The organism is uncultured Oscillibacter sp., from assembly GCF_950073225.1.
Lineage (GTDB): Bacteria > Bacillota > Clostridia > Oscillospirales > Oscillospiraceae > Oscillibacter.
Map to the genome: position 1 here is coordinate 1 of NZ_CATMPS010000018.1, position 54,312 is coordinate 54,312.

Sequence of the window (54,312 nt, forward strand, 5' to 3'; positions counted from 1 at the left end):
TAGCTGTACAATCTTCTCGGACATAGTTTGCAGTCTCCTTTCAGAATGGTGTGTCGCAACTTCATTCTACCAGAGCTCTGCAAACTATGTCTCTTTTTCTTTTTGCGAAACTTATTCTACCTTATCTTCCACCTTTCAAATAAATGTAATTTTATTTGAGAGATGTGCTCTATAAACAGATTTGCAAAAATGTATAAAATAACAGGGTGCCCCAGTTTGGAACACCCTGTTATTATCAACGGAGCAATAGCCTCCTATGTTAATTAAATGTGTTAGTCGCCATTTAATTCTCCAACTAAACCATGCACCCACTTTATTCAAGTTTGTTAGCCGCCTTCTATTTGAACAGCCTTTATTAGTGCCTCTTTTTCCTCTTGTGTCCATTCGTGATCACATCCGTCTGCATTGTAACCATGCTCTGTAAACATTTGCTCCATACCATTTATGAAGGCTTCCTTCCTAGCTGCTAGCTCAGTGTCACTGTCTCCACCACCACTACTAGGCTGGGGTGTTTGCTGTTGGGTTTGTTGCTGTTGGGTTTGCTGTTGTTGCTGTTGGCCTCCGCTGGGCTTGCTTGTTGGTTGCTGTGCCACTGGCTTCGTTGTGGATAAATATTTATTGCTTATATATGCCGTGGTTCCATCACTTAGTTCTACCCGGCTCCAACCTTCCGCTTCGGTGCCTGCTATGCTAGTACCTGTGCGTGTTACCGACTGACCTACCGATAAACTTCCCAGCTTGTCACTGTCTGCCGCATAACTCGCCCTGATATTAACAGTGCCTGTTGCATAGACTGTCTCGTTGACCTCGGTAAATAGCTCAACTTCGACACTCCCAGAGCCTTCAAATATACCAGCCCCGTCCGCTTCTTCTGGCTCTATGTCCTCCAAGTCCGCTAAAGGCATGGCAGTGTCGTTTTCATTTTTTACCTCCATGGATTCAAATTGAGGTGTAGTACTAGCAGGTTCGCTCTGTTGAACTTTCCCCTGGTCCGGCTCCTGTAGCTCCTGTTGGGCCTGCTGTCCCCCGCAACCCGCCATCCCTAGCATAAGCGCAAGGGAAAGAGCAACTGCTAAAGATCTTGTTTTCATGTTCCTTTCCTCCAAACTGTATTCTTAACAGGTTCTGCATAAACCGCCCGGACTGGCAGTCAGGGACAGTCTATGCTTTCCCTGCCAAGAACAACAAAAGCAGTGCAACGGATTTGTGTAAACCCATCACACTGCCTGATTTTTCATCAAAGCAAACACAGCTATTTTGCCTGCCCTATTGCTAAATCTGTTTCAGACAGGTATAATGAAGCTGGTGCAGATGTAAGTCTGCTGTGCTGGGTAGCGTAGATACCCGTACAGCCTGGGGGAGGGGGCCTATTCCCTCCCCCAGGTGCCTGCAATCGTTATTCTTGTATTTTTTATTCTACCGCAGGGCCTACTTTTCGTCAAGCCCTCTATTCCAATTAAAGTTCCCTGGGAGTTAAAATATCCATAGCTAAGTTTCCATATATCTTTCCTAAACGGTGGCCTACTGTTGCCCCCACTCATATCATAAGACCACTTGTTAGCAATTTATTATACGTTTTACGTCGAATTGCAGGCTTTCGCTTACCTTTGCCATTTGGGGACACAGGTCATTCCAGTATCTAAAGATATTTTTTTAACCTCTATGTTACCTTTGCTTATCCACGCACCAGCAACCTACAAAATTTTTCACTTTTAGAAAACCATGTCGTTTTGACCCCAATGCTTCCCTAAAAATTTCACCGTGTATACCATCAAAAAAGCCCCATGTATCTGACATTTTTTTGATTGTCGAGAGCAAATCTGCCTTCCTTACTTTTTCATCACAAAGGATCCAGAAAGGAAAAAAAGCTGGTAGCTGTACTGCTACCAGCTTTTTTTCCATTATGTTTCCTTACAAATCAACAAACGGGTCATCCTCATATTCACGCACTTTTCGATACCATGTCGAGCGTGAAATTCCCAACTGTTTCGCTCCTGCGCTGGCTGACAGCCTCCCCTCCTTCACGTTGAGATAAACACCCTCGAAAGTATCAACCGCTTTCTTGGGTCTGCCAGTCATGCGGCCCTCTGCCTTGGCTATGGCGATTCCCTCGGCTTGACGTTCCAATATGTTATCCCGTTCGAGTTCAGCCAAAGCGCCAAAGACCGCCAGCATGAATTTTCCGGCCGCTGTGCTGGTATCAATGTTTTCTTTCCTGCTTATGAACTGCACACCTTTTGCGTCCAGTGTTGCGGTTAGGTCAAGCAAGTCACGGGTGTTTCTCGCAAAGCGTGAAATACTCTCTACGGTCAGACTGTCACCCTCCCGCACAAAATCCATCATCTTGCGCAGTTCTGGCCTTTCCTGATTCTTTCCGCTGACCTTATCCGTGAATACCCGTTCAACCCCTAATTCCTGCATGAGCAAATCCTGTCTTGCCGTGTTCTGCTCCTTGGTCGATATCCTCACATATCCGACTTTCATTGTACTTGCTCCTCTCAACTAGATTTTCAAATGAAACCAAACACCGAAACTGTCCCGAAAGTGGTGCGCCCGGAAAGCTATACCTTTCAGAGCGTCCCAAACCCTCTCCCTTCTCTCACTCTGGAAGTGTCTCGAAAGCTCCGTTTCTGTTTTCGGCGCAATCTTTCGGTACGTCTCATTTTTATAAAAATCTTCATTTCAGAGCAACAAAATACGTCCCAATAAAAGTTAAAACACCTGAAACAGGCATAAAACGGAGATGCTGCCCGGAATTTCTCCCAAGTGCAGTACTATTAAAATTATTATAGACATTGAGTATAGAAAGTATTATAATGTCAGAAAAGGAGGTTTTAGCATGGGTAAAATTGCTATTTTCATTGATGGCGCATATCTTTCAAAAGTATTAAAAGAAAGCTTTGCATCTCCACAAATTGACTTTTCCAAACTCAGTTCTCACCTTGCGAATGGAGACCCGCTTTTAAGAACATATTATTATAATTGTATGCCGTATAAAAGTGCCACACCTACAAGCGGTGAAAACAACAGATATAATAATATGCAAAGATTTATTAACTCTTTAGAGCGTCTTGATCGTTATGAGGTTAAATTGGGAAAATTAGAATACCGAGGACGAAAGGTGGACGGTTCTCCAATTTTTCAGCAAAAACGAGTAGACATTTTGCTTGGTTGCGATTTGGTTTTGTTGTCTGCAAAGCAACGTATTGAGAAAGCTATACTTATTACTGGTGATAGCGACTTTATTCCTGCAATACAGGTAGCAAAAAACGAGGGCGTAGAAATTGAGTTAATATATGATACAAGTCATATGCCACATAGTAGTTTAACCCAAATCGCAGATATAAGAAAAGCTCTTTCTCAAGCTGACATAGATGCTATAAAAAAATGAAGAAAAAAGTTTTTTATTTCTTGTTGACTTTTTCTTCATTTTGCGTATAATGATATATATAAATAGTTGCTACATTCATATTGAATGATAGCGTAAATGAAGGCGGCACCCTCTTTGAGGGTGCCCTTTTGCTATGTGCATATATATGATAAAAGATGGTACTGCCCGGGATTCCTCCCAAGCAGTACCATCTTTCACTTTTTAGGCCCATCCTAGAAGCGGTAAATAAGCGGTACAGCTACCCCTTAAACCTCTGACGGTGCCTCACTCGAATCCCCGAAAGTCCTTATGGCTCTAGCGGTTTCCGCCCGCTTCTCTTCCAGGGATTCCTTCAAAATCATGTCCTTCACCTTCATAAGCCGGATGGTGGTCGCGCGGTCGTTTTCATCCAGCTTCATGTTGATATACCGGATCGCCTCCTGGGTATTGGGAATCATCACATACTCCAGTGCGTTGACCCGCCGCCGGGTCTTTTCGATTTCCTCCGCCATCAGCTGGGCGGACTTCTCAATCTCCGCCAGCTTCAAGAGCTTGCGGAACACCTTCCCCAGCGCATCCACCGCCGTGTCCAGCTCGCCGGACGTGGCCGCGAAGCCGTAGGGATAGATGTCGGAGTCCGACCGGGTCTGGGTCTGGAAGTCGTACACCGGCACGTTGACGGACATGATATTCTGGGTGGTCTGGGTCAGGACCACGCTCTGCTTCGGGTACAGCAGGGCCTGCTCCATAGCCTCGGAGCTCATCAGGGCGGAGGCCACCGTGAAGGCCCCGTGGACCCTCATCAGCTCCTCCTCCACCTCGGCCCGGAGGGCCCGGACCTCCCGGACCGTCTCCAGGAACTGCTTCATCAGCTCATCCCGCTTGTCTTTCAGCAGCTTGTGGCCCCGCTGGGCGGTGCGCAGCTTGCCCTTCAGGCGGGTGAGCTCCATCCGGGTGGGGCTTACCGTGATATTCGCCATGGCTCACCCCTCCTTACTGCTCGTCTTTTTTCGGCCAGTACCTCTCGATCAGCTCCGGCTTGATGCGCTTCAGCTCCGCCTTGGGCAGGATGCTGAGGAGCTCCCAGCCCAGGTTTAGCGTCTCCTCAATGGACCGGTTCTCCTCATAGCCCTGGTTCACGTAGCGCCGCTCGAACTCGTCGGCGAACTTGGCGTACAGCAGGTCCGTGGGAGTCAGGGCCGCCTCGCCCAGGATGGACATCAATTCCTTGTTGTCCTTGCCGGTGGAGTAGGCCGCGAAGAGCTGGTTCATGGTGTCGGCATGGTCCTCCCGGGTCTTGCCCTTGCCCACGCCCTTGTCCTTCAGACGGGACAGGCTGGGCAGCACGTCCACGGGGGGATGGATGCCCTGGCGGTACAGGGACCGGGCGAGGATGATCTGGCCCTCGGTGATATAGCCCGTCAGGTCGGGGATGGGGTGGGTCTTGTCGTCCTCGGGCATGGTCAGAATGGGAATCAGGGTAATGGAGCCCTTCTTGCCCAGCTGGCGGCCGGCCCGCTCGTACAGCGTCGCCAGGTTCGTATAGAGGTAGCCGGGGAAGCCGCGGCGGCCCGGGACCTCCTTCTTGGCGGCGGAGACCTCGCGGAGGGCCTCGGCGTAGTTGGTGATGTCGGTCATGATGACCAGGACGTGCATGTCTTTCTCAAAGGCCAGGTACTCCGCGGCGGTCAGCGCCATACGGGGCGTGGCGATACGCTCGACCGCCGGGTCGTTGGCCAGGTTGGAGAACAGCACGGTACGGTCAATGGCGCCGGTGCGCTTGAACTCGTTGACGAAGAACTCCGACTCCTCGAAGGTGATGCCGATGGCGGCAAAGACCACGGCGAAGTTGGCGCTCTCGTCTCCCAGCACCTTGGCCTGCCGGGCGATCTGCGCCGCCAGGTTGGCGTGGGGCAGGCCGGAGCCGGAGAAGATGGGCAGCTTCTGCCCGCGGACCAGGGTATTCAGGCCGTCGATGGTAGACACGCCGGTCTGGATGAACTCGTTGGGGTAGTCCCGGGCGGCGGGGTTCATGGGCAGGCCGTCGATGTCCCGGTACTCCTCCGGCAGGATGTCGGGTCCGCCGTCAATGGGGCGGCCCATGCCGTTGAAGACCCGGCCCAGCATGTCGCCGGACACGCCCAGCTGGAGGGGATGGCCCAGGAAGCGGACCTTGGCGTCGGCCATGTTGATGCCGGCGGCGGACTCGAAGAGCTGGACCACGGCGGTGTCGCCGTTGACCTCCAGCACCTGGCCCCGGCGGGTGGTGCCGTCGTGGAGCTCCACCTCCACCAGCTCGTTGTAGGTGACGTTCTCCACCATGCGGACCATCATCAGCGGGCTGACGATTTCCTCTACGGTTTTGTATTCACGAATCATTACTGGTCACCTCCCTGGGCGGCGATCTCGGCGATCTGCGCCTCCATCTCGGTCCCGATTTCCTCATAGACCTTGACATACTCGCCGGCGGGGACGCTCTTGGCCCGGCCGATCTTCTCCCGGACGGGAATGTCAAAGAGCTTCATCACGTCCGCCCCCTTGGCGATGGCGTCCCGGCACAGAGCCTCATAGCGGAGGATCAGCGCCAGGAGCTTGCCCTGGCGGTCATAGCTGGAATAGCCGTCGATGTCGGTGAAGGCGTTTTGCTGGAGGAAGTCCTCCCGGACCATCCGGGCCACCTCCAGGGTCAGCTGGTCGGCGGGGGACAGGGCGTCCTTACCGACGAGCTGGACGATTTCGTTCAGGCTGGCCTCCTGCTGGAGGATGCTCATGGCCTTGCTCCGGTCCTTCATGAAGTCCTCGCCGAAGTTCTCGTCGAACCAGGGCTTGAGGGTGTCCAGATACAGGGAATAGGAGTTCAGCCAGTTGATGGCGGGGAAGTGGCGCTTATAGGCCAGGGACGCGTCCAGGGCCCAGAAGACCTTGACAATGCGCATGGTGGCCTGGGACACGGGCTCGGAGAGGTCGCCGCCCGGAGGCGACACGGCGCCCACGGCGGTCAGGCTGCCCCGGCGCTCGTCGGAGCCGATGCACTCCACGCTGCCCGCCCGCTCGTAGAACTGGGCCAGGCGGGAGGAGAGGTAGGCGGGGTAGCCCTCTTCGCCGGGCATCTCCTCCAGGCGGCCGGACATCTCGCGGAGGGCCTCGGCCCAGCGGGAGGTGGAGTCGGCGATGACGGCCACGTCATAGCCCATGTCCCGGAAGTACTCCGCGATGGTGATGCCGGTGTAGACGGAAGCCTCACGGGCCGCCACGGGCATATCGGAGGTGTTGGCAATCAGCACCGTCCGCTTCATCAGGGACTCGCCGGTGCGGGGGTCCTTCAGCTCGGGGAACTCCCGCAGAACGTCGGTCATCTCGTTGCCCCGCTCGCCGCAGCCGATGTAGACCACGATGTCCACGTCGGACCACTTGGCCAGCTGGTGCTGGACCACGGTCTTGCCGGAGCCGAAGGGGCCGGGAACGGCGGCGGTGCCGCCCTTGGCGATGGGGAACATGGTGTCGATGATCCGCTGGCCGGAGCACAGGGGACGCTCGGGGGAGTATTTCTTCTCATAGGGACGGCCCACACGCACGGGCCACTTCTGGACCATGGTCAAGGGCACGTCTTTGCCGTCCTCGGTGGTGAGGGTGGCCACGGTGTCCGTGACCTTGTAGCTGCCGCTCTGGACGGACTTGATGGTGCCTTTCAGGTTGGGGGGCACCATGATTTTGTGGAGCACCACGGCCGTCTCGGGGACGGTGCCGATGACGTCGCCGCCAATCACCTTGTCCCCGGCTTTCACCGTGGCGGTGAAGTCCCACTTTTTTTCGTGGTCCAGGGGGGAGACCTCCACGCCGCGGGTGATATTGTTGCCGTGGACCTTCTCCATGATTTTCTCCAGCGGGCGCTGGATGCCGTCATAGATGCCCTCGATCATGCCGGGGCCCAGCTCCACGCTCATGGGCGCGCCGGTGGTTTCGACGACGGCGCCGGGGCCCAGGCCGGAGGTTTCCTCATAGACCTGGATGGAGGCGGCGTCGCCCTTCATGGTCAGGATCTCGCCGATCAGGCGCTGGGGGCCGACGCGGACCACGTCGCTCATGTTGGCGTTGGACAGGCCCGTGGCGACCACCAGCGGCCCGGAAACTTTAACAACTTTGCCGCTCAAACTCTAAAACCTTCTTTCAGGATAGATTTGCGGGAAATTGAATCATTTTTGCGACGACATGCGCGTCACAAAAATTCCTCGACTCGCGCGCCTTGGGCGCGCTCACCAGTCCGCAGACTGGTGGGGGGAATTTAAAGGGGGGACGAAGTCCCCTCTTTAAGAGGCTACAGGATGTCCGCGCCGACCGCGCGCTCAATCGCTCTTTGAATGTTATTCTTGCCGATGCCCAGGGACCCCTGGCGGCCGGGGATGAGGATGATGGCCGGGCGGATTTCGTCCTTGTAGCGGGAAATCACGTCCTCCATATCCTTCGCCAGCTGCTCCGTGAGGTAAATCACGGCGCAGTTCCCCTTGGCCAGCTCCTTGATTTTCTCCCTGGCCTGCGCCGCGTCCGCGACGGGGTAGGTGTCCAGCCCCAGGGCCCGGAAGCCCATAACGGACTCCCAATCGCCTACGGCGGCAATCTGATAGGTCATAGCCATATTGTCACCTCACCGCCTTACACATACCCGTTCCGCAGCCGGGAACGGATGACCTCGGCGGGCAGGCCCGCCCCGCGGCCCATCAGCAGGATGCGGATGTTGGTATACTCCGTCTCCCGGGCCGCCAGATACCCCAGCAGCGGGGCCTCGCCGAAGGGCACGAACTGCGCCCCGGCCAGGTACTCCCCCACCGCGTCGTCACAGAGCTTTTCGAAGGCCGTCAGCGGCCCGCCCCGAAGGGCCTCCGCTCCCGCCTCCGCCGCCGCCTGGAGGGGCGTGGGGCCGTAGAGCTCCTGGAGGGAACCGGAGTTCCCCGCGGCGGCCACGGCGTCCGCGCCGACGCCGCCGCCCTCCAAAAGCACGGTTTTCAGGAAATCCCCGCTCTTGCCCATCCGCAAGGTGCGGACCAGGCTCCGCAGGTTCGCCGCGTCGATCTGGATCTTCACGTAGCCCGCCAAAAAGGCGCTGCCCGTCTCCTCCGCCACCCGCGCCATCTCCTGGTAGCACCAGCGGTCCAGCACGATGTCGGAAAGCTGGGGGTCCCGGGTGGAATCCAGCACGTCCTTGGCCTCCGCCGCTGCGGCGGCCAGGCCCTCCGGCAGTTCGTCCAGCCGTCCGGCCTGGACGGCCTCCTTCAGCTCCGCCGCGCCGACGCGGCCCATATCCATCAGCATGGAGTCGGGGCTTACGTTCATCGCCGCGGCTTTCAGCACGGCCTTGATGTTGTGATAGTCGTATTTCAGCTTGAAAATGTCGATATACCTGGGGTCCGGCGCGCCGTCCAGCACGTCGGAGAGGGTGGCCTCCCGTGCCGCCGAGAGGGCGGCGTCCATGGCCTCGGGGTTACGTGCGTCCAGTTCAGGATATCCGCACTCCTGGAGGAGCTTGACGGCTTCCTCGTCCGTGCGGGCGTCCAGGACCTGTTCCATCCGTTCCCGTGTCAGGAGCCCGGTCTCCATGGCCTTGATGCGGGCCGAGATCGCCAGGTAATCGGTGTCTTTGATTTTTTTCGCCAAGACACTTCCTCCTTCATTATGAGAACAGCTTCTTCACCACTTCTCCCGCGGTCTCCGCCTTCTGCAGGCGCACCAGGGTGTCGAACGCGCAGTTGACCTCCACGTTCTCGGAGCGGAGGATGAAGCCGCCCTGAATGGAACGGGTCTCCCCGGAGAGGGTCAGCTTTTTGCCCCCGTCCTTGTTGGCCTTTTCCACGGCGGCCTTGCCCACCTTGCGGCGGTCCTTGTCGGAGAAGATGACCTCCTCCTTGCCGGTGGAGGACGCCTGAACCAGCAGCTCCGCCAGCACGGCGGTATACTTCTCCTCGGGCAGGGAGCAGAGCTTTTGGAGGGCCAGGCCATAGGCCTTTTCCACCATCTCCTGCTTGGCGGCCAGGGCGGCCTTTCGGGCCTCCATCTGGGCGGTGCCGGCCAGGCGCTCTTCCCGCTCCGCGGCGGCCTTTTTGTTCTTGGCGTCCAGGTCCGCCGCCTCGGCGTCCGCCTGGGCCTTGTACCTGGCGGCGATCTTCTCCGCCTCGGCCCGGGCCTCGCCCAGAACGCGGTCGATCTCCGCCTGGGCCTCGGCGCCGATGCGCTGGGTGATTCTTTCAATTCCGTTCATGGTTCAATCCCCTTTCCGCGGGGCGATCAAGAAATGTTGATGATCATCAGCATGGAAGCCAGCAGAGACAAGATGGCGTAGAACTCCACGGTGATGCAGAGCACCATGCCCTTGGACCAGTCGTCGGGCTTCTTGGCCAGGATGTTGATGGAGCCGGCGGCCACGCGGCCCTGGGCGATGGCGGAGAACAGGCCGCCGAGAGCCATGGGAAGGCACGCGCAGAAGTACTGGAGGCCCTGAGCCACCGTCATGCCGCTGGCGTCGCCGCCAAGCAGGCCCATGGAGAAGATGGCGAAGAACCAAACCACCAGGCCGTACAGGCCCTGGGTGCCGGGGATAACCTGAAGAATCATGACCTTACCGAACTTGCTGGGGTCCTGGCAGAGGAGGCCGGTGCCCGCCTCGCCGGCGATGCCGGTGCCCTTGGCGGAGCCGATGCCGGGGAGAACCGCCGCCAGGCCCGCGCCCAGAAGAGCCAGGGCCAGGCCGCCGAAAGCGCCCAGGAAGGATTGTGCCGCCGCGTTCTGCTCGATCGCCTGAATGAGTTCCATATCCACCATAATGTTGTTCCTCCTAAAATAAATTTACTTTGTAATGTCCACGTATTTGGTCTCCATGGCCAGGGGCCGGAAGGGCTTGCCGCCGTCCTCATAGAACTTCCCGAAGTACTCCAGGCACTGGAGACGCAGGTCGTGGACGTAGCAGCCCAGCAGGTTCAGCGCAAAGTTCAGCGCGTTGCCCGCCAGGGAGATCACAAGGAAAATGACGATGTTGCCGGGAATCGCCCCCAGGGTGTTGAACACCTGGGCAATGACGCTGCCCGCCAGCATCAGGGCCATGAGACGGGCGTAAGAGAGGATGTCGCCGAAGTAGCCCGTCACATGGTTGTAGAGGGAGCCGAAGATGCCCATGATCTTGCCGAAGCCCTGGCCGGTGACCAGGGGCCCGATGACGATCAGGGCCAGGCCCGCGTAGAGCACCAGGTTCGTCACCCCCGCCGCCATCAGTCCGATGCCGATGAAGACGATCCACCATGTGACCTCCTCGAAAACGGCGTCCAGCACCTGCCCGGCTTTCAGCTTGCGGATGAAGCTGACCGCCATGCCGGTGACGATCTGGACCATTCCCAGGGCCATGGCGCCCACAAGAATCATCAGCGTGTCGTTCAGCGGCGTGAACAGGGCCGGGAGGGCGAAGTCCCCTCCGGTGGTGAGCTTCACCACCTGGGTGAGGAAGTCTCCGAAGAAGCCGCCGGTCAGCGCGCCCCAGAAGAAGGTAGAGACGCCGCACAGCTGCAAAAGGCCCATCATATGGCCCATGGTGCCCTTAGGCCGGTACTTCTTCGAAACGATCGTACCCGCCAGGAACATCAAAATGCCGTAGCCCATGTCCGCCATCATGATGCCGTAGAACAAAATGAAGAACGGCGCCATGAGGGGGTTGGGGTCCACGTTGTTGTACGCGGGGAGGGAGTACATCTCCGTCACCATGTTCAGGGGCTTTGTGAACCAGTTGTTCTTCAGCCGCACCGGCACGTCGGGGATGTCCTCTTCCGCGGGGTCCTCCGCCTCCCAGGCGCAGCCCTTGGCATCCAGAAGGGCCTGGACCTCCGCCAGGTTCTCCGCCGGGGCCCAGCCCTCAAAGAAGACGATGGTCCCGTCGGTAAGGAGGCGCTCGGTGTTCAAATCCTCCGCCGCCTCGGCGCTGAGCCGATCGGCGTAGAGCCGGAGCCGGTCCCGCTCCGGCGCCAGGGCGGCGATGGCGGCCTCGGCCTCCTGCCGCTGCTTCCGGTTCTCCGCCAAAGCCCCGTCCAGGGCCTGGACGTTCTGGGCCGCCGTGCCCGTCACGCCCTGAAAGACCGTGACGCTGAACCCGTGGGGCCGGAGGATCTCCAGGGCCTTCTCCTCCTCCGCCCGGTGGGCGGCGAGGAGGCAGCAGCGCTGCTGCTTGTCGGCGCTGATCTCATAGAGCTCCGCCGCCGCGTCCGCCAGTTCCGCGCGGATGGCGGCGGTGTCCGCCGCGCCGGGGAAGACGCCCAGGCGGAATACCGCGTGCTCCGTGCCCCCCAGCTCCAGGGGCATGTCCAGGGGGACCCAGGGCTCCAGCCCGGCCTTCCGGCTCAGGAGGCGGTTTTCCTCCCCCTGCAGGCGGGAGATCTCTTGCAGGTACCCGTTGATCTTCCCGCTGACGGCCCGGGAGCTTTCCAGGGTCTCGTCGCTGAGGAACTCCGTCTCGCTCACCGCCCGGCGCTGGATGAAGAGGCCGTCCTTGGTCCCTCCGTAGCGCTTTAAGGCGGCCAGGGCGGCCCCGGCCTCACCCTGCTCGTTCTTGGTCTGCGCCAGCTGGGAGGCGTCCCGCCGCAGCAGCGCCGCCCAGGCGGGGTCCGAGAGCTTCCCGGCGGGCTCGCTGATCTCCACACAGCCCAGGCGCAGAAGCTCCCGCAGGAGGGCGTCCCGCTGGGCGGCCATGGCCATGACGCGGAGCTTTTTCATTTTTACAATGGCCATCTCAGTTGCTCACAACCCTTCCGACAATAAACTCCGCCGCAGCCTCCAGGCGCTTTTCGGCGGCCTGGCGCAGCTTGGCGGCGTCCGCCTCCGCGGCCCGGGCGGTCTTTTCCGCCGCGGCAGCGGCCCGCTCCTCCGCCTGGCGCAGAAGCTCCCGGCCGGCCTCCGCCCCGGCGGCGCGGGTCCTTTGCAAGAGCGCCTGACCTTCCTTTTCCGCGTCGGCGACAAGCTGCTTCGCCTCCGCCTCGGCGGCGGCGCGGCGCTCCCGGACCTCGTTTTCCACCTGCGTTACCTTTTCGATCGCTTCCAGGGACATTCGTTCTCACCTTCTCTCCATGTGCCATTGCCCCCGGCCTTCGTCCCGCCAGGCGCATGGTCATTCTGATTATACAGTATAGGCGAAGTCTTCCGGTTTTGCAAGGGAATTTTTGCCGGATCGGCGAAAAGGGCGTCAAAGAAAGAGCGGCCAATCCCAGCCCTTTTCTTTTTCCCCAAATTGTGGTATACTGCTTTTAAATTGGAACGTTACGGACAAGGAGGGACCGCTATGCGGGCCGGGGAACGGCGTCAGGCCATTTTAGATTACTTGCGGCACTCCAGCCGCCCCGTCAGCGCGGGGTTCCTGGCGGAGCGCTTTTCCGTCAGCCGCCAGGCGGTGGTGGGGGACGTGGCCCTGCTCCGGGCCTCCGGGGCGGACATCTCCGCCACCCCCAGGGGCTATGTCATTCTAAAGCCCAGCCAGGACCTGATCCGCCGGGTGGCCTGCCGCCACGACGCCGCGGGGATGGAGGCGGAGCTCTGCGCCGTGGTGGACCAGGGCTGCTCCGTGCTGGACGTGATTGTGGAGCATCCCGTCTACGGCCAGCTCACCGGCCCCCTCCAGCTCGCCAGCCGGTACGACGTGGGCCAGTTCCTCTCCCGCTGCGCCGGGGCCCGGCCCCTGTCGGACCTCACCGGCGGCATCCACCTCCACACCCTCTCCTGCCCGGACGAGGACGCCTTTTGCCGGGTGCGGGAAACCCTGGGAGCGATGGGAATTTTATGGGAGGGCGAAGAATGAAACAGCATAACGGCCTCCGGGACATGACCGTGGGCAGCCCCGCCGGGCATATCCTCTATTTCGCCCTGCCCCTTTTGGCGGGGAGCCTCCTCCAGCAGCTCTACAACATGGTGGACAGCTGGGTGGTGGGGCGCTATGTGGGGGACGGGGCCCTGGCCGCCGTGGGGGTGGGCTTCCCGGTTTTGACCATGTTCTCCTCCCTGTTCATCGGCCTTTCCAGCGGCGGCACGGTGGTCATCGCCCAGTTCTTCGGCGCGGGGAAAATGGACCGGGTCCGGGACGCGGTGGACACCATCTACGCCGCCTTCCTCACCTCCATCGTCCCCCTGACGGCCCTGGCCCTGCTGGCGGTGGGGCCCATCCTCCGCCTGCTCCAGGTGGAGGATACCGCCTATGGCGAGGCGTACCTCTATTTAATGGTGGTCTGCGCCGGGCTCGCCGGCAGCATCGGCTACAACCTCAACGCCGGGATTTTGGGGGGCCTGGGGAACAGCCGGAGCACCCTTTTGTTCCTGGCGGTGGCCTCGGTGATGAACATCCTCCTGGACCTGGCGCTGGTGCTGGCCTTCGGCCTGGGGGTTTTCGGCGTGGCCCTGGGCACGATCCTCGCCCAGGCCTTCTCCTGGCTTTTCGGCGTGTTCTATATCAGCCGCCGCTACCCGGAGATCTCCCTCCGCCTCCTGCCCCGGCGGTTCGACCGGGCCCTCTTCCGGCAGATCATGGGCATCGGCCTTCCGGCGGGAATCCAGATGTCCCTGGTCGCCCTGGGGGCCATGGTGGTGATGGGGAAGATCAACTCCTACGGCAAGGAGTTCACCGCCGGGTACAACGTGGGCTTCCGGCTGGACCAGCTGGCCTTCCTGCCCATTCAGAGCCTGTCCAGCGCCGTCATCTCCTTCGTGGGCCAGAACACCGGCGCCAGGAAGCCGGACCGGGCCCGGCGGGGCATCCGGGTCGCCGTTGCCCTCTCCGCCGCCTGGGCCCTTTTGATGACGGCGGTTCTCCTGCCCCTCAGGGAGCCCTTGGTGGCCTTCTTCTCCCCCACGCCGGCGGTGATTCACGCCGGGGCCGTGTACCTCCAGTGCATCATGCCCTTCTACTTTATGTTCGCCGTCATGTTCTGCCTGAACAACGCCATGCGGGGCGCGGGGGACAGCGTGTTTCCCATGGTGGACGTAATTTTGTCATTGATTCTGGTGCGGGTTCCGGCGGTGTACTATCTGGCGGAGCGCTATGGGCCGGACTATATGTATTACGGCTGCGCCGTGGGCTGGGCCGTGGGTCTGGCCCTGTCCCTGGTCTGGTACTTCTCCGGCCGGTGGAAGCGCCGCGGAAGCCTGGCGGACCGGGAGGGGCCCGAAATTTCCGGCCCGGAACGGTGAATGCCGCTTGTAATTTTCCGGAAAAGTCAGTATAATAGACCAATTGAGCCCGTCACTACCGGCGTCCCTTCCATTCGGGGCCGCCGCTTTAAAGGAGAAAGAGCATGGAAAAGAAAAAATTCTATATCACCACGCCCATTTACTACCCCTCGGACAAGCTTCACATCGGCCACACCTACTGCACCGTGGCCACGGACACCCTGGCCCGCTACCACCGCCTGCTTGGCGAGGACGTCATGTTCCTCACCGGCACCGACGAGCACGGACAGAAAATCGAGGAAAAGGCCAAGGAGGCCGGCATCACCCCCCAGGAATTTGTGGACCGCATTGTGGACGGTCCCCGGGGCGTGCGGGATCTGTGGAAGCTGATGAACATCTCCAACGACCGCTTCATCCGCACCACGGACGATTACCATGTGAAATCCATTCAATATATCTTCCGCAAAATACACGACAACGGCGACATCTACAAGGGGACCTACAAGGGCAAATACTGCACCCCCTGCGAGGCCTTCTGGACGGAGAGCCAGCTTAAGGACGGCTGCTGCCCCGACTGCGGCCGCCCCGTCAAGGACGCGGAGGAGGAGGCCTATTTCTTCCGCCTGAGCAAGTACGCGGACAAAATCCGGGACCTGCTGGAAAACACGGACTTCCTGGAGCCCCCCTCCCGGGTCCACGAAATGGTGCGCAACTTCATTGACCCGGGTCTTGAGGACCTGTGCGTCTCCCGGACCAGCTTCAGCTGGGGCGTGCCCGTGGACTTCGACCCCGGCCATGTGGTCTATGTCTGGATCGACGCCCTCTCCAACTATATCACCGCCCTGGGCTACGGCAACGACCGCTACAGCGATTACGAAAAGGGCTGGTGGCCCGGCGTGAACATCGTGGGCAAGGAGATCGTCCGCTTCCACTCCATCATCTGGCCCGCCATGCTCATGAGCCTGGGCGAGCCGGTGCCTAAGAAATGCTTCGGCCACGGCTGGCTCCTTCTGGACGGCGGCAAAATGTCCAAGTCCAAGGGCAACGTGGTGGACCCCTATATCCTGGCGGAGCAGTTCGGCGTGGACGCCCTGCGCTTCTTCCTGATGCGCACCTTCCCCTTCGGCTCCGACGGCAACTTCTCCAACGAGCTTTTGATCCAGACCATCAACACGGACCTTGCCAACGACCTGGGCAACCTGGTCAGCCGCACCACCGCCATGGTGGGCAAATACTTCGGCGGGACCCTGCCCGCGCTCTGCGGGACCTGGGCGGAAGCGGTCTCCTTTGACACGGAGCTGAAGGACCTGGCCGGGGGCCTGCGGGAGCGCTACGCCGCCGAGATGGACCGCTTCGCCCCCCACAAGGCCCTGGAGGAAATCTTCAAGGTCATCCAGCGGGCAAACAAATATATTGACGAGAACACCCCCTGGACCCTGGCGAAGGACATGGAGGCCAACGGCCCCCGGCTGGCCCATGTGCTGTATAATCTGCTGGAGGCGGCCCGCATCTGCGGCATTTTGCTGACTCCCTTCATGCCGGAGAGCATGGACAGGCTCTTCGCCCAGATTGGCGCGGACGCTTCCGCCCGGACCTGGGACTCCGCCGCCAAATGGGGCGGATTGCCGGAGACCGCCGCGGTCTCCAAGGGGGAGAACCTCTTCCCCCGGGTGGACATGGACAAGGCGCTCCAGGAGCTGGAGGCCGCCGTGGAGGCGGCGAAACAGGCGGAGTCCGGCGTGGAGCTGGAGCCCCAGCTGGCGGAGAAGGTGGACTTCGACACCTTCTGCAAGTCGGACTTCCGGGCAGTGAAGGTAAAGGCCTGCGAGGCGGTGAAAAAGAGCGAGAAGCTCTTGAAGTTCACCCTGGACGACGGCACCGGCGTGGACCGGCAGATTCTCTCCGGGATTCACAAGTGGTATGAGCCGGAGGAGCTGGTGGGCAAGACCCTGGTGGCGATTGTGAACCTGCCTCCCCGGAAGATGATGGGCCAGGAGAGCAGCGGGATGCTCATCTCCGCCGTCCACAAGGAAAAGGGGGAGGAGGTGCTCCACCTCCTCATGGTGGACGACGCCATCCCCGCCGGGGCGAAGCTCTGTTAAGCGTATAATCCCCTGAATATGGGAAATACTGCCTCCATACTTTAAAAGTAGGGAGGCAGTATTTTCATGTCCAAAAACTTAAAAGAGAGCGAGACGCTCAAAAACCTCATGCGCGCCTTTGCCGGGGAGAGCCAGGCCCGGAACCGCTATACCTTTGCCGCGGGCCTGTGCAAACAGCAGCAGCTCCACGTCCTGGAGGCCATTTTCACCTTCACCGCCAACCAGGAGAAGGAGCACGCCGAAATCTTCTACAACCACATGAAGGAGGTGGCCGGGGAGACCGTCCATATCGACGGCGGCTACCCCGTGGACCTGACCAACGACGTGGCCCAGCTCCTCCGCATGGCCCAGCACAACGAGTTCGAGGAGTTCGACCCCGTCTACCCCAGCTTCGCCCAGACCGCCCGGCAGGAGGGCTTCCCCCAGGTGGCCTCCTCCTTCGAGCAGATTTCCAAAATCGAGAAGGCCCACGGCAACCGCTTCGCCCACTTCGCGGAGCTTATGGAATCCGGCAAGCTCTTCGTCTCCGACGCCAAGTGCGGCTGGCTCTGCCTGAACTGCGGCCACATTCAGGAGGGCCTCCAGGCCCCCAAGTCCTGCCCCGTCTGCTCCCATGACCAGGGCTTCTTCATCCGCCTGGAGATGGCCCCCTACGGCGGGGAGATCCTAAAGGCGTGACCCGTCTCCGACGGGTGTTTTCCGGGGGGCTTCCCGCCTGCGGGGGCCCCTCCCGTCTTCCGGCGGGCAAACTCGGCGAAAAACCGCCCAATTTTTGTAGACAATCCGCTCAACCTTTGGTATAGTATTAGCAACAGCACCGGCGGGCGGCGTCTCCATTCTACCGCGTCCCCGCCCGGCGCACAGGGGCGGCGGCCCATTCCCGATACGGCGGCCCCCGGGTCTGCCGGGACAGCCCCGTCATGCGCTTCGACCAGGAGGCCGCCGCTTTGACGAGGGCCTGCCCCCCATGGAAAAGCGCGTCCTCCCCTGTCAGGAGGAATTTTATATCCTCAGCAATTCCGTTTTGCGCTGACCCCCGCTTCACCAAATCACGACAAAGGAGAATCACCATGGAAGAATCCGGCATTGTTTCCATCTGGCTTGGCAGCTTTGAGAGCAGGGAAGCCCTGGCGGCCTACGCCGAGAACCGTTTCATGCAGAACGAGAACGGCGAGAAGGTCCCCTCCTTCACCCAGGACTTTTTCAACGGCGACCTCTGGCCCTTTGAGCCGGACGTATTCGATTACGAATTTAACGGCGCCCCCTCCCAGGACCCGGCCGTGGTGGCGGCGCCCCTGGGCGAGGAGCTGTGCGCCGCCCTGACGGAGGTTTACTCCAAGGGCTTCGACCAGCCCTATAACGCCGTGATTGCCGTCTACGACTATCAGTTTGAGGGCAGCCGCTACGTCCCCGGCGCGCCGGCGCGGTTCGTGGGGTCCTTTTCCTACATAGAGCGTTGAGCCATTTCGAAAGCCGCCCCGTTTGGGGCGGCTTTTTTTCAAGAGCGCAAGCCGGGCCGGCGCATTGGTTCCCTGGCAAACGCAGCGATACGAGACGACAAAAAATTTTTCCCAGGACTGAAAGTTTCCGCCCCGCTAAATCGTATCCATAACGAGAGCGCTCCAAAGGAGTTGATACCATGAACATAAACCACCAGGCGGAGCGGCTGGCAAACGCCTACGCCGACGCGATTCTCCGCCTCAGCTACACTTATTTAAAAAACACCTACGACGCACAGGACGTCTGCCAGACGGTTTTCGTCAAGCTCCTGACGGAGCCCCGGGAATTCGACAGCGCCGAGCATGAGCGGGCCTATGTCCTGCGCATGGCGGCCAACGCCTGCAAGGACCTTTTGAAAAGCCCCTGGCGGAAGCGGACCTGCGGCCTGGAAACCGTGCTGGAGGTCCCCGCCCCGGAGGCGGGGGACGGCTCCGTGCTGGCGGCGGTGAACGAGCTGCCCGCCCACTACCGCACGGCAATCTACCTCTTTTACTACGAAGGCTACCAGGCGGCGGAGATCGGGAAAATTCTCGGCGTGCCCACCGCCACGGTTCACACCCGCCTGGCCCGGGGCCGGGCAAGGCTCAAGGATATCTTAGGAGGTATGGACTATGAGCGATCTGTTTGATTACAAAAAGGAGATGAGCGAATTGCGCTTTACGGAGATTCAGAAGAAAGCCCTGGCGGAGGCCGCCGCCTCCGCCGCCCGGACCCCGGCAAAACGCCGCCGCCCCGTGTTCCGCACGGCCCTGATTGCCGCCGCCATGGCCGCCGTGCTGGTGGTGGGGTCCAGCGCGGCGGGGATTCTGCCCAACCCCACGGAGGTCTTCGCCCCCCTCTTCGGCGGGGCCGTGGCCCAGACGGAGGTCATTGACAAAATTGGACGCCCCATCGGGGCCAGCGACACGGACAATGGCATCACCATCACGGCGGAAGCCATCATGGGCGACCAATACAACGCCGTCATTGTCTACACCCTCACCCGGGACGACGGGGAGCGGTTTTTGCCGGAGGGCAAGGGCCTGGACGAGACCTATCTGATGATGGGCGGTTACGGCGGGGCCAGCTGGGTCAAGGGCGGTGCCCACGGCGGGTCCTGGTTTGTGGACGAGGACCCGGAGGACAACCAAATCCAGCTGGTGGAGACTGCCAGCTCCAACGTGGCCATGACCAAAGGAACCGCCAACGCGAGTTTTGAGGACCTGCAATACTGGAACGCGGAGACGGAACAGGCCGAGCTCCTCTATCCCGGCAAGTGGAAGCTCCGCTTTGAGGTGGACTACGAGGACTGCTCCGTCCGCCTGGGCGGCGGGGAAACCTTCTCCCAGGACGGATTGAACTTCACCATCGACGAGATCACCCTCTCCCCCATCGCCGTGCGGGTAGTCTACACGGCGGACAGCGCGGTCGTTTGGAGCGACGCGCCCAGCGGACGGGAGGCCCCAGAGAACGCCCCCCGGCGCCAGCGGTATCTGGAGAACATCGAAATCCTCCTGACCAAAACCGACGGCACGGTCATCGACCTCGGCGGTTCCGGCGGCAGAGTCAGCCCGGACTATAAGGCGGATGTCTCCCACTGCACCAAGGGCCAGGTCTTTGACGAGATTATCCCCCTGGAGGAGATGGAAAGCATTCGCGTCGGCGGCGTGACCTACGAGATTCCCCACAACTGAACCCGCATAAGAAGGCCGGGACGCAAGTCCCGGCCTCTCGTTTTATTCGATCTCAATATGTACCGACTCGTGGAACACCGGCTCCACCAGCCCGGGAATCCCCACCGCGTCGGTGAAATGGAGCTCCTCCGCGTACTCCTTCAAGAGGGACACAATGTAGGGATGGGGCCGCTCGTCGGGCCGCCCCGCCGCCACGCTGACCACCATGGTCTTGGGGGCCAGGCGGCTGATGGCCTTGCGGTTGCAGGAGGACAGCGACGCGTGGTGGGGCACCTTCAAAATGTCGCAGGGGGTCAGGGTGTCGTTGTCCCAGACGGCGCAGTACATGTCGCCCCCCAGGACGATCTCCCTGCCGTGGTAGTACAGCCGCTGGCGGAGGCTGGAGATGTTCATGGCCTTGGTCCAGCGCATGAGGTCATAGCGGTTCCGCTCCCCCCGGAAGGCCGCGTCGTACACCGCCTTCTGCCGGGGGTACAGGGAGGGCTCGCCGGGGAGGATCTCCATGGTCAGGTTCTCCGTCAGGGGAAGCGTCTCCACCTTGTCCCCGGGGATCTCCATAAACTCCCCCACCCGCCCCGGGTGGTCCCGGAGGGCCGAGGCGTAAATATCCAGGCACCGGAGGAGGTTCCTCGCCGCGCCGGGCAGGCCGTTGTCCCCGTCGGGGTCCAGGGGGCCGTGCCCCTCCGGCGGGACATAGGCGGAAATGAACCGGTCCACCGCCGCCGCCTCCAGCACCCGGCCAAGGCCCCCGATGTGGTCCCGGTGGAAGTGGGTGGCCAGGAGGACGTCCAGGCGGCCGATGCCCTGCTTTTTCAGAAAATCCCCGGCGTAAATCCGCCGGGACCGGGGGTCCAGCTCCCCAGGGTGGTCGTCACGGACCAGATTGTCGTGGCCGCAGTCCACCAGCATGGCAAAGCGCCGCGCGCCTCCTTCCAGCTCCTGCACCAGAATGGAATCCCCATTGCCGACGTTGATGAAATCCAAAACCAGCATCAGCCATTCCCCCTCACTTTTTTATTTAAGATAGGATACCATAGCCCCGGGGGGCTTGCAAGAAAAAGCCTTCCTCCGCCCCCTCCAAAATTTCAGCCCTATTTTTGACATCCTGCTAAAACCCGGCTCCGGCCTTTTTTCCAGGCGGCGAAGCCCTCTTTTTCCCCTTATCTTCTGGACAGGCGGGGAATAGGGTGTTATAATAAACTTGTTAGGGTATCGCTTATAAATGGGAGGAAGCAATCGGTTTTATGGATAGTATGACAATGGGTTTATGGACCACGCTGCTGGTCACCGCCGCCGCCGGCATCGGCGGCACCGGGCTGGGAGGCACGCTGGCCACACTGTTCCGCCGGGACTCCGGCCGGGAGGCCAGCCTGCTTTTGAGCTTCGCAGCCGGGGTGATGGTGTCGGTGTCCTGCTTCGGCCTTTTGACGGAGGCCGCCGCCCCGGGCGCCATGGAGCTGGTGGCCCTGGGGGTTTTCCTGGGCTGCGCCGTCACCGCGGGGCTGAACGCCCTGCTGGACCGGGGCCAGCCCACCGGCGGGCTGGTGCTGGCGGGGCTGGTGATGGCCGCCGCCATCGCTTTGCACAACGTGCCCGAGGGCATGGTCATCGGCGCGTCCTTCATCGGCGGCACCATGCGCCAGGGCTGGACCATGGCGGCGGTCATCGGGCTGCACAACATTCCGGAGGGCATGGCCATCTCCGCCCCCATGGTGGCGGGAGGCGAGCGCCGCTGGCGGGCGGCGGGCCTGGCGGCCCTCTCCGGGGCCCCCACGGTGCTGGGGGCGGCCCTGGGCTACTGCCTGGGCACCCTGGGCCCCACGGCCCTGACCCTGACCCTGAGCTTTGCCGCCGGGGCCATGCTGTACGTAGTCTTCGGCGAGCTTTTGCCCGAGGCCGCCAGCCTTTGGAAGAGCAAGCTCCCCGCCCTGGCGGCGGTGCTGGGCATCCTGGTGGGGATGCTCATTGACGGGTGATTTCGTTTCCTCAAAGTGCGCACGCCAAGGACCGCTCCGCCCCAGGCGGTCCGCTGCCCCGCCGGGCCGGAGCGGCGGCGGAGCCCTTGCTTTTTAAAAATTTTTCCTCCGGTTGTCCTCCCCCGTGCAACGCCGCCCTTATGGGGGCCGTTGTTGACGGCGTTAACACGCGCAAATCGACGGCGAGGAGGAACTTTTCATGAATGGAACGACACAAAAAAAGCGCCCGGTGCGGAATCAGGACGTCCGGGCGGCTATCGAGGGAGCGGGCCTGCGGTACTGGTGGGTGGCCGAGGAGCTGGGCATGGCCTGCGGCACCCTCTCCAACCACCTGCGCAAAGAACTTCCCCCGGAGGAGCGGGAGGCGGTCCTGACCGCCGTCCGGCGGCTGGCGGAGCGGCAGGGGAATCCCGCCCCGGAGTCCCCCAGTCCCGGCTTGACCCTGGAGGCCCGGGCCTCCTTCCCCGGCAGGGGCTGGTGACAAAGAGAAGACGGCGCGGCTCGCAGGCCGCGCCGTCTTTTTATGCCTGTTCGCAGAGCGGGAGGTAATAGACCACCAGCAAATCCACCACCATCCCGTAGGACTGGATGCCCCGCTCATCGCCGTAGCTTTTCAGCAGCCCGTCGTAAACCTTGTTGCTGGCCTTCTGAACCGGCGTATCCTGAAACTGGGCCCAGTAGGCGTTGTTATAGGCCAGGTCCAGCCGGACCTCCTCCGGCAGGGCCTCCCGGATGGACCAATAGCCCTCCGGATCCTGGGAGTACAGGGCGTTTCCCAGATAGACATACCCAATGAGCCAGCCGGAATAGATATACGCCGGGTCGGAGCAGGTGGTGGAGGCCAGCACCGCCAGGAAGTTGCACTCCTGCTCCGAGGCGAAGCCCCGCTGGTGGGCCAGCTCGTGGGCGATGGTGGAGGGCAGCATGCAGGCGGGGCTGTCCACGTTGACGTTGGACTCCCCGGTGAAGGAGCTGTAGAACCCGGTGAAATCCATGGCGCTCATGAGACGGGAGAAGGCCATGGGCTTCACGCCGGGGTCGTCGAAGGCCAGGAAGGGAAAGTCCTCCGTCAGGCCGTCATAGGCGTGGACGCTGTTTTCCAGAATCTCCTCCCGGGGGACGGCGAAAAGGCCGTGTTCATCCCGCTTTACGTCCCCCGCCGTCTCGGACGTCCGGTCCGCGAAGTACTTTGTCACCGCCCGCAAATCCTCCAGGGCCACGGGCTGGGCGTAAATCCCGGACCGGTCCTGAAAGCCGTCGGTCCAGTAGTTGACCCCCCATAAGAGGCAGAATCCGGCCCACACGGACAAAACGGCGCAGAGGGCCCCCAGCCCCAGGCCATAGGCCCGCTCCCGCCGCCGCCCCCCGGCCCTGGCCACGGCAATCACGCTCCAGACGGTATATCCGATTCCAAGGAGCACCGCCAGGGCTTCCACCACCTCCATGACGGAGAAGGGGACCAAATAGCAAAGCCGCCCCAGCCCCCGCCGGAGGGGAGTGGTGAAGCGCTCCGCCACGGCGTTCATCAGCCATCTCTGCCCCCGGAGGGAGAAGAAGGCCAGCAGCAACACGCAGTCCGCCAGCAGCCAAATATGCAGGTTTCGGTATTTGTGGAAATATGCTTTCATCGTCACTCCGCGGCAGCCAGAAGCTGCTTGGTATAGTCTTCCTTGGGATGGTCAAAAATCTCGTCCACGGTCCCCTGCTCCACGATGCGGCCGCTCTTCATCACCAGCACCCGGTCGCAGAGCTGGTAGACCACGTTCAAATCGTGGGAGATAAACAGGTAGCTCAAATCCAGCTCCCGCCGGAGGGAGCGGAGCAAATCCAGAATCTGGGCCTGGATGGTCACGTCCAGGGCGGACACCGGCTCGTCGGCAATCAGGAATTTGGGCCGCCGGATCAGCGCCGCGGCGATGCTGACCCGCTGGCGCTGGCCCCCGGAGAGCTCCGAGGGCTTCGCCCCCAGACATTCCGGCCGCAGCTCCACCCGTTCCAGCATCTCCCGGACCCGGAGCTTCCGCTCCGCTTTATTGTACTTCCCGTAGACCCGCAGGGGCTCTTCCAGGGTCCACTCCACGCTGTAAAAGGGGTTGAGGGAGCTGTAGGGGTCCTGGAAAATCATCTGGGGCCGCTTCGTGTAGTGGGTCACGGTCCCCCGGTCAGGCTTCACCATCCCCAGGATGGTTTTCGCCAGGGTGGACTTTCCCGTCCCCGACTCGCCCACCAGGCCCAGAATCTCCCCGTGGCGCACGTCGAAGGTCACGTCGTGGAGGACCTCCTGGCGCGTCCGCCTGCCGAAGGGGCCGGCGCCGTCGCTGTAGCCGCTGTATACATGGTCCAGGGATAACACCAGCTCGTTCATGCCCCGCCCTCCTTCCGCTTTCTCGTGGGGATGGCGGCGATGAGCCGCCGGGTATAGGGGTGATGGGGGTGATGAAAGACCTCCTGGGCCTCCCCCTCCTCCACCAGCAGCCCCCGCTGCATCACCGCCACCCGGCCGCAGAGCTTCCGCACCACGTTCAAGTCGTGGGAGATGAAGAGCATGGACACGCCGGACTCCCGGTTCAGCCTCTTTAAAAGCTCCAGAATCTGTGCCTGGATGGTCACATCCAGGGCCGTCGTCGGCTCGTCCAGCAGCAAAAGCTTGGGTTTTGCGATGACCGCCGCCGCGATCATGGCCCGCTGAAGCATACCCCCGGAGAGCTGGTGGGGGTACTTTTCATACACCGCCTCCGCCTCCGGCAGCTCCACCGCCGCCATGGCCTCCACCGCCTGGCGGCGGCACTCCTCCCGGCCCAGTTTGGTGTGGACCCGGAGGACCTCCTCCACCTGGGGGCCGATTTTCATCAGGGGGTCCAGGGCGCTCTGGGGCTCCTGGAACACCACGCCGATCTCCCGGCCCTGGATGTTCCGCAGCTCCGCCCGGTCCGCGTGGAGCAGCTCCTTCCCGTCCAGGAGAATCTCCCCGGAATAATCACACTGCTTCCGGGGCAGCAGGCCCGCCACGCTCATGGCGGTAACGGTCTTCCCGGACCCGGACTCCCCCACCAGGCCCAGGATTTCCCCCGCCCGGATGGAGAGGGACACCCCGGCCACGGCCTCCCGGTCCCGGCCCGGGAACTTCACATGAAGGTCCCGTATCTCCAGCATCACAGCACCCCCTTGTCCTGCCGCCGCAGGCCCTCGCCCAGCAGGCCCACGCTGAACACCATCAGCACAATCACAAGGCCCGTCCCGGCGGCGTACCAGGGGGCGGCGAAGAGCATCCCCTGGGCCTCGGAGAGCATATAGCCAAGAGACGCGTCCGGCGGCGTCACGCCGATGCCAAGAAAGCTCATGGACGCCTCCGCCAGGACCGCGTTATTAAAGCCGATCGTCAGGGCGGGCAGCAGCACCGGCGCCGTGTTCGGCAGCATGTGGATTGCCAGAATCCGGGGATTCGACGCTCCCATCAGCCGGGCGCTTTTGATATAGTTCACGTCCCGGAGGGAGGCGAAGGCCGTCCGGGTCACCCGGGCAAAGCTGGGGATGAACACCAGCCCCAGGGCGAGAATGACGTTGATCTTCTTCCCCGGCTCCAGCAAGGAGATCACCACCAGGGCCAGGAGGATGTTGGGAAAGGCCGTCAGCGCGTCGTTGAGACGCATCAAAAGCTCGTCCACCGGCCCGCCGAAGCAGCCCGTCAGAGCCCCCGCCAGGCACCCGCAGACCGCCCCGATGGCCAGCGTCGCCAGGGCGATGGAGGCCGTGGCCCCGGCGCCCTTGAGGACCCGGCTGAAAATGTCCCGGCCGAAGTTGTCCGTGCCCATCCAGTGGGCCGGGGAGGGCCCGCCGAACTTGGGCCCCGCCGCCATGGCGTTGGGGTCGTAGGGCGTCCAGAAAAAGCCCAGGAGGATCAGCGCCGCCAGGGCGCAGGTCAGGACCAGCCCGGCGGTTAAAAAGCCGTTTCGCCGTTTCATGCCGCACCTCCTATCCGGAGCCGGGGATCGATGCGCTGATTGATTAGATCCGCCGCCGTCCCCGCCAGCACCACCCAGAAGGCCAGGATCACCACAATGGCCTGGACCACCGGGTAGTCCCGGCCCGCGATAGAGGTCACCAGCATCCGCCCCAGGCCGGGGATCACAAAGACCTGCTCCACCACAATGCTCCCCGCCACAATCTCCGCCATGGTCTGGGCCAGGAAGGTGACCACCGGGGGCAGGGCGTTTTTCAGCACATGCCGCCGCAGGACCTGGCCCCGGTCGTTTCCCCGGGAAATGGCGGTGCGCACATAGTCCTTCCCCAATTCCTCCTGCACCGTGCTGCGGAGCATCCGCACCGTCATGGCGATGCGGGGAATGGAGAGGGCCACGGCGGCAAAGAACAGATACACCGCCGCCCCGGCGAAGTCCTCCTTCCCGTCGGGAAACTGCCCCGGCATGAACCACTTCAGCCCCACGCCGAAGACCCAGGACAGCAGAATCCCCGTGAAGAAGGACGGCACCGCCATGCCCAGCTGGTTCAGGGCCGTCCGGGCCCCCTCGAACCGCCTCCGCCCGGCGGACCAGAGCCCCAGGGGGATGGACACCGACGTAATCAGGACAAAGCTCAGCAGGCTCAGGCACAGGGTCAGGCGAAACTTCGCCCCCAGGATCTCCCACACCGGCTGCTTATAGCTGGTGGAAACCCCCAGGTTCCCGGTGAAAAAGCCCAGCAGCCACTCGCCGTACCGGACCAGCAGGGGCCGGTCCAGCCCCAGCTCTGCCCGGAGGGCCGCCAGGCGCTCCGGCGTGGCCGAGGTGCCCAGCATGGCGGTGGCGGTGTCGCCGGAGATGAGAGAGAAGGCCGCAAAGGTCAGGAAGGAGACGATCAAGATGGTCGCCAGCCCCGCCGCGGCCCGTTTCAACGCGTATTTCATCAGCAAGTACCCCTCTGAAAGGCGCGGAGAGCAGAGCGTGAAGATTTCGCTCTTCACACTCTGCTCTCTCGTTTTTGAAATTAGTCCGTATACCGGATGCCGCTGAGATCCAGCACGTAGATGGGATAGAACCGCACGCCCGTGAGGCCCTTGCGGATCGCCACCAGATCGGCCAGATCCTGGATGTACACGTTGGCGGCGTTCTCCGTCAAATTGGCCTCCGCCTGTTTGTAGGCCGCCGTCTGGGCGGCGTCGTCCGCCGCGGCAATGGCCGCCTGGAAGATGGCGTCATACTCCGCGTTGTTATAATTGATAAAGTTATTACCCGCCGTAGAGGTAAACCGCTCCAGCAGGGCCCGGGCCGTCATGGTGGAGGCGTCCACGCCCACCACGGTGGCCTGGAACTGCCGGCCCATGTAGGTGTCGTTGAGCCAGCTCTCCCAGGTGACGGGGAGAATTTCGGCGGTGATGCCCACCTGCTTCAGCTGCTCCACGATAACCTGGGCGGTGTCCAGGTGGGGCTGGTAGTTGGAGGGCACGGTGATGGTCATGGCAAAGCCGTCGGGATAGCCCGCGTCGGCCAGGAGGGCCTTGGCCTTCTCCACGTCGTAGGTATAGTAATTGGTCAGGGAGTCGTCGAAGTACTTCCCGAAGGCGGGGTACATGCTGGAGCCGATGAGGCTTCCGTAGCCGTCAAAGGCCAGGTCCAGAATCTGCTGGCGGTCGATGGCGTAGCACAGGGCCTGGCGGACCCGCACGTCGTCGAAGGGGGCCACGGCGTTGTTCAGATACATGGCCTGAACCAGATTCATAGTGCCCTCTTCGATGTTGAACTCGTCCCCCAGCTGGGCCACCTGGGTGCTGGTCAGGTGGGCGAACAGGTCCACCGCCCCGCTCTGGAGGCTCATGAGGATGCTGTCCGCGTTTTCGATGATCTTATAGGTGACTTTATCCAGATACGCTTTCTCGCCCCAGTAATCGTCAAAGCGCTCCAGGACGATGTTATCTTGAGCGGCCCGGGAGACGAATTTGAAGGGCCCGGTGCCCACGGGGGCGGTATCCTGCCCGTCATAGCCCGCGGGGAGAACCGCCGTGGTCAGATAGGACAAAAACTCGCTGTCGGGCTCTCCCAGGGTGATGGAGATGCTCCGGCTGTCCGCCGTCTCCATGTGTTGAATATTGGAAAACGCCTCCACCTCAAAAATGCCGTCGCCGCCATTTTTGCAGCGGGCCAGGGACTCGCCCACGTCCTCCGCCGTCACGGGGTCGCCGTTGTGGAACTTGATCCCGTCCCGGATGGTAAAGGTATAGGTCAATTGGTCGTCGGAAATTTCATACTTTTCCGCCACGGCGGGGATCAAATCCCCCTCCGGGGTGGGCTTCATCAGGCCCTCGAATACGTTGAACATGACCTCCTTGGTCCCTGCCGCCACCGCTTTGTGGGGGTCAAGGCTCTCGTCCAGGTCCTGGGCGATGCCGACGGTGATCTCGTTGGGATGATCCGCCGCGGGCTGCGCCGCCGGTTCGTTGGAGCCGCTTTCGTCCTCCGGCGTCTGGGCCGCGCTGCCGTCTTTGCATCCGCAGAGTACGGCGCACAAAAGCCCCAGCAGGAGGAGAATCTCCAAAAGTTTCCGCTTCATGTCTGTTTCCTTTCGTCGCTGCCCGTCCCCGGGTCAGCGCTGGACGGGGAATGTCCCGCCCGGACAAAATAATTCGGCTCTATTCACTTTTGCGGGCTCTTCATGAATAAAGCCCCGGGACCCTCCGGTCTCCCGGAGGCCCCAAGGCCGTATTGTACACGACGGGAAAAACGATTGCAATAGTTTTCACAAACTTTTCCCTAATTTTTTTACCCCCGCCCCCAGGGGCGGAAAATCCGCAGGGCCGCGCCCGCCCCCTTGAAGCGCGGCCGGAAGAACCGGAGCGGAAGGGGCCGGCGCTTATTCCGGCCGGGGCCCATAGGCCCCTCCGGCGGCATACTCCCCGGAGTCCGGGGAGAGGCCCTTTTTCCGCAGCCGGGCGTCCACGAAGAAGTTGATGAGGCTGTTGAGGCAGGCGCACACCGGCACGCCGAAGAACATGCCCGCCACGCCGAAGAAGCCGCCCCCCACCAAAATGGCGATGATGACCCACAAGCTGGAAAGGCCGGTGGTGTTTCCCAGAATCTTGGGGCCGATGACGTTGCCGTCCAGCTGCTGGAGAGCCAGGACGAATATCACGAAATACAGCGCCTGGCGGGGGGAGACCAGCAGAATCAGGAAGGTGCTGGGGATGGCCCCCAGGAAGGGGCCGAAGAAGGGGATCACGTTGGTCACGCCCACGAAGACGGACACCAAGGGCGTGTAAGGGAACTTTAAGATGGAGCAGCAGACAAAGCACAAAATGCCGATGATGATGGAGTCCAGCAGCTTCCCCCGGACGAAGCCGGAGAAAATGGTATCCGCCCGCTTGGTCCCCCGGAGCACCAGGCCCACCTGCTCCTGGGGGAAGAGGCTGTAAACCAGCTTCCGGCCATAGGCGGCGCAGCGCTCCTTGGTGGCCAGCAGATAGACGGAGGCGATGATTCCCACCAGCAGGTCCATCACAAAGTTCACCGCGCTCCACACGCCGCCGGACACGGTGGTCATCACCGTCTGAAGCTGGGGCAGCAAACCCGACAGCCACTTGCCGAAGTCCTGGAAATAGTCCCCCAGCTTCTCCACAATCTGCTGAGCCAGGTCAGGGTTGGTCTCCAGGAGATGATTGGACAGGCTGGTCACCCAGCCGCTGATGGTCTGATAGTACTTATCCACGTTGGCGATGAGCTGAAGGACGCTCTTATACAGCTCCGGCAGCAGCACGGAGGCCAGCAGGTAGAAGAAGAACCACACCACCAGCCAGGCAAGCAGAATGCCCACGGTGCGAATCAGCATGGCCTGGGAGCGCTTCCGCTCCCGCTCCGGATGGGGCGGGAAGAGGTGGCGCTCGAAGAAATTCACCATAGGGGCCAGCAGATAGGCGATGAAGGCCCCGTAGAGGATAGGCCGCACGGTCTCCAGCAGGGCCAGCACGGCCTTGCCGCCGAAGAGGGTGTCGTAAAACAGCAAAACGGCGGCGGCGGTCACAAACGCCGACACCCCCATGCTGATGTAATGGTTTTTCCGTTCCATGGCCCGCGCCTCCTTTTTTCTCTCCTCCCATTCTACACGGGGCCCGGGGGAATTGCAATCCTCTTTTTCCCGCCCCATGGGAAACCCCGCCAATTTTAACAGTAATTTCACAAGCGCTGTGCTATACTGTACGGTAATCAAAACTCTCTCTGGAGGTGGGCCCCATGAAACCCCGCAAGCTCCTGATGATCGTCAACCCCCGGGCCGGGAAAAGCAAGTCCCACGGTCCCCTGTTCGACGCCGCCGCCGCCCTCTCCCTGGCGGGATATCTCCTCTCCATCCATGTGACCTCCGCCCCCGGCGACGCCGCCGAAACCGCCAGGCGGGAGGGCGGGCGCTACGATCTGGTGGTGGCCGTGGGGGGCGACGGGACGCTGAACGAGGTGGTCTCCGGCCTGGTCCAGCTCCGCCGCCCTCCGCTGCTGGGCTATCTGCCCCAGGGCAGCACCAACGACTTCGCCGCCAGCCTCCGCATCTCCGGCGACCCGGCGGAGGCCGCCGCCGCCATCGCCCGGAACGTTCCCCGGCTTTTGGACGTGGGCTTCTGGAACGGGCGGAGCTTTCTCTATGTGGCCTCCTTCGGGGCCTTCACCCGGTCCAGCTACGCCGCCCCCCAAAACGCCAAAAACGCCCTGGGCCACTTCGCCTATATCCTGGAGGGCATGAAGGACCTGAGCACCCTCCGGCCCTACCACGTCCGCCTCACCGCCGGCGGGGAGGTGCTGGACGGGGAATACCTCTTCGGCGCGGTGTGCAACTCCACCTCCATCGGGGGGCTGATGAAGCTGAACCCGGAGCGGGTGGTGCTGGACGACGGCCTGTTTGAAATGCTGCTCATTCCCAGCCCCAAGACGGCGGCGGACCTCCAAAGCCTGGTCCACGCCCTTTTGAACCAGCAGTACGACAGCCAGGGCCTGGTTTTCCGCCACGTCTCCTCCATTCACTTTGAAACGGAGGAGGAGCTTCCCTGGTCCCTGGACGGGGAGTACGCCCCCAGCGCCCCGGCGGTGGACATTGAAAACCGCCGCCAGGCGCTGACCATGCTGCTGTGACGGGGGAGCTGGAGCGGCTGGCCCGCCGCTTTCAGGGCCATGAGCCGGGCCTCCTGGGGGCCTCCCGGAGCTATGCCGTCCTCTGCCCCCTCGTCGAAGGGGAGGGCGGCCTCCGCCTCCTCTTCGAGGTCCGGTCCTCCCAAGTCTCCCAAGGGGGGGAGGTCTGCTTCCCCGGCGGGCGGATGGAGCCTGGGGAGACGCCCCAGGACTGCGCCCTGCGGGAGACGGAGGAGGAGCTGTCCATCCCCCGGGAGGCGGTCACCCTCCTGGGCACGCCGGATTTTATCTGTAACCAGCGGGGCTTCCTCCTCCGGCCGGTGCTGGGACTGGTGTCCCAGGCGGGCCTTCAGTCCCTGCGCCCCTCCCCGGCGGAGGTGGCGGAGGCCTTCACCGTCCCCTTGGCCTTCTTCCGGGAGGCGCCGCCGGACCTCCGGCGTTACGAGCTGGTCCCCCAGGTGCCGGAGGACTTCCCCTACGGCCCCGTGGGCATCCCCCGGGACTACCCCTGGAGCCGCGGGCAGGTGGAGATTCCCATCTGGCGCTATCAGGGCCGCGCCATCTGGGGAATGACGGCAAGGCTGGTGCGGGAAATCATCCGGTAACGCGGCGGGAGACGGGTCTTCCCCGTCTCCCTGTTTTTCATCCGGCGGACTCCTCCGCGCCCTCCAGCCGGACGGCAATATAGCCCTCCACATGGTCATAGGGAATCTCCAGCGCCGTGGCCAGCTCCCCGTAAAGCAGGCGCTCCGCCTGCTTCATATACCGCTCGTCCACCAGTCCCAGGCGGCGGTTTTTGGACTCCGCCATCCCCCGCTTGTGCCGGATGGCCTTCATCATCTCAATCAGGGCCTGGTGCCCCCCGTCCCGGACGGCGGACTGGTACTGCTGGGCCAGGGCCTGGGGCGTGCCGCCCCGGCAGGCCGCCGCCGGAATGGCCGGCATCCGGTCAATAAGGGCCTCCGCCTCCTCCCGGCTGATCACCGGGCGCATGGGCACCTTTTCGCTGTCCACCGGGGCGTAAATCACCCCGTCCTGCCACAGGGGCTTGAGGACATAGTACCGCTTGCCCCGGTCTCCGCCGGGCTGGTCCATCCTGGAGACTCCCTCCACCCGGCACACGCCGGTGGAGCCGTATACCACCAGCTCTCCGACTTGAAACATCGCTCCTCCCTTCCGCCGGGTTCCGGCCCGGCAATTTTGATTTTCTTTTCCTTTAGTTTACCACATTTTAGGGGAAACATGTAATAGAAATTTTCAAATTTTTGCATTTTCTCCGTTTTCACCCAAAAAGGATTGACAAATATCCCCAATTTTTTTATGATAAACTTGCCGCCGGGCCCTCCCGGCGCAGCGCACATGAAAAGGAGCGTACCTATGAGCATCGACGTGAAAGCCACTATTGAGGAGCTGGTCTCCAAGCTCCAGAAGGACCCGGCCCTCCTCCAAAGCTTTCAGAAGGACCCTGTGAAGGCGCTGGAGCAGCTCACCGGCATGAATCTGCCCGACGAGCAGCTCCAGCCCCTGGTGACGGGAATCAAGGCCAAGCTGGCCGCCTCCGGCCTGGGGGACAAGCTGGACGGGCTGAAAAAGCTCTTCTGAGCCGCAGGCAGAAAAAACGCTCCGGGAAATTCCCGGGGCGTTTTTCCGCTCTTCTCATTGGGCGACGGCCTCATACAATATCCGGCTGATTTCTCCGCAGACGGCGTAGATGCCGTATTCGTCCCTTCCCCCGTCTGCCCCGGTGGTCAGCACCACCACTCCGTCCCCGGCGTCCGGGTCATAGCTGAGGAGGTTGTATACGCCGTAGGCGCTGCCGGTGTGGTAATAAAGCCGTTCCCGGCCGTAGAGGCCGGACCCCAGCCGCATGGGCAGGGCCTGATACGTCCCGCCGGAGATCGCCCGGTCCTCACAGCTCTCCATCAGCTCCACAGAGGACTCTTCCATAAGCCGCACGCCCTCGAAACAGCCGTCCCCCGCCAGCAGGGCCGCCAGCTTCCCGCAGTCGTAAGCGCTGGCGGTAAAACCCCCGGCAAACTGCCGTCCCGTGGCCCCCGGCGCGCTCCACCGGCGGCCCCCCAGCTGGCTCCCCACGGAGCGGCCCAGGGCGCTTCCCCGGTACAGCTGGGTCACCAGCTCCGGCTCCCTCAGCTCTCCGGCGGCGAAAGAGCCGTCCGCTCCCATGGGGCCCAGAAGCCGCTCCTCCAGCACGTCGTCTAAGTACCGTCCCGCCGCCAGCTCCAGGGTCTGGCCCAGGACGCCGAAGGCGTGGTTGTTATAGCTCCAATACCGCAGATCCCCCGGCGCGCCCCCGCCGTAGCCGGAGGGGCCCTTCAGCTGGGCCTTCACGCCCGCGTAGTCCCAGGCGATGCTCTCGCTGTTCAGCAGGGTGGAGGTGTGGCTCAGCATGGAGCGGATGGTGACGGGCTTCCACGTCTCCACGCCCCAGTACACGCCGATGTCCGCGTCGTAATCCACGGCCCCCTCCTCCCACAGCAGCGCGGCGGCGAGGCCCACCGCCACCTTGGAGAGGGAGGCGGTGCGCAGCTTGTGGCCGTCCGTCATGGGGACGCTCCCCCGCACCGCCCAGCCGTAGTGATACACGTCGGTGACGGCCCCGTTTTCAATGACCGCCGCCTGGACTCCCACCGCCCCGTGGCGGCGGGCCGCGCCGGCAATGGCCTGGTCCAGTTCCTCGTGCTTCAGCCTGGAAAGGCTCACGGTTCCGCCCTCAGGAAGAGACAATTCCCCCGCCAGCGAGTCCCGGTCCTTTTGGAGCCTCGCCAAAATACAAGCCAATTGCAGCCGGGACACCGGAAGATCCGGGTAGAGCCCGCGGTCCGTCATGCCCTCATAGAGGCCCCGTTCCAAAACCCAGTTCACCGCCTCCTCCGCGTAAGGCGGGACCTGTCCCCCCTCCCAGGAGACGGCCAGGCGGCACTCCATATCCTCCCCGCGCCAGGCGGCGAAGCGGTGGAGCATCACCGCCAGCTGGCTCCGGGTCACCGGAGAAGCGGGAGCGAAAAGACCCTCCGACACGCCGCCGCTGACCCCCACGCTGTCCGCCCAGGCCACGGCGTCCTGATATTCCTCCGGCACGTCGGCGTACGGGCACTCGTCCACCCGCACCAAAATGCCGCTGAGACGGTATAGGGCCTGGACCGCCCCGGCCCGGCTCACCGGCTCTTCGCCGTCAAAGCGCCCCTTCTCCCCCGGGGGCAGCAGCTCCCGGTAAAGGGCCCACCGGGCGGCGTCCCGTCCCTCTTCCGAAACGCCCGCCGCCTCCACGGCCCGCAAATCTTCCAGGACGGCGGCGGGCTCTTCGATCGCCATTACCTCCAGGCCCTCCCCGGCCGTTTCCTCTTCCGGTTTTTCTTCCAGAGCTTCTCTCCCCGCCGATCGCTCCTGAGCCCACGCCGGGGGCGAGGCCAGGACCGCCCACAAAAGCGCCAGCGCCAAAAGCGCACCCGCCGCCCAACGTTTTCCCATGGTTTCCCGGCCTCCCGCCTCCGGGCCAAGGCGCCCGGGGATTTTTTCTTCTGATTCGACATTATACCGGGAGTTTCGACGGCTGTCAATCTTCCCCAGGGGCAAAAGGGCCCTTGAAAAGATTTCCATTTTATGCTTTCTCTCAGGGAGCTGCCGGTGGGCCGCCCGCCCTACGCCGTGTACTTCCCAGGGGGGCTCACCTGGCAGCACGCGAAGCTTGGCGTCCTGATGAGCCTTCAGAAGCTGGCGGACGCGGGACTGGCGAAGCTGGCGGAGTGAGCGCCGCCGGTGCGCCTCCCGTAAAAAAGCGCCCGCGAGCCCAGCCGCGTGATTCTCAGGTGAACGCGAAGAAATTCCCCGCCCGGCGGAGCTTCCCGCCGGACGGGGTTTTGCCTGTGTCCGAACTGTTTTTATTATTTCAGAGCTTAAAGCTCGGAAATAATACATTTGATTCAAGCCGTTTTGCTCGCTGCTGTAAACAGCAGCAACCGCAAAACATGGCACATATTACTTCCGGCCTTTCAGTTCGGAGGTAATATAATAGGCGAAGGTCCGGGCTGTGACCCAAGCGGCAGAGGAGGCGCCTCCCGCCAGGAAAAAGGCCACCTCAGGCACTTTGACCCGCTTTTGGACGGTATCTCCTTGGGCATCCTCCAACTCGGGGTATACACAGACGGCAATTTGGGCCTCCATCAGACGTCCGTTCAGCTTATCGTAAAAAATCGAGAATATCCGCACAAACTCCCAGATTTGCTCTTTCGCCGGAAGAATCAGCGCAAAGAAACATGGCCGCTTTTTCAGCTCCTCCACCCCCCAGCCGGTAATAAACAGGAACAGCATCTTTGCCAGCAGCTCGATCTGGGAGTAATGCCGCGCCTCTGCCAAATCCAGCAGACAAAACGTTCCGTCGTCTGCCCTGCCCAATCCCTTCATCAGGGAGCCATAGAGAAGGCGGATCATCTCCATTTCATTTTTCGGGTCGATCCACCGGGTCGGGAACCCAGAAGATGCCGCCATATCGGGACTCTGGAGGCAGTCCGCCTCCAAGAACTCCATCTCCGGCTCCTCTCCCTCCTTTTCCCAAATATGAAGCCGCAGAATCCTTTGGTGGTAATCTCGCGTCAACCCCGCAGGGGCGAAGATCTCACCACGGTCCAAGGTTCGTTTTATGCTCTGCCAAGACACTATGAACCAGCAGCGGCTGATCCGGTTTATGGAGCGCCTGATTCGTGTTTCAAAAGGAAGGTGTTCCTGATCCTGGACAATCTGAAAGTCCATCACGGCAAGCTTGCTGCGTCCTGGCTGGAACACCACAAGGACAAAATTGAGGTGTTCTTCCTGCCGCCCTATGCTCCGGAATACAATCCGGATGAATACTTGAGGAAGCACTGATGAAAGCAGGTAAAAGCCAGGCAAACAGACGAAGGTAAAGGAAACGTCCAATAAAGAACCATATTGGGGGAAGAATTCCTCGCTTTTCCAGTCACAGCCCGAATGTTCTTCACAATCCTGTAGGGATGCTCCACCTTGCAGCGTACGGCAGATTTTCGGTTTTCAATATACCGCTCCCAGTCAATGGCATTGTCTGAAACCCTGGGGAACCGGCCTGCGGTTGATGCGGTATTCAATGGCAGAAAGCTGCGGATTGCTTCTGATTTCTTCCTGTTTCTCTGTCCCAAGGCAGGCACTGTCCCCGCAGACCGCCTTATCATCTTCCCGCAGAAGCCTTGCCGCTGCAGTGACGCCGCGGACATTGGCGGCGGTGGCCTCCACTGTGTGGACAAAGCCGTTCCCGGCATCCGCGCCGGTGCGGCACTTCATACCAAAATGCCACTGGTTTCCCCTCTTCACCGAGTGCATCTCCGGATCCCGTTTTTTCTCCGCGTTTTTTGCAGAGCTGGGTGCGCTGATCAGCGTGGCGTCTACGATGCTGCCGCCCCGCATCATCCGTCCAGCCCGTTCCAGGCAGCGGTTGACTGCGTCAAAAAACAGCTTGCCGATGCCCTTCTCCTCCAACAGATGCCGAAAGTGCAGCAGGGTCGTGGTGTCCGGGACATCGTTGGATAGAGGGGGACGACCAGCGATACCCATTCTTCCCATTCGGGGGATTAAATCAGCGCTTCCTTAAATCATCCAAAAAAGTACAGAAAGCAAGAACAAAGCCACGGAAATTCAATGAATTTCCGTGGCTTTGGTACGCCCTGAGGGATTCGCTCCCCCCGGTCTTCTGGTCCGCAGCTTGTCTGAGGGGCCACAACAAACGCTTTCCGCTTCATTTGATGCTGTTTGTCCAGAATATAAATGGCCTTTCATGCTGCCCATTTCACTGATGCCACAGAGAAATTTCCCGTTCTGGGTCAGTTCCTGGGTCAATGCCGCAAACCGGCCGCATCACCCCTCAAGCCACAATCCGTCCGTCCTCAATCCGCACAATGCGGTCTGCCATCTGCGCAATTTCCGGATTGTGAGTGATCATCACAATGGTCTGATGAAATTCCCGGCTGCTCATCTGCAGCAGTCCCATTACATCATCGCTGGTCCTGGAATCCAGATTCCCCGTGGGCTCATCCGCCAGAATGATGGCGGGCTTGGATGCCAGCGCCCGGGCGATCGCCACCCGCTGCTGCTGGCCGCCGGAGAGATGCCCCGGCAGGCTGTCCAGCTTTTCCTCCAGCCCCAGCAGCTCCGCCACTTTCATGATAAAGGGCCGGTCCGGTTTCTGCCCGTCCAGGGAGAGGGGGAATACGATGTTCTCCCACACTGTCAGCACCGGGATTAAATTATAGTTTTGAAAGACAAAGCCGATCTGCTTGCGGCGGAAGATGGTGGCCTGTTCCCGGTCCAGCCGCGCCAGCTCCGTGCCGCCGATTTGGACGCTTCCCTCCGTGGGGGTGTCCAGCCCGCCCAACATATTCAGCAAAGTGGATTTTCCGCTGCCGGAGGTGCCGATGATGGCGGTGAACTTCCCCCGTTCGATCTCCAGATCCACGCCGTCCAGGGCGCGGACCTGGGTGTCGCCGGAGCCGTAGTACTTTTTAAGGCCAACGGCCTTTAAGATGCTCTCCATAACCTGTCTCCTTTCATGTCATCATGTCACTCCGCGGCGCGGAGCTGTTCCACAATGCTGCCCTTGTGGAAATAACGCAGGGCCAGCACCGGGACAGCGGCGGACACCGCCAGCAGCACGCCGCAGGCCGCCAGGGCGGGGGCCAGGGTGAAGCGGAAGGTAAACTGCCACATGGAGTCCACCATGCTTTTTACCAGCGTCAGATCCAGCGCCGCCGCCAGAACCAGCCCCAGCAGGCAGGCCCCCGCCGCGTAATAAACGCCCTCCCACACCATCATGCCCGTCAGCTGACGCCGGGTCATACCCACACTCTCCATGGCGGCAAACTCGCGGCGGCGGGTGAGAACCGTGGTGATGAGTGTATTCGTCAGGTTCAGGATTCCGGCGAGGCCGAAGATCAGCCCCACGAATCCGCCCACAAGGCGGATCATCCGCTGGGTTGCCTCAGAACTCTCCCGGGCGGCCTGGGCGGAGAGGTAGCTCATGCCGGGATCGGCCGTCTCCATGTAGTCCTCCAAAAACGCCGTCATCTCCGCCTCGTATCCGTCCTCCACATTAAAGGAGTATTTGTAGACCGCCGGGGCGTCGTACAGCGCCTTGTAAACGCCGGCAGGGAGGTATAGGGTCAGGCCGTCTCCGCCGATGGCATAGGGACCGCCGTCTGTATACCCAATCCCCACATCGTCTGTGGTGAGGGCTGCCTTTGCCAGCACGGGCAGCTCCATTGCCGCCGCGCCGTTTTTATAGACGGTGATGCGCTGGCCGACATCCGCCAGATCCAGCTCCGGCACCAGGGACATGTCCCCGCGGTTCACATGCACGCCAACCAGGACGCCCTCGCCGGCCGACATTTTTTGAAAGAGGGCATGGGCGTCGGTCTCTCCCTCCCGCAGATCCATCCGGGCCAGAGCGGTTTCCTCCATCCCATAGACATTGCAGAGCATGCGCCCGTCGTCTCCCAAGCCAAAGCTCCTGTACTGGTCGATCCCGAAGGTGAGGCCGCTGTGTGGATTCTCAAAAGTCTCTCCCGTCATGGGATGGCCGAAATCATAGGTGACGTTGGTGTCCTCCGCCGTGTTTTTATAGATCGCCGAGCCGCCGGTGACGCCGGGGCGGGCGGCAATGTCCGCGATGGTCTCCGCCCGCAGCGCGTCGGAGCGCCGCATAAACCCTTTGGTGTTGCTGGCGCTGACCACATTCACCACGGCGAAATCCGTCCGGATCATGAAGGCGGTCTCCTTTTCCACGTCCATGCTGTCTGCCGCCGTGCCCGCGCAGTTCAAAAGCACCACGCACAGCATCAGGGACAGCACGATGAACCCGGTTCTGCGCCGGTTCCGCCCCAGATTGGACCAGGCCAGCCGGGGGATGCCGGCCCCCGGGGCGCTCCGGCGGGAGGCCCGCCGCCCGCCGCCGCTCTCCACATAGCGGAAGGCCTCGATGGGCGGGGTGCTGGCGGCAATCCGGATGGGCTTGCGGGTGCTGCAAAAGACCGTCAGCGCCGTCAGGGCCGCTGCTGTCAGAAAGATCGCCGGAGAGGGGGAGACGCCGGCGGATAGGTACTTGTACTCGGTGGCAACCGTGTTCATAATCAGGGGCAGGGCTGCCTTTCCAATGAAAAAACCGCCCAGCATCCCCAGGGGGATTCCGATGCCGCTGAGCCAGAGGGCCTGCCGGTTCATCAGCGTGCGCACCTGCCTGCGGCTCATGCCGATGGTCCGGTAGAGGCCGAAGCGGCGGATGTCCTGCATGACGGCGAGGTCAAACACGTTGTAGATCAGCAGGTAGCCGCAGACCATGAACAACACGGCAAAGGCCGCCACCGCGGCAATCTGGAAGGGGCTGGGCCGGACGTTGGTGGCCCGGTTTACGGTGGCCGGGGTATAGTTGGGGGCCGTCTGATCGTCGGGCTCGCCGCCCAGGTCACAGACCAGGTCCCGGAGCTTCTTCTCCAGGCCCAGGGTGCTGCGGGCGGTAAAATCGGAGAAATAGGTCCCGGCCATATCGCCGTCCTCGTGGTAGGTATACCGGAAGATCTCCGGGTGGGCATCCCGGAAGGCGGTTCCGGCCCACATAACGCTCAGCTGACTGCCCAGGGCCTCATACCAGCCGGAGACCACCATGGGAAGCGCGTATTCCTGTCCGTGAGCGGTGAACGCAATGGTGATTTCTGCCCCCGTTTCCGGTTCCACGCCCAGGTCCCGCAGGGCCAGATCGGAGGCGACCACCTCGTTGGGCGCGGCGGGCGGCCTGCCGTGGGTGGGCGTGCAGAAGGTCAGCTCCGCCTGGGTTTCGTCCTCGACGTTGAACTCAATGTTGTGGCGGACGGCGCTGCTGAGGTAGGCCACCGGCATCCGCAGTCCCGCCGTCTCGATGAAGTCCGCCTGCCCCAGGGCCTGGAACTGCTCCGCCGTCATGTAGCGGACCTCGCCGTCGGACCGGCTCATTTTCTGCATCTGGAGGGTCAGCGTAAAGGATTCCGCCGTGCCGAGGGCGATGGTGGTGATGGCGGTGAAGAGCACCGCCGTCAGGGCGATGGCCAGCACCGCGACGCAGTTCCGTACCCGGCTGGCGGCAAAGCTCCGCCGGGTCAGGGTTTTCAGCATGTCTTCCATGGGAAGTTCCTCCTGAATCTCTTGCTGGCCACAGCATACCAGCCCAATGTCACAATTGCGGTACAGCAGTGTTACAGTTTTGTGCCTTTTCCGCGGACAATAAAACCAGCGCCCCGGTAAAATGCGGGACGCCGGCGGATGATGGGATTATTGTACAATGCGCCCATCCTGGAGGCGCACTACACGGTCGGCCAGCTGGGCAAGCTCCAGATTGTGGGTGATCATCACCAATGTCTGGTGAAAGACATCCACGGTCATCTTCAAAAGTCCCGCCACATTCTGGCTGGTCTTGACGTCAAAGCTCCCCGTAGGTTCGTCGGCCAGAATGATGGAGGGCCGGGTGATCAGCGCCCGGGCAATGGCGGCGCACTGCTGGCCGCCGCCGGAGAGCATATAGGGGAGGCAGTCCAGCTTCTCCCCAAGTCCCAGCAATCCGGCAAGTTCCGTGAAAAAGGCCCTGTCCGGCCTGGAGCCGTCCAGCGCCAGGGGGAGCAGGATATTTTCCCGGACGGTCAGCTCCGGCACCAGGCTGCAGTCCTGAAAGACAAAGCCCACCCTCCGGCGGCGAAAGACCGTCAGCTCCTCCTCCCGCAGCGTCCCCAGGTCCACGCCGTCCACGGTGACGGTTCCCTCTGTAGGTTGGTACAATCCGCCGATCAGATTCAAAAGCGTGGTCTTTCCGCTGCCGGAGGCCCCGATGACGGCGGTGAGCTTTCCTTTTTCGATGGAGAGGTCAATCCCGTCCACGGCCTTTACCTGCAGGGGACCCGTGCCAAAGTATTTTTTTAGATTTTGAACGGTGACAATGTCCATAAAGCGCCTCGTTTATCGCAGTAAAAACACGGAAAAGGCGGAACCCTTTCCCACCTCGGATTTCAGGGTCATATAGCCCCGCTGGCGGGTGATGATCCCCCGGGCCAGATACAGTCCCAGCCCCACGCCCTCTGCGGCGGCAGAGGACTGCGCCCGGTAAAAGCGCTTGAATACGTCGTTGTAGTGCTGGGAGGGAATCCCGATCCCGGTGTCCGTGATATCGATCCGGGTGTAGAACTGCCAGGGGCGGACGCTGACATGGACGCATCCCCCCTCCGGTGTGTATTTGACCGCGTTGTCCAGGAGGTTTCCCAGGGCCTCCGCCGTCCACTTGGGGTCGTGCCAGAGGGTCTCCCGGCTGTCACAGTCTACGTCAATGCGAATATGCTTCCGGTCCGCCGCGGCCAGGATGCCGCCCACCGCCTGGGCGATGGTGTCGTACAGGCTGGCATTCTCCATGTGCAGGGCGAACGTCCCGGTCTCCAGGCGGGACATTTTGATAAGGGACTGCATGAGAAAGTCCAGCTTATGGACCTGTGCCGCCAGGGTGGAGAGGAATTCCGCCCGCTTTTCCTCCGGCAGCTCCTGCTGGCGCAGGATGTCTGTGAACATCCGGATATTGGCCATGGGAGTTTTTACCTGGTGGGAGATGTCGCTGACCAGCTCCTGGAGGGTTTGTTTGTCCGCCTTGCTCTGCCGCCGGCCCGCCTGAGTCCGGTCGTGGTATTGCAGGAGCTTTCCCTGTACCTTTGAGAGCTGGGAGTCCTCATAGGGGCGGTAGTTCTCCGGTTCCCGGCTGTTCATCAGGGCATCCAGCGTCTCACAGACGCTGTTGGCAAACTCGGACTCCCGCCGCTCCTGGCGGCGTTTCCACAAAAGGGTCAGAAGCAGAATAGCCGTTCCCAAACCAACCGCCGCCGGGCGCAGAAGCGCGGCTGGGAACTCCAGGAGTCCCAGCAGGATCAGCAGGATCGCTCCCGAAATTATAAGAAGGGGCATTTGCGCCGTGCTGTCCCGCTTCATTCCTGGTCTCCTGTCCAGACGTAGCCCATGCCCCGGACGGTTTGGATGTAGGTATGTCCGGCATCCTCGATTTTGGCGCGCAGGCGGTTCATGGTCACGGTGAGGGTGTGATCGTCGATAAAATTGCCGCCGCTGTCCCACAGCTTTTCCAGCAGGAGCCGCCGCGTCATCACCGCCCCGGCATTGGCGGTCAGAAGCCGCAGGAGCTTGTACTCGTTTGGCGTGATGGACAGCCGTTCTCCGTTCCGCGCGGCGGTCAGGGCCTGGAAATCCAGACGCAGGAATCCGTCGTCAAAACAGTCGGAGCCGGCGGTCCCCCGGCGCAGGACCGCTTCCACCCGGCGCTTGAGGACCTGGATACGGAAGGGCTTGGTGATGTAGTCGTCCGCGCCCAGGTCGAAGCCGTTCAGCTCGTCCCGCTCCAGGTCGTTGGCCGTCAGGAAAATGACCGGCCGCTCCGGGGCGGAGGATTTGCACTCCCGGCAGATGTCAAAGCCGTTTCCGTCCGGAAGGTTTACATCCAGGATGACCAGGTCAAATTGGCCGGTTTTCAAGAGCTGGCGGGCCTTTTGACAGGTATAGGCCGCGGCGGTGAGATGCCCGGCCTCATCCAACGCGAAGCACAGCCCCGCGCTTAGGGCCAGGTCGTCTTCCACAACCAGAATTTTTGCCATGGAGCCTCTCCTCCAGTATAGTGGTGTTATGGGGATTATACCGTAAGGGCGGAGATTTGGCAAATGTCTTTTGGGGGGAGGGGAGTGGGATGGATTTTGAGATCGTTTGTTCCCGCCGTGCGGGCCGGGGAAACGGGGAATGCGGGTTTTTGCTGGAATGCCGGCATTTTCTCAAGATTTTTGTGTAATTGGTCATGTGACCTCAGATATGGAGGACTGATGCTCGGTTCCACCTCCGGGGCATTAACCACAGCACGCCCTTGGCAAAGCTGAATGATAAGCTGCTTGACGGCAACCTGGATGTGCTGTTCTTCCCCGACGGGGCTTTTTCCTGGGACGGGACGCACCATGTGTTCACCGGGATTCACCTCAACGCCGAAAAGGCGGCGGAATACCCGGATGTCAAGGACCATCTGGATGAGATTGGAAAGGCTGTACAAGCCCTTGTCAACGAGTGCGAGCAGGATGAGCGCCTCCGGGTTCCGGCGGCGAAGCTGGGGGCGGACCTGCGGCGCTTCCTGAACGGCGCGGACCTCACCGGCGCGGCGCTGTTCCACCTGGCGGCCTATCACCTCTTCTGGTTCAAGGAGGACGAGGAGGTCCCGGGGCGCTTCTCCATTCTGGTGGATACCCGGCTTAAAAACACCATTCCCCACTCCACGGAGTATTTCAGGGCATTTCTGGAAATTCTCCGGGCCTACAACGGCGACCCCGCTCCGGAGGTCCCTGGTCCCGCCACCGTCTTCCGGGCCGCCGATATCCCGGACATCTTTGAGGATGGAGGCCCCTGCCTTGCCGGCTCGGACGGCGACGCCTCCGGCGATGAAGGCGACGAGGAATATCAGGACATTCTGGGAATTCTCCAGGGCTCCATGGATTCTGCTGACTTGTCCGGCCTCTCTGAATCGGACCAGGACGACCTGCAGGCGGCCATGCAGAGAATCGCCGGGAACCTCCAGGCCCTCAACCATGCCGTCAAGGGGGACGCGAAAAGCGTCCCGGCGAATGGAGGCAAATCCGCCGGAAAGCGGGACCTGGGCCGCTTTGCCGGGGACGACGGGCGGCTGGACGCCTTTATGGCCGTGGCCTTTTTCACCGAGGACGTGATCTTCTTTCACCCGGAGGACCTGCTCTGGGACGGAAAGTATCACAGCTTCGCCAACTACCGTTTTAACGCCGCGGTCCTCCCCAACGCCGAGGGCCATCCAGGAAACTGGACGGCCCTTCCACGTGGCGGCACAGAGTATAGACAGGAAAATACAACACCGGGGAGCAGATTTACTGCTCAGATATTGCGTACCAGTAAACAAGGAATTAAACCCTTTTATCAGCCACAAAGGATTATAAAAGGAACTCCCATTCTTGATGTGCGATCTCATATTCTGAAAAAGTCCTTGACAAATGCGTCTACACGATATAGTCTATACATGAGACTACATCGTGTAGACAGGAGGCTGTGCCTATGGCAGAAATTCAATTAGGGGCTGTAGAGGCCCGTTTTGCGGACATCATCTGGGAGAGAGAACCCGTAACATCCGGCGAACTTATCAAACTGGCCGCGGACAAACTGGCTTGGAAACGAACCACGACACACACGGTACTGCATCGGCTCTGCGAAAAGGGCTTGTTTCAAAACAATAACGGCGTGGTGACTTCTCTCCTGACCCGGCAAGAGTTCTATGCCCGCCACAGCAAGAAGTATGTGGACGAAACCTTTGCGGGATCACTCCCCGCTTTCCTTGCCGCCTTTACCAGCGAGAAGAAGCTGACAGCCGAGGAGATTACCGAAATTCGTGAGCTGATCGACAGGGCAGGTGAATGATATGGGCGAACTATTCCTGAAAACCTTGAACATGAGCATTGCCGCAAGCTGGCTGATTTTAGCGGTGGTGCTGCTCCGGTTCGCGCTGAAAAAAGCGCCGAAGTGGATTGCCGTCCTTTTGTGGGGCATTGTCGCTCTGCGGTTGGCAGTTCCCTTCTCCTTCGAGAGCGCGTTGAGCCTGATCCCCAGCGCCGAGACCTTCAACGCCCATAACATCCAGTATGAGACGCCCGCCATCAGCAGCGGCATCCCCGCCGTCAACAATGCGGTCAATCCCGTTCTGGGCGAAACATTTGCTCCCAACTCTGTTGGTAGCATCAACCCGCTCTATATCTGGACACTTGTTGTGTCGGCAATCTGGCTCGTTGGCATCGCCGCCATGCTGCTCTATGCAGTCATCAGCTATGTGCGGGTACGCCGGAGCGTTGCGGAAAGAGCGCCCTATGAGGAAAATATTTTTCTGTGCGACCAGGTGAAGTCTCCATTTATTTTGGGACTGGTCCGGCCCAAAATCTATCTGCCCTCCAACATGGACGCCACATCCATAGAGCCGGTGATTGCCCACGAAACGGCGCACCTGGCAAGGCGTGACCACTGGTGGAAGCCCATGGGCTTTTTGATCCTGACAGTCCACTGGTTCAATCCCCTGTGCTGGGTGGCCTATGTACTGCTGTGTCGGGACATTGAGCTGGCCTGTGATGAAAAGGTCATTCGGCAGATGGATCTGGACGAAAAAAAGCAGTATTCCACTGCCCTGCTGGAGTGCAACACCCAGCGGCGGCTGGTCACAATCTGCCCGCTGGCTTTTGGAGAAGTTGGCGTAAAAGAGAGGGTGAAAAATGTGCTGAATTATAAAAAACCGGCGTTTTGGGTCATAGTCGTGGCTGTTGTCGCCTGCGCAGTGGTGACGGTGTGCTTTGCAACAAACCCAAAGCAGGACCTTCCACAAGAGCAACGCACAGTTCGGGCGCAAATCACTGAGATTGAAGATAGCTCCTTCCTGGTTACGCCAGTGGAGGGAGCTTGGGAGCTGTCCTCCAGCGATCTGTTCCGCGTTCCCATCAAAAATATGCCTCCGTCCCCTGAACCCCAGGTGGGAGACATTGTGGAGATTACCTATGATGGTTTTATTCTGGAGAGCGATCCGGCTCAGTTCAGCAATATTCTTAGCATAAGAGTGATTTCACAGGCCGAAAAACTGACCCTTGATGATGTGGTCACGCTGTCACAAAAGGGAGACGCATTGACCTGGTCAGATTTTGAGCGGTATCAGGGGCGGGATATTGGCTCAGGTCTGTATATTATACGTTACGAGATTGACGAAGTCTTTGATGTTCTGGTGGGTGGTGTTCCAGACGAGACGCCTTGGTATATCTATCTGAGGGTCAACAATGAGGCCGATGATAGAATTGATATTCGGACAGAGGATGTTTCCACATTCGTTGAAGCGCACAGAAACGATGTGCCAAAGGTTATTGAACCAAAACCTGATGGCGGCGGTGAACCCGCGCCAGAGGAGCCCGATTTTTCCACTCTCTCCGAAGAACAGGCCGCGATCCGTCAGGCGATTCTGGAGCATAACCGTTCCGCAGACCTGACCGGCGTTGTACCCTGCGTCAGTTTCGCGGAGCTTGCCTCTTTCGTTGTGGACGGAAGCGACTTCGCAGAGTATATTCACTACGGTTGGGCGCTCTATGAGGAATACAGGGTCACAGACAGCGGATTGGAAACGGTCACCGGCAGTCATGCCCCTGTTGCCATCACATTTCGGGAAGACCCGTCCGGCGCTCTTACACTAGAGGAATATTGGCAACCCAGAGACGGCAGCTACTATGCACAGGACATCCGCGAAAAGTTCCCCGCACATATCGTCGAGGACGGCATGGACAGCCAGAAGTTCATCCTTCAGCAGAAACAGGAGTGCTACGTCCAGGCGGTAGCGTCTACCGGACTGGATACTGATCAAGTGATTGGGTCGCTCATTGAGACGATTTGCAGCAGCCCTGCTCAGTCCTCAAGTTGGTGGAATTATATCGAGGAACACCCTATTGAGTTCCGGGAGTTGACCTACTATGGCTGGTACACCCTGAAATACTGCTTCACTGAGTTTTTGAAGGGTGGGCAAATCGGTTTGCACGGACATATTATGAGAGCCGCCATGGATGACATAGCGCCGGAAGCCCAGCTCAAGCTATATGCAGAAACTGGACAGGAATACTTCGATGCGTGGAAGGACGCCGCAAAATCCGTTGGGAAGCAGCATGATATGGAATGGATTGAAGAGAATCAACCGGCTATCTATCTGCTTTTACAAATGATAAGTGAATAAAACCGCTCGGTCCTGTCACCTTTGATTACCCAACAGCGTCAACTTCTATACGCAATTGAATAACATCCAGGAAGGGCCATCCAACAGACTGGATGGCCCTTCCTCGTGGTTGTAGAAAACAATGAAATAGCGCCTTGTAACCAGAGGCCTTATCCGTTATAATGTAATAAATTGCCGAAACAGGGAGGGAACCACGATGTCACCAGAGGAAAAGGCCCGTCTTGCGATAGACCAAAAGCTGATCCGATCTGGCTGGGTCATTCAGGATATGAAAAATCTGAATCTGTTCTCTGCCATGGGCGTAGCTGTGCGGGAGTTCCCAACCAGCACAGGCGAAGTGGACTACGCCCTCTTCGTTGATGGAACTCCTATAGGTATCGTGGAGGCGAAGCGGACAGAGAGCGGAGAGAAGATCACTACGGTGGAGGATCAGTCCGCACGCTATGCTGGTAGCAAATTCAAGTGGATCAAGGGAGATACAGCCATCCGCTTTGCCTACGAAGCGACGGACAAGCTGACCCGGTTCACAGACTATCACGATTTGAAATACTGCTCCCGGACGGTCTTCTCCTTCCACCGTCCGGAGACGCTGCGGGCGCTGCTAAGCGCGCCGGATACCATCCGCAACAACATGAAGCATTTTCCGCCCTTTGACACCACCGGCTTTCGGGACTGCCAGATTCGTGCGATCACGAAATTAGACCGTTCTTTCTCTGAAAACAGGCCGAGGGCACTGGTGCAGATGGCCACCGGAGCCGGTAAGACCTTTACCGCCATCACCGCCGCCTATCGCCTTTTGAAATTCGGGAAGATGAACCGTATTTTGTTCCTGGTGGACACCAAAAGTCTGGGGGAGCAGGCGGAGCGGGAGTTCCTGGCCTATACCCCCAACGACGATCCCAGGCCGTTTTCCGACATCTACGGCGTGTACCGTCTGAAGTCCTCCCGGATACCGGCCAATACACAGATTTATATCAGCACCATCCAGCGGATGTACTCTATCCTGAAGGGGGAAGATCTGGACGAGTCTGCGGAGGAAACCCCGTTCAGCGGATATGTGACTGCCAACAGCAAGGCGCCAAAGGAAGTGGTCTACAACGAAAAATACCCGCCGGAGTTCTTCGACTGCATCATCGTGGACGAGTGCCACCGCTCCATCTACAACGTCTGGAGCCAGGTGCTGGAATATTTTGATGCGTTTATCATCGGTTTGACCGCCACGCCAGACAAACGCACCTTTGCCTTTTTCCACGAAAATGTGGTCAGCGAGTATTCCAGAGAGCAGGCCATCATCGACGGCGTGAATGTGGGAGAGGACATCTTTCTCATTGAGACAGAAGTGGGGCAGCATGGCGGATATATTGTAAAACAGCAGATCGAATATCGGAACCGCCTGTCCCGGGAGAAACGATGGAAGCAGATGGACGAGGATGTAAATTATACACCCTCCCGCCTTGACCGGGATATCGTCAACCCCAGCCAGATACGGACTGTGATTCGGGCGTTCCGGGAAAACCTGTACACCCTCCTGTTTCCCCGCAGAAGCGAGGTCCCCAAAACGCTGATTTTTGCCAAGACTGACAGCCACGCGGACGACATCATCCAAATCGTCCGGGAAGAGTTTGGCGAGGGCAATGAGTTCTGTAAGAAGATCACCTATTCTGCGGATGACCCGGAAGGAGCCCTTTCTGATTTCCGCAACAGTTTCAATCCCAGAATTGCCGTCACTGTAGACATGATTGCCACCGGAACAGATGTAAAGCCCATCGAGTGCCTGATCTTCATGCGGGACGTGCGGAGTAAAAACTATTTCGAGCAGATGAAGGGCCGGGGAACCCGGACGCTGAGCAAGGATGATCTGCAAAAGGTAACTCCCTCCGCCACAGAGAACAAGGATCACTTTGTCATCGTGGACGCGGTGGGCGTCACCAGATCCAAGAAATCGGACACCCGTGCCCTGGAGCGCAAGCCCTCCGTCTCCCTGAAAGAACTGATGATGAATGTGGCGCTGGGGGCGAAGGATGAGGACACCCTCACCTCCCTGGCCAGCCGCATCGTCCGCCTGAATGCCCAAATGACACCCTCTGAGCGGAAGGAGTTTCAGGAGATCACCGGGGCCTCCGCCGGTCAGACCGCCCAGGCTCTGTTGGACGCCTTTGACCCGGACGTCATCGCAGCCCATGCGGGGGTGTCCCTGCCAGAGGAGGGCGAACCCACCCAGGAACAGCAGGCCCTGCTGGATGCCGCCCAGCGGGAGCTCTCCTCTGCCGCCGCCGCCCCGTTCCACAGGCCGGAGGTGCGGGACTACATCGAAAACGTCCGCCGGAACCACGAGCAGATTATTGACAATGTCAACCTCGACACGGTGCTGTTTGCCGGGTACGACGTCAGTCAGGAGGAGACCGCCAGCCGGGTCATTGAGACCTTCCGAGAGTTTATCCAGGAAAACCGGGACGAGATCACCGCGTTGCGCATTATCTACGACCAGAGGTACAAGGACCGTCCCATGGCCATTGCCAAGCTCAAGGCGCTGTATGAAAAGCTGAAAGCCCGAAACATCACAGTGGACAGGCTGTGGGACTGCTATGCCATCAAGCAGCCAGACAAGGTGAAGAGGGGGACGATGGTGCAGCTGGCCGACCTGGTATCCCTCATCCGGTTTGAGACGGGCGCGACGGAGACGCTGGTCCCCTTTGCTGAGCGGGTCAGCTATAATTTCCAGCAGTGGTCCTTCCGCCGCAACGCCGGCGCCGTCCACTTTACCGAGGAGCAGATGGAGTGGCTGCGGCTCATCAAGGACCACATCGCCGCCTCACTCAGCGTGGAGCCGGAGGATCTGGATCTCAGCCCCTTCGACCGCAAGGGCGGATTAGGGCGGTTCTATGAGGTGTTCGGGGAGGATTACGAGAAGATTTTGATGGAATTGAATGTGGAGTTGGTGGCGTGAGATGGAAGGTCGAATTAGATTAGGGGATATTTTTACCTTAGTAGGCGGCGGTACTCCTTCAACGTCCACAGAAGCGTATTGGGGAAATGGAACACCATGGTTTTCAAGTGCAGATATCAGTTTAGATGGAAAAATCATCTATAGGCGGGCTGTAACTCCATTAGGAATTAAAAATTCAACAACAAATATTGTTCCAGCACAAACTGTGGTAGTTGTGACTCGTGTTGGGCTTGGGAAAGTTGTCAAATTACCTTGTGATATGTGTTTCAGCCAAGATATGCAAGCATTGCAACCTACGCCCCAGACACCGCCTTATAACGAGTCGTTTTTGTTGTACGAACTTACACATATTATGAAACGTGTAAAATTCCAAGGTCGAGGCACTACTATTTCTGGGATAACAAAAAAGCAATTAAGCGATGTTGTCTTATATTTACCGTCGCTTGTGGAACAAAAACGCATCGTTGCTCGCATTGAGGAGCTGTTCTCCCAGTTGGACGCCAGCGTGGCCGAACTGAAAACGGCAAAGGAACGGCTGAAGGTGTACCGGCAGGCGGTGCTGAAAGAGGCGTTTGGGGAAGTCACAACACATACTCCATTTGGAGAAATTATTGACGCCCGCCTTGGAAAAATGCTGGACAAGGAGAAAAATACCGGAGATTTTCATAAATATTTGCGTAATATCAACGTCAGGTGGTTTTCTTTCGATTTGTCTAATTTGTTAGAAATGCGGATTGAGGCCGATGAGATTGAGAAATATTCTGTTTCTCACAATGACCTGATAATCTGCGAAGGTGGAGAACCTGGCAGATGTGCGGTTTGGGATAAGCAGGATTCCATATTTTATCAGAAAGCGTTACATAGGGTGCGGTTTTTAGATAACTCGAACCCCAGATTTTATATGTATTACCTGTGGTTTTCTGCTCAGTCAGGGCAGCTTTGTAGATATTTCACGGGAACTGGAATTAAACATCTAACGGGGCAATCACTATCAAGAGTAATTGTTCCTACGGCAGATAGAACTATACAAGATTCTATTGTGGCCGAAATTGAATCTCGACTGTCAGTTTGTGACAGCATTGAGAATACTGTAGACACCGCCCTGCAACAGGCCGAGGCCCTGCGGCAGAGTATTTTGAAAAAAGCGTTTGAAGGGGGACTGATGTAGTTGCAGTGTTTAATTCAGTTTATCAATTTTCTGGATAAACATAGTGGTTCGTTGACTTTTTTGGTAACAGCGGTTTATGTAATAGCAACGATTCTTATTTGTAGAGCAAATATAAAATCCGCAAATGCGACCAAAGAGCAAATTGAAGAAACAAGGCGACAATTTGAAGAAAACAATCGAGCATTTGTAACGGTTACATTTGACGTTATAAGAAGTGGATTGCTTGTTCTATGTATTGAAAATCACGGAAAAAGAATAGCTAGTAATGTGAATATTGCTGTATCAGAAGAATTTATACAAAATATAACAGACGTTAGTGATAAGGAGCATATTAGGGAACTATGCAAGGCTTCTTTTACACTCGGAATCGGAAGAAGTTGGTATGTAGGTTTAGGAAATCACATGCAGTTAGATGAATTAAGCAAAGCACCACTTGCGGTAACTATATCATATGAGGATAGCAGATCTCACTACCGTGAACAGACTTCTATAGATTTGAAGCAATATTTTTGGGTATTGCTGTACGATTCACCAACAGAAGATGCATATCAAGAAATGCGAAAGCAGACAAAAGAATTGGAAAAATTTCAAAAGGAATTACATCAACTTGTTATAAGTAGGAAAGAAAGGAATACTAATGCCTGACCAAACCTCCGCCATCATCTCCAAAGTCTGGGGCATGTGCAATCCCCTGCGGGACAACGGCGTGTCCTACGGCGACTATTTGGAGCAGCTTACATACCTAATCTTCCTGAAAATGTCGGACGAGTACTCCAAGCCACCCTACAGGCGGGAGACTGGCATCCCCTTCGGATATACTTGGGCGGACATGAATACCCTCAAGGGCGCAGAACTGGAGGAGCAGTACAAAGCCACCCTGGAAAAGCTGGGGGAACAGGGCGGCATTCTGGGGAAAATTTTCAAGGGCGCGGTGAACAAGATCAGCAGCGCCGCCATCCTGTACCGCATCGTGCAGATGATCGACCAGGAGCGGTGGGTGTCCATGTCCTCCGATGTGAAGGGCGAGATCTATGAGGGACTGCTCCAGAAAAACGCGGAGGACGTGAAAAGCGGCGCAGGGCAGTACTTCACGCCCCGGCCCCTCATCCGGGCCATGGTGCGCTGTGTTCGTCCGGAGCCCATGAAAACCATCGCGGACCCCTGCTGCGGCAGCGGCGGTTTCTTTCTCGCCGCACAGGAGTATATCGCGGATGAAGCCCACTATACCCTGGACCGGGAGAAAAAAGAGTTCCTCAAAAACCAGACCTTCTATGGCAACGAGCTAGTCCCCTCCACCTTCAAGCTGTGCCTGATGAATTTGTATCTCCACAACATCGGGGACATCTACGGAAACGTCCCCGTCACTCTGGGGGATGCGCTGTTGACCGACCCCGGCTACCGGGTGGACTACGTGCTGACCAATCCGCCCTTCGGAAAGAAGTCCTCCATCACCTTCACCAATGAGGAGGGCGAGCAGGAGGAGGAAGACCTGGTTTACAACCGAACCGACTTCTGGACCACCAGCTCCAACAAGCAACTGAATTTTGTCCAGCACATCAACACGCTCCTGAACGCCAGGGGTAAGGCGGCGGTGGTGGTGCCGGACAACGTGCTCTTCGAGGGCGGCGCCGGAGAGACGGTGCGCCGGAAACTGCTGGAGACCACCGACCTGCACACGATCCTGCGCCTGCCCACTGGGATTTTCTATAAGCCGGGCGTCAAGGCAAACGTGATTTTCTTCGACAAGCGCTCCGCCGGCCCGGAACGGCAAACCAAAGAGGTGTGGGTGTACGACTTCCGTACTAACATCCATTTCACGCTGAAACAGCATCCCATGACGGACGCCGATCTGGAAGATTTTATCTGCTGCTTCCATCCGGAGAACCGGCACCAGCGCCATGAGACATGGTCGGAGGATAACCCGGATGGCCGCTGGAGGAAATTTGCCGTTCAGGAAATTCTGGATCGGGATAAAGCCAGTCTGGATATCTTCTGGAGCAAAGACAAATCTCTTGCGGACCTGGACAGCCTGCCTGCGCCGGATGTATTGGCTCTGGATATTATCGAAAATCTCCAGAGCGCACTGGATGGTTTCCAAGAGCTGATGCAGCAGCTAAACACGACACCGGAATGATAGTTCTATGCACATCTATCATGATGCTTCACGAAATACACCTGCAAGGGTCAACCTCTGCGGGTGTATTTTTTCAGTGGCATTCACAGCAGAATTATTTATTATGCCCAGTTGCAAAAAATTTTATACGCTCCCTCTTGACAAAGCTTACTCAATCAAGTATCCTATACGCAGAACATATATTCGAGTACAACAACTAAACAAACTGCCTCGATCTACTTCCGACTTACATATCCGAGGCTGTGCAAGACCTTGCGGTACGACATTCTGTACCGCTGGTCGTCTTGCCAGCAAGGATGTGTAGGTCTTTTGTTTTTCTGGTATGGAGGGAATAGCGTGGACGGCTATCACACTCTGTCCTGTATTCCATCACAGAGAGAAAAGACCGTCACAACTGACAAGGAGGCAAGTCCTATATGAAAGAATCCGCCTACAAAAGCTACGACGAACTGCCGCTGTTCCTGAACGCGGCAACAGTGGCAAAGGTGCTGGGCGTTTCACCGTCCAGCGGATACGAGCTGATACACGAACCGGATTTTCCTGTTCTCAAAATCGGCAGCAGGCTCGTAGTGCCCAAAGAGAAATTCGTGGAGTGGGTGTCTCAGCACACCCAAGGAGGTACGGAGTGAAGTACAGACCATGGCCCAAGCGCGATCCAGTCAGGAACTGCTTCCTGTTGCCCAACGAGATATTCCTGTTGGGCCTGTCGCCCAGCGCACTGGCCGTCTACTCCTACCTGCTCTGCTGTGAAAACCGTAACACCTACCAGTGCTGGCCCAGCTACAAGACTATCGGCAGAGCAGTGCGGATGAGCACCAATACCGTCCGCAAGTATGTGTGTGAACTGGAGGAGCGACAACTCATCAGTACGGAGAGCACGAGCGTCACCACCAGGGATGGTCTGAAGCGCAACGGCAATCTGCTCTACACCATCCGTCCGATCCAGCTGGCGCTGGACCAGTTCTACGAACAGCAGTTGGCGCAGATAGATGTGGCGGCTGAGCGTCAGCGAGTCGCAAACGCTCTCGCACTTCGCAACGATAGTACGCACTCAGCGTGACAGCCTGTGCGCCGCTGTGCGGCCTCGCTGATGCTCGGAGGGTAACAAGCCGCAGTCCATCGCAGACGAAGCTGTGTCCAAAGCGTGTGGCCGGTGTGCGCCATCCCGCGAATTCAGCACAACCGAAAGTGGCAGGTGAACCGGGGGGTCGAAAAAAGTGCAGCCGGCTAAGGATTTGTCAAGCATAAAAATTCGGAAAGAGTTGAATAGAGCAGAGAGGAAAATGAGTACAGGAACCCACGCCCACCGCAGTGGGCGGTCAGGAAATATG

General features: G+C 59.8%; 53 protein-coding genes. 24 read left to right on the plus strand and 29 right to left on the minus strand.

Features of this window, described 5'->3' with window-relative positions; all coding sequences use genetic code 11:
* Positions 1-326: 326 nt before the first annotated feature.
* From Q1M04_RS09840 to Q1M04_RS09850, 3 genes are all read right to left on the minus strand, one after another.
* Positions 327-1,091 carry an SH3 domain-containing protein gene (locus Q1M04_RS09840; protein WP_297998492.1) on the minus strand — a complete coding sequence of 255 codons (765 nt, stop codon included), beginning with the start codon at positions 1,089-1,091 and terminating at the stop codon, positions 327-329.
* Between the two features lie 574 nt (positions 1,092-1,665).
* Positions 1,666-1,902: a hypothetical protein gene (locus Q1M04_RS09845; protein WP_300346394.1), complete on the minus strand. Its 237-nt coding sequence runs from the start codon at positions 1,900-1,902 to the stop codon at positions 1,666-1,668.
* 9 nt (positions 1,903-1,911) lie between these two features.
* Positions 1,912-2,484 carry a recombinase family protein gene (locus Q1M04_RS09850; RefSeq protein ID WP_297998490.1) on the minus strand — a complete coding sequence of 191 codons (573 nt, stop codon included), beginning with the start codon at positions 2,482-2,484 and terminating at the stop codon, positions 1,912-1,914.
* Between the two features lie 355 nt (positions 2,485-2,839).
* Here Q1M04_RS09850 and Q1M04_RS09855 point away from each other — a divergent pair, with 355 nt between their 5' ends.
* Positions 2,840-3,391 carry an NYN domain-containing protein gene (locus Q1M04_RS09855; RefSeq protein ID WP_297998488.1) on the plus strand — a complete coding sequence of 184 codons (552 nt, stop codon included), beginning with the start codon at positions 2,840-2,842 and terminating at the stop codon, positions 3,389-3,391.
* Positions 3,392-3,636: 245 nt separating this feature from the next.
* Here the strand turns inward: Q1M04_RS09855 and Q1M04_RS09860 are convergent, their stop codons facing one another.
* The 9 genes from Q1M04_RS09860 to Q1M04_RS09900 form a co-directional block, all read right to left on the minus strand.
* On the minus strand, positions 3,637-4,350 hold the full coding sequence (locus tag Q1M04_RS09860; protein ID WP_204792225.1) for a V-type ATP synthase subunit D: 714 nt from the start codon (positions 4,348-4,350) through the stop codon (positions 3,637-3,639).
* 13 nt (positions 4,351-4,363) lie between these two features.
* Complete coding sequence (locus Q1M04_RS09865) at positions 4,364-5,749, minus strand: V-type ATP synthase subunit B (RefSeq protein ID WP_295757912.1); 1,386 nt, start codon at positions 5,747-5,749, stop codon at positions 4,364-4,366.
* Positions 5,749-7,521, minus strand: a complete 1,773-nt coding sequence (locus tag Q1M04_RS09870) for a V-type ATP synthase subunit A (RefSeq protein WP_297301706.1) — start codon at positions 7,519-7,521, stop codon at positions 5,749-5,751. Before Q1M04_RS09870 ends, Q1M04_RS09865 begins: the two co-directional genes overlap by 1 nt.
* A 164-nt stretch (positions 7,522-7,685) precedes the next feature.
* The gene (locus Q1M04_RS09875; RefSeq protein ID WP_295757916.1) at positions 7,686-8,003 is read right to left on the minus strand and encodes a V-type ATP synthase subunit F; all 318 of its coding nucleotides are present in this window, start codon (positions 8,001-8,003) and stop codon (positions 7,686-7,688) included.
* Between the two features lie 17 nt (positions 8,004-8,020).
* Positions 8,021-9,019, minus strand: a complete 999-nt coding sequence (locus tag Q1M04_RS09880; RefSeq protein ID WP_295757918.1) for a V-type ATPase subunit — start codon at positions 9,017-9,019, stop codon at positions 8,021-8,023.
* A 16-nt stretch (positions 9,020-9,035) separates the two neighbouring features.
* Positions 9,036-9,620 (minus strand): V-type ATP synthase subunit E, encoded by a 585-nt coding sequence (locus Q1M04_RS09885; RefSeq protein WP_297998484.1) that lies wholly within the window; start codon positions 9,618-9,620, stop codon positions 9,036-9,038.
* A 26-nt stretch (positions 9,621-9,646) separates the two neighbouring features.
* Positions 9,647-10,171 (minus strand): V-type ATP synthase subunit K, encoded by a 525-nt coding sequence (locus tag Q1M04_RS09890; protein WP_295735357.1) that lies wholly within the window; start codon positions 10,169-10,171, stop codon positions 9,647-9,649.
* A gap of 33 nt (positions 10,172-10,204) precedes the next feature.
* Positions 10,205-12,127 carry a V-type ATP synthase subunit I gene (locus Q1M04_RS09895; RefSeq protein WP_297998482.1) on the minus strand — a complete coding sequence of 641 codons (1,923 nt, stop codon included), beginning with the start codon at positions 12,125-12,127 and terminating at the stop codon, positions 10,205-10,207.
* 1 nt (position 12,128) lies between these two features.
* On the minus strand, positions 12,129-12,443 hold the full coding sequence (locus Q1M04_RS09900; RefSeq protein ID WP_293281394.1) for a hypothetical protein: 315 nt from the start codon (positions 12,441-12,443) through the stop codon (positions 12,129-12,131).
* Between the two features lie 231 nt (positions 12,444-12,674).
* On the opposite strand from Q1M04_RS09900, the gene Q1M04_RS09905 reads away from it, so the two are divergent.
* From Q1M04_RS09905 to Q1M04_RS09935, 7 genes are all read left to right on the plus strand, one after another.
* A complete protein-coding gene (locus Q1M04_RS09905) occupies positions 12,675-13,187 on the plus strand; it encodes a transcription repressor NadR (protein WP_297998480.1) in 513 nt (170 codons plus the stop codon).
* Positions 13,184-14,569: an MATE family efflux transporter gene (locus tag Q1M04_RS09910; RefSeq protein WP_297998479.1), complete on the plus strand. Its 1,386-nt coding sequence runs from the start codon at positions 13,184-13,186 to the stop codon at positions 14,567-14,569. The genes Q1M04_RS09905 and Q1M04_RS09910 overlap by 4 nt, the downstream gene beginning before the upstream one ends.
* 104 nt (positions 14,570-14,673) lie before the next feature.
* Entirely contained in the window at positions 14,674-16,650 is a 1,977-nt protein-coding gene (gene metG / locus Q1M04_RS09915) for a methionine--tRNA ligase (protein WP_297998477.1), read from the plus strand.
* Positions 16,651-16,716: 66 nt separating this feature from the next.
* Positions 16,717-17,328: a rubrerythrin gene (gene rbr / locus Q1M04_RS09920; RefSeq protein WP_293280026.1), complete on the plus strand. Its 612-nt coding sequence runs from the start codon at positions 16,717-16,719 to the stop codon at positions 17,326-17,328.
* 392 nt (positions 17,329-17,720) lie between these two features.
* Positions 17,721-18,110 (plus strand): immunity 22 family protein, encoded by a 390-nt coding sequence (locus Q1M04_RS09925; protein ID WP_293280027.1) that lies wholly within the window; start codon positions 17,721-17,723, stop codon positions 18,108-18,110.
* A 179-nt stretch (positions 18,111-18,289) separates the two neighbouring features.
* A complete protein-coding gene (locus tag Q1M04_RS09930; RefSeq protein WP_297310955.1) occupies positions 18,290-18,778 on the plus strand; it encodes an RNA polymerase sigma factor in 489 nt (162 codons plus the stop codon).
* Complete coding sequence (locus Q1M04_RS09935; protein WP_297998474.1) at positions 18,762-19,823, plus strand: DUF4179 domain-containing protein; 1,062 nt, start codon at positions 18,762-18,764, stop codon at positions 19,821-19,823. Before Q1M04_RS09930 ends, Q1M04_RS09935 begins: the two co-directional genes overlap by 17 nt.
* A 42-nt stretch (positions 19,824-19,865) precedes the next feature.
* Here Q1M04_RS09935 and Q1M04_RS09940 read toward each other — a convergent pair whose 3' ends face one another.
* Positions 19,866-20,816: a ComEC/Rec2 family competence protein gene (locus tag Q1M04_RS09940; protein WP_297998472.1), complete on the minus strand. Its 951-nt coding sequence runs from the start codon at positions 20,814-20,816 to the stop codon at positions 19,866-19,868.
* Between the two features lie 251 nt (positions 20,817-21,067).
* Between Q1M04_RS09940 and Q1M04_RS09945 the strand changes: the two genes are divergently transcribed.
* Positions 21,068-21,799: a ZIP family metal transporter gene (locus Q1M04_RS09945; protein WP_297998469.1), complete on the plus strand. Its 732-nt coding sequence runs from the start codon at positions 21,068-21,070 to the stop codon at positions 21,797-21,799.
* A 199-nt stretch (positions 21,800-21,998) separates the two neighbouring features.
* On the plus strand, positions 21,999-22,280 hold the full coding sequence (locus Q1M04_RS09950) for a hypothetical protein (protein ID WP_297998467.1): 282 nt from the start codon (positions 21,999-22,001) through the stop codon (positions 22,278-22,280).
* A gap of 40 nt (positions 22,281-22,320) precedes the next feature.
* On the opposite strand, the gene Q1M04_RS09955 is transcribed toward Q1M04_RS09950, so the two are convergent.
* The 7 genes from Q1M04_RS09955 to Q1M04_RS09985 all read right to left on the minus strand — a co-directional run bounded on the left by Q1M04_RS09955 (position 22,321) and on the right by Q1M04_RS09985 (position 29,851).
* Entirely contained in the window at positions 22,321-23,427 is a 1,107-nt protein-coding gene (locus Q1M04_RS09955; RefSeq protein WP_297998465.1) for a DUF3810 domain-containing protein, read from the minus strand.
* Positions 23,428-23,429: 2 nt separating this feature from the next.
* A complete protein-coding gene (locus Q1M04_RS09960; RefSeq protein ID WP_297998463.1) occupies positions 23,430-24,164 on the minus strand; it encodes an ABC transporter ATP-binding protein in 735 nt (244 codons plus the stop codon).
* Positions 24,161-24,952 (minus strand): ABC transporter ATP-binding protein, encoded by a 792-nt coding sequence (locus Q1M04_RS09965; RefSeq protein ID WP_295758116.1) that lies wholly within the window; start codon positions 24,950-24,952, stop codon positions 24,161-24,163. Before Q1M04_RS09965 ends, Q1M04_RS09960 begins: the two co-directional genes overlap by 4 nt.
* Positions 24,952-25,761 (minus strand): ABC transporter permease, encoded by an 810-nt coding sequence (locus Q1M04_RS09970; RefSeq protein ID WP_204790663.1) that lies wholly within the window; start codon positions 25,759-25,761, stop codon positions 24,952-24,954. The genes Q1M04_RS09965 and Q1M04_RS09970 overlap by 1 nt, the downstream gene beginning before the upstream one ends.
* Positions 25,758-26,702 (minus strand): ABC transporter permease, encoded by a 945-nt coding sequence (locus Q1M04_RS09975; RefSeq protein ID WP_297998461.1) that lies wholly within the window; start codon positions 26,700-26,702, stop codon positions 25,758-25,760. The genes Q1M04_RS09970 and Q1M04_RS09975 overlap by 4 nt, the downstream gene beginning before the upstream one ends.
* Positions 26,703-26,782: 80 nt before the next feature.
* Positions 26,783-28,342, minus strand: a complete 1,560-nt coding sequence (locus Q1M04_RS09980; protein ID WP_297998459.1) for an ABC transporter substrate-binding protein — start codon at positions 28,340-28,342, stop codon at positions 26,783-26,785.
* Positions 28,343-28,642: 300 nt separating this feature from the next.
* The gene (locus tag Q1M04_RS09985) at positions 28,643-29,851 is read right to left on the minus strand and encodes an AI-2E family transporter (protein ID WP_297998457.1); all 1,209 of its coding nucleotides are present in this window, start codon (positions 29,849-29,851) and stop codon (positions 28,643-28,645) included.
* Between the two features lie 164 nt (positions 29,852-30,015).
* Here Q1M04_RS09985 and Q1M04_RS09990 point away from each other — a divergent pair, with 164 nt between their 5' ends.
* Positions 30,016-30,903 carry a diacylglycerol kinase family protein gene (locus Q1M04_RS09990; RefSeq protein ID WP_297998455.1) on the plus strand — a complete coding sequence of 296 codons (888 nt, stop codon included), beginning with the start codon at positions 30,016-30,018 and terminating at the stop codon, positions 30,901-30,903.
* Positions 30,900-31,505, plus strand: a complete 606-nt coding sequence (locus Q1M04_RS09995; RefSeq protein ID WP_297998453.1) for a CoA pyrophosphatase — start codon at positions 30,900-30,902, stop codon at positions 31,503-31,505. Before Q1M04_RS09990 ends, Q1M04_RS09995 begins: the two co-directional genes overlap by 4 nt.
* 37 nt (positions 31,506-31,542) lie before the next feature.
* On the opposite strand, the gene Q1M04_RS10000 is transcribed toward Q1M04_RS09995, so the two are convergent.
* Positions 31,543-32,064 carry a CarD family transcriptional regulator gene (locus tag Q1M04_RS10000; RefSeq protein ID WP_293279353.1) on the minus strand — a complete coding sequence of 174 codons (522 nt, stop codon included), beginning with the start codon at positions 32,062-32,064 and terminating at the stop codon, positions 31,543-31,545.
* A gap of 213 nt (positions 32,065-32,277) precedes the next feature.
* On the opposite strand from Q1M04_RS10000, the gene Q1M04_RS10005 reads away from it, so the two are divergent.
* Positions 32,278-32,502, plus strand: a complete 225-nt coding sequence (locus Q1M04_RS10005) for a hypothetical protein (RefSeq protein WP_204790656.1) — start codon at positions 32,278-32,280, stop codon at positions 32,500-32,502.
* A 54-nt stretch (positions 32,503-32,556) separates the two neighbouring features.
* On the opposite strand, the gene Q1M04_RS10010 is transcribed toward Q1M04_RS10005, so the two are convergent.
* Entirely contained in the window at positions 32,557-34,389 is a 1,833-nt protein-coding gene (locus tag Q1M04_RS10010; protein WP_297998450.1) for a serine hydrolase, read from the minus strand.
* Positions 34,390-34,521: 132 nt separating this feature from the next.
* Between Q1M04_RS10010 and Q1M04_RS10015 the strand changes: the two genes are divergently transcribed.
* Positions 34,522-34,668 carry a hypothetical protein gene (locus Q1M04_RS10015; RefSeq protein ID WP_297998494.1) on the plus strand — a complete coding sequence of 49 codons (147 nt, stop codon included), beginning with the start codon at positions 34,522-34,524 and terminating at the stop codon, positions 34,666-34,668.
* Positions 34,669-34,896: 228 nt separating this feature from the next.
* Here the strand turns inward: Q1M04_RS10015 and Q1M04_RS10020 are convergent, their stop codons facing one another.
* Positions 34,897-35,445, minus strand: coding sequence for a hypothetical protein (locus tag Q1M04_RS10020; RefSeq protein WP_297998447.1), 549 nt, complete (start codon positions 35,443-35,445; stop codon positions 34,897-34,899).
* Positions 35,446-35,496: 51 nt separating this feature from the next.
* Here Q1M04_RS10020 and Q1M04_RS10025 point away from each other — a divergent pair, with 51 nt between their 5' ends.
* Complete coding sequence (locus Q1M04_RS10025) at positions 35,497-35,781, plus strand: transposase (protein WP_300447605.1); 285 nt, start codon at positions 35,497-35,499, stop codon at positions 35,779-35,781.
* A 180-nt stretch (positions 35,782-35,961) separates the two neighbouring features.
* Here the strand turns inward: Q1M04_RS10025 and Q1M04_RS10030 are convergent, their stop codons facing one another.
* From Q1M04_RS10030 to Q1M04_RS10055, 6 genes are all read right to left on the minus strand, one after another.
* Positions 35,962-36,480, minus strand: a complete 519-nt coding sequence (locus Q1M04_RS10030; RefSeq protein WP_300346408.1) for a transposase — start codon at positions 36,478-36,480, stop codon at positions 35,962-35,964.
* A gap of 307 nt (positions 36,481-36,787) precedes the next feature.
* A complete protein-coding gene (locus Q1M04_RS10035) occupies positions 36,788-37,456 on the minus strand; it encodes an ABC transporter ATP-binding protein (RefSeq protein ID WP_297998444.1) in 669 nt (222 codons plus the stop codon).
* 26 nt (positions 37,457-37,482) lie between these two features.
* Positions 37,483-40,071: an ABC transporter permease gene (locus Q1M04_RS10040; RefSeq protein ID WP_297998442.1), complete on the minus strand. Its 2,589-nt coding sequence runs from the start codon at positions 40,069-40,071 to the stop codon at positions 37,483-37,485.
* Positions 40,072-40,218: 147 nt separating this feature from the next.
* The gene (locus tag Q1M04_RS10045; RefSeq protein WP_297984046.1) at positions 40,219-40,884 is read right to left on the minus strand and encodes an ABC transporter ATP-binding protein; all 666 of its coding nucleotides are present in this window, start codon (positions 40,882-40,884) and stop codon (positions 40,219-40,221) included.
* Positions 40,885-40,896: 12 nt separating this feature from the next.
* A complete protein-coding gene (locus Q1M04_RS10050) occupies positions 40,897-41,907 on the minus strand; it encodes a sensor histidine kinase KdpD (protein WP_297998440.1) in 1,011 nt (336 codons plus the stop codon).
* On the minus strand, positions 41,904-42,581 hold the full coding sequence (locus Q1M04_RS10055; protein WP_297998438.1) for a response regulator transcription factor: 678 nt from the start codon (positions 42,579-42,581) through the stop codon (positions 41,904-41,906). Before Q1M04_RS10055 ends, Q1M04_RS10050 begins: the two co-directional genes overlap by 4 nt.
* Positions 42,582-42,841: 260 nt before the next feature.
* On the opposite strand from Q1M04_RS10055, the gene Q1M04_RS10060 reads away from it, so the two are divergent.
* The 9 genes from Q1M04_RS10060 to Q1M04_RS10100 all read left to right on the plus strand — a co-directional run bounded on the left by Q1M04_RS10060 (position 42,842) and on the right by Q1M04_RS10100 (position 54,041).
* Complete coding sequence (locus Q1M04_RS10060; RefSeq protein ID WP_297998437.1) at positions 42,842-44,062, plus strand: hypothetical protein; 1,221 nt, start codon at positions 42,842-42,844, stop codon at positions 44,060-44,062.
* Positions 44,044-44,403 (plus strand): BlaI/MecI/CopY family transcriptional regulator, encoded by a 360-nt coding sequence (locus Q1M04_RS10065; RefSeq protein WP_297998435.1) that lies wholly within the window; start codon positions 44,044-44,046, stop codon positions 44,401-44,403. Before Q1M04_RS10060 ends, Q1M04_RS10065 begins: the two co-directional genes overlap by 19 nt.
* A gap of 1 nt (position 44,404) precedes the next feature.
* Positions 44,405-46,732, plus strand: a complete 2,328-nt coding sequence (locus tag Q1M04_RS10070) for a M56 family metallopeptidase (protein ID WP_297998433.1) — start codon at positions 44,405-44,407, stop codon at positions 46,730-46,732.
* Between the two features lie 196 nt (positions 46,733-46,928).
* Positions 46,929-49,679, plus strand: a complete 2,751-nt coding sequence (locus tag Q1M04_RS10075; protein WP_297998431.1) for a type I restriction-modification enzyme R subunit C-terminal domain-containing protein — start codon at positions 46,929-46,931, stop codon at positions 49,677-49,679.
* A gap of 1 nt (position 49,680) precedes the next feature.
* Positions 49,681-50,847, plus strand: coding sequence for a restriction endonuclease subunit S (locus Q1M04_RS10080; protein ID WP_297998429.1), 1,167 nt, complete (start codon positions 49,681-49,683; stop codon positions 50,845-50,847).
* A complete protein-coding gene (locus Q1M04_RS10085) occupies positions 50,848-51,492 on the plus strand; it encodes a hypothetical protein (RefSeq protein ID WP_297998427.1) in 645 nt (214 codons plus the stop codon).
* Positions 51,485-52,981, plus strand: a complete 1,497-nt coding sequence (locus Q1M04_RS10090; protein ID WP_300447600.1) for a class I SAM-dependent DNA methyltransferase — start codon at positions 51,485-51,487, stop codon at positions 52,979-52,981. Before Q1M04_RS10085 ends, Q1M04_RS10090 begins: the two co-directional genes overlap by 8 nt.
* Positions 52,982-53,397: 416 nt before the next feature.
* Positions 53,398-53,610, plus strand: coding sequence for an AlpA family transcriptional regulator (locus Q1M04_RS10095; RefSeq protein WP_297998423.1), 213 nt, complete (start codon positions 53,398-53,400; stop codon positions 53,608-53,610).
* On the plus strand, positions 53,607-54,041 hold the full coding sequence (locus tag Q1M04_RS10100; RefSeq protein ID WP_297998421.1) for a helix-turn-helix domain-containing protein: 435 nt from the start codon (positions 53,607-53,609) through the stop codon (positions 54,039-54,041). The genes Q1M04_RS10095 and Q1M04_RS10100 overlap by 4 nt, the downstream gene beginning before the upstream one ends.
* Positions 54,042-54,312: the final 271 nt, after the last annotated feature.

Coding starts and splice junctions, on each gene's coding strand:
- Q1M04_RS09850 (WP_297998490.1), bottom strand. CDS start 2,484: ATGAAAGTCGGATATGTGAGGATATCGACCAAGGAGCAGAACACGGCA.
- Q1M04_RS10090 (WP_300447600.1), top strand. CDS start 51,485: ATGCCTGACCAAACCTCCGCCATCATCTCCAAAGTCTGGGGCATGTGC.
- Q1M04_RS09910 (WP_297998479.1), top strand. CDS start 13,184: ATGAAACAGCATAACGGCCTCCGGGACATGACCGTGGGCAGCCCCGCC.
- Q1M04_RS09985 (WP_297998457.1), bottom strand. CDS start 29,851: ATGGAACGGAAAAACCATTACATCAGCATGGGGGTGTCGGCGTTTGTG.
- Q1M04_RS10075 (WP_297998431.1), top strand. CDS start 46,929: ATGTCACCAGAGGAAAAGGCCCGTCTTGCGATAGACCAAAAGCTGATC.
- Q1M04_RS09930 (WP_297310955.1), top strand. CDS start 18,290: ATGAACATAAACCACCAGGCGGAGCGGCTGGCAAACGCCTACGCCGAC.
- Q1M04_RS09865 (WP_295757912.1), bottom strand. CDS start 5,749: ATGATTCGTGAATACAAAACCGTAGAGGAAATCGTCAGCCCGCTGATG.
- Q1M04_RS10045 (WP_297984046.1), bottom strand. CDS start 40,884: ATGGACATTGTCACCGTTCAAAATCTAAAAAAATACTTTGGCACGGGT.
- rbr (WP_293280026.1), top strand. CDS start 16,717: ATGTCCAAAAACTTAAAAGAGAGCGAGACGCTCAAAAACCTCATGCGC.
- Q1M04_RS09940 (WP_297998472.1), bottom strand. CDS start 20,816: ATGCTGGTTTTGGATTTCATCAACGTCGGCAATGGGGATTCCATTCTG.
- Q1M04_RS09925 (WP_293280027.1), top strand. CDS start 17,721: ATGGAAGAATCCGGCATTGTTTCCATCTGGCTTGGCAGCTTTGAGAGC.
- Q1M04_RS10035 (WP_297998444.1), bottom strand. CDS start 37,456: ATGGAGAGCATCTTAAAGGCCGTTGGCCTTAAAAAGTACTACGGCTCC.
- Q1M04_RS09885 (WP_297998484.1), bottom strand. CDS start 9,620: ATGAACGGAATTGAAAGAATCACCCAGCGCATCGGCGCCGAGGCCCAG.
- Q1M04_RS10030 (WP_300346408.1), bottom strand. CDS start 36,480: ATGGGTATCGCTGGTCGTCCCCCTCTATCCAACGATGTCCCGGACACC.
- Q1M04_RS09840 (WP_297998492.1), bottom strand. CDS start 1,091: ATGAAAACAAGATCTTTAGCAGTTGCTCTTTCCCTTGCGCTTATGCTA.
- Q1M04_RS10020 (WP_297998447.1), bottom strand. CDS start 35,445: ATGGAGTTCTTGGAGGCGGACTGCCTCCAGAGTCCCGATATGGCGGCA.
- Q1M04_RS10070 (WP_297998433.1), top strand. CDS start 44,405: ATGGGCGAACTATTCCTGAAAACCTTGAACATGAGCATTGCCGCAAGC.
- Q1M04_RS09845 (WP_300346394.1), bottom strand. CDS start 1,902: ATGGAAAAAAAGCTGGTAGCAGTACAGCTACCAGCTTTTTTTCCTTTC.
- Q1M04_RS09945 (WP_297998469.1), top strand. CDS start 21,068: ATGGATAGTATGACAATGGGTTTATGGACCACGCTGCTGGTCACCGCC.
- Q1M04_RS09860 (WP_204792225.1), bottom strand. CDS start 4,350: ATGGCGAATATCACGGTAAGCCCCACCCGGATGGAGCTCACCCGCCTG.
- Q1M04_RS09895 (WP_297998482.1), bottom strand. CDS start 12,127: ATGGCCATTGTAAAAATGAAAAAGCTCCGCGTCATGGCCATGGCCGCC.
- Q1M04_RS09900 (WP_293281394.1), bottom strand. CDS start 12,443: ATGTCCCTGGAAGCGATCGAAAAGGTAACGCAGGTGGAAAACGAGGTC.
- metG (WP_297998477.1), top strand. CDS start 14,674: ATGGAAAAGAAAAAATTCTATATCACCACGCCCATTTACTACCCCTCG.
- Q1M04_RS10050 (WP_297998440.1), bottom strand. CDS start 41,907: ATGAAGCGGGACAGCACGGCGCAAATGCCCCTTCTTATAATTTCGGGA.
- Q1M04_RS09975 (WP_297998461.1), bottom strand. CDS start 26,702: ATGAAATACGCGTTGAAACGGGCCGCGGCGGGGCTGGCGACCATCTTG.
- Q1M04_RS10095 (WP_297998423.1), top strand. CDS start 53,398: ATGAAAGAATCCGCCTACAAAAGCTACGACGAACTGCCGCTGTTCCTG.
- Q1M04_RS10010 (WP_297998450.1), bottom strand. CDS start 34,389: ATGGGAAAACGTTGGGCGGCGGGTGCGCTTTTGGCGCTGGCGCTTTTG.
- Q1M04_RS09970 (WP_204790663.1), bottom strand. CDS start 25,761: ATGAAACGGCGAAACGGCTTTTTAACCGCCGGGCTGGTCCTGACCTGC.
- Q1M04_RS10015 (WP_297998494.1), top strand. CDS start 34,522: ATGCTTTCTCTCAGGGAGCTGCCGGTGGGCCGCCCGCCCTACGCCGTG.
- Q1M04_RS10055 (WP_297998438.1), bottom strand. CDS start 42,581: ATGGCAAAAATTCTGGTTGTGGAAGACGACCTGGCCCTAAGCGCGGGG.
- Q1M04_RS09890 (WP_295735357.1), bottom strand. CDS start 10,171: ATGGAACTCATTCAGGCGATCGAGCAGAACGCGGCGGCACAATCCTTC.
- Q1M04_RS09950 (WP_297998467.1), top strand. CDS start 21,999: ATGAATGGAACGACACAAAAAAAGCGCCCGGTGCGGAATCAGGACGTC.
- Q1M04_RS09935 (WP_297998474.1), top strand. CDS start 18,762: ATGAGCGATCTGTTTGATTACAAAAAGGAGATGAGCGAATTGCGCTTT.
- Q1M04_RS09960 (WP_297998463.1), bottom strand. CDS start 24,164: ATGAACGAGCTGGTGTTATCCCTGGACCATGTATACAGCGGCTACAGC.
- Q1M04_RS10000 (WP_293279353.1), bottom strand. CDS start 32,064: ATGTTTCAAGTCGGAGAGCTGGTGGTATACGGCTCCACCGGCGTGTGC.
- Q1M04_RS10065 (WP_297998435.1), top strand. CDS start 44,044: ATGGCAGAAATTCAATTAGGGGCTGTAGAGGCCCGTTTTGCGGACATC.
- Q1M04_RS09990 (WP_297998455.1), top strand. CDS start 30,016: ATGAAACCCCGCAAGCTCCTGATGATCGTCAACCCCCGGGCCGGGAAA.
- Q1M04_RS09980 (WP_297998459.1), bottom strand. CDS start 28,342: ATGAAGCGGAAACTTTTGGAGATTCTCCTCCTGCTGGGGCTTTTGTGC.
- Q1M04_RS09875 (WP_295757916.1), bottom strand. CDS start 8,003: ATGGCTATGACCTATCAGATTGCCGCCGTAGGCGATTGGGAGTCCGTT.
- Q1M04_RS10080 (WP_297998429.1), top strand. CDS start 49,681: ATGGAAGGTCGAATTAGATTAGGGGATATTTTTACCTTAGTAGGCGGC.
- Q1M04_RS09905 (WP_297998480.1), top strand. CDS start 12,675: ATGCGGGCCGGGGAACGGCGTCAGGCCATTTTAGATTACTTGCGGCAC.
- Q1M04_RS10005 (WP_204790656.1), top strand. CDS start 32,278: ATGAGCATCGACGTGAAAGCCACTATTGAGGAGCTGGTCTCCAAGCTC.
- Q1M04_RS09965 (WP_295758116.1), bottom strand. CDS start 24,952: ATGCTGGAGATACGGGACCTTCATGTGAAGTTCCCGGGCCGGGACCGG.
- Q1M04_RS09955 (WP_297998465.1), bottom strand. CDS start 23,427: ATGAAAGCATATTTCCACAAATACCGAAACCTGCATATTTGGCTGCTG.
- Q1M04_RS10040 (WP_297998442.1), bottom strand. CDS start 40,071: ATGGAAGACATGCTGAAAACCCTGACCCGGCGGAGCTTTGCCGCCAGC.
- Q1M04_RS09855 (WP_297998488.1), top strand. CDS start 2,840: ATGGGTAAAATTGCTATTTTCATTGATGGCGCATATCTTTCAAAAGTA.